The organism is Streptomyces sp. NPDC026672, assembly GCF_040638185.1.
Classification (GTDB): Bacteria; Actinomycetota; Actinomycetes; order Streptomycetales; family Streptomycetaceae; genus Streptomyces.
Genome location: NZ_JBEZXS010000029.1, coordinates 56,282 through 113,952, shown reverse-complemented (window position 1 = coordinate 113,952; position 57,671 = coordinate 56,282). Strand labels below are relative to the sequence as shown.

Here is a 57,671-nt window from a genome sequence, read left to right as displayed (position 1 = left end):
GCTGATCGGCGGCATGACCTGCGCCTCCTGCGCCGCCCGTGTGGAGAAGAAGCTCAACCGCATGGACGGCGTCACCGCCACCGTGAACTACGCGACGGAGAAGGCGAAGGTCAGCTACGCCCCGGGGGTGACCGTCCCCGACCTGATCGCCACCGTCGTGAAGACCGGGTACACCGCCGAGGAACCCCCGCCGCCGCTGCCGCCCGTACCGGACGCCGATGCGGCGCGGCCCGGCGACGACGAGGCCGCCGACCCCGAACTCTCCGCCCTGCGCCACCGGTTCACGGTCTCGGCGCTGCTGGCCGCCCCCGTCGTCCTCATGGCGATGGTGCCGGCCTTCCAGTTCGACAACTGGCAGTGGCTCTCGCTGACGCTCGCCGCCCCCGTCGTCGTCTGGGGCGGCGCGCAGTTCCACCGCGCCGCCTGGACCAACGCCCGGCACGGCGCCGCCACCATGGACACCCTCGTCTCGGTCGGCACGCTGGCCGCGTTCGGCTGGTCCCTGTGGGCGCTGTTCTTCGGCGACGCGGGCATGACGGGCATGCACGACGAGTTCCGGCTCACCGTCGACCGCATGGACGGCGCCTCCACGATCTACCTCGAAGTGGCCGCAGGCGTCGTCGCGCTGATCCTGCTCGGCCGCTATCTGGAGGCCCGGTCCAAGCGGCGCGCGGGCGCCGCCCTGCGGGCGCTGATGGAGCTGGGCGCCAAGGACGTGGCCGTGCTGCGCGACGGGCGCGAGGTGCGCGTGCCGGTGACGGAGCTGGCCGTGGGCGACCGGTTCGTCGTACGGCCCGGTGAGAAGGTCGCCACCGACGGCGTCGTGGTCGAGGGCGCCTCCGCGCTCGACGCGGCCCTGCTGACCGGCGAGTCGGTGCCGGTGGACGTCGGCGCCGGGGACGCCGTCACGGGCGCCACCGTCAACGTGGGCGGCCGGCTCGTCGTCGAGGCGACCCGGGTCGGCGCGGACACCCAGCTGTCCCGGATGGCGCGGCTGGTCGAGGACGCGCAGAACGGCAAGGCCGAGGTGCAGCGGCTCGCCGACCGGATCTCCGCCGTGTTCGTGCCCGTGGTCGTGCTGATCGCGCTCGGCACCTTCGGCACCTGGCTCGCCCTCACGGGCGAGGCGACCGCCGCGTTCACCGCCGCCGTCGCCGTGCTGATCATCGCCTGCCCCTGCGCGCTGGGCCTGGCCACGCCGACCGCGCTGCTGGTCGGCACGGGGCGCGGGGCGCAGCTCGGCATCCTGATCAAGGGTCCCGAGGTGCTGGAGTCCACGCGCCGCGTCGACACGGTCGTCCTGGACAAGACCGGCACGGTCACCACGGGCCGGATGACCCTCCAGGGCGTGTACGCCGCCGAGGGCACCGACGAGGAGGAGTTGCTGCGGCTCGCGGGCGCCCTGGAGCACGCCTCCGAGCACCCGATCGCGCGGGCGGTCGCGGCGGGCGCCGAGAAGCGGACGGGGACGCTGCCCGGCGTGGAGGACTTCGAGAACGTGCCCGGCCGGGGCGTGCGCGGGCGCGTGGCGGGCCGCGAGGTGGCCGTGGGGCGGTTCTTCACCGACCTGCCGCAGGAGCTGGCCCGCGCCAAGGAAGAGGCCGAGAGGGACGGACGTACGGCCGTCGTGGCGGGCTGGGACGGAACGGCGCGCGGGGTCCTCGCGGTCGCCGACGCCGTCAAGGAGACCAGCGCGGAGGCGGTGGCCGGACTGCGCCGGCTCGGGCTCACCCCGGTGCTGCTGACCGGGGACAACCGGGCGGTGGCCGAGGCGGTGGCGCGGCGCGTGGGCATCGACGAGGTGATCGCCGAGGTGCTGCCCGAGGACAAGGTCGCCGTCGTCAGGCGGCTCCAGGGCGAGGGCCGCAGCGTGGCCATGGTGGGCGACGGCGTCAACGACGCGGCGGCGCTCGCCACGGCGGACCTGGGGCTCGCGATGGGCACCGGGACGGACGCGGCGATCGAGGCCGGGGACCTGACGCTGGTGCGCGGGGACCTGCGGGTGGCCGCGGACGCGATCCGCCTGTCACGGCGGACGCTCGGCACCATCAAGGGCAATCTGGTGTGGGCGTTCGGCTACAACGTGGCGGCGCTGCCGCTGGCGGCTGCGGGGCTGCTCAACCCGATGATCGCGGGGGCCACGATGGCCTTCTCGTCGGTGTTCGTGGTGACCAACAGCCTGCGTCTGCGGCGGTTCCGTTGAAACCGGCCGAAGTTACCGCGAGTTCGGAGCAAGTGAAGTAAGAGTCCCCCTAGAGTCCGGCGCGCACCTCACATAAGCTCTTCACAAGGCTCGCGCATCATCCTTACGCTGGGGTCCCGATTGCTGTATCGGGGCCCTTGTGTAGCTAAGGGACATATGCAAGAGACACAGATCACAGTGCTGCGAACGTAACCATCGAAGGGGTTCGAAGGTCTAAGTTGACGATGTCAGACAACGTCTTGGGGGGCGTTGGCTGGCATCTGGGGATGTCTTGGGGGACTTCCTCAGAGATGCGTTGCCGGGGCACGTACTTCGGGAAGCTTTGAGCGGCCCTCCCGATTGCGGGTCCCGGCAGATCGCACCGCATCACTGGAGCACGACGGGTTTTGCTCGTTGTGCTCAACAACAGCGATTCAGGCGCTGTGCTCTCAGGCGCCCGGCCGGATCCCGTGGGGGGAATCCGTACCGGGACATGGGAAGGCGCCCTGGTCGTCGGCCCGTGGGGGGACCGATGTTCCAGGGCGCCTTCCACCTTCCGCCGCGTTCCGTTGCGCGCCGCGTTCTGCCGGGCTGCCACAAACCCGGCACTCCGGGCCCAGGGGTTCCGCTCGTCCGCGGACCGGGTGCAAGTCGTGCCCCCGAACCGGAAGACCGTGCGCCGGCACCATGGCCGAGCGGGCGAGGTCCCCTGTGGCGGCGGACGGAATTCCGATGGCGGGCCCCCGGGAGAGGGCGTCCGTCACCAGTGGGGGCGGCGCCCCTCTGGATGCGGCGCTCCACGGGCGGACGAAGTCACGCCCGGCCGTCCCGTGAAGCCGCCGTCCGGGAAAAGCAGACCAGGGCGAGCAGTCGATGCGGCCTCGCCCTCGCACCGTGGCCGCAAGCGGTGGCCACTGCCTTGGTGAAGCACGTGAAAACGCCGGTGGCGCGGCGCCCCCTCGGGTTGGGCGCCGCGCCATCGGAAGGTTCTCAGCGCTCCTCGACCGGGACGAAGTCGCGCTCGACGACGCCCGTGTAGATCTGGCGCGGGCGGCCGATGCGAGAGCCCGGCTCCTTGATCATCTCGTGCCACTGGGCGATCCAGCCCGGCAGTCGGCCGAGGGCGAACAGGACCGTGAACATCTCGGTCGGGAAGCCCATGGCCCGGTAGATCAGACCCGTGTAGAAGTCGACGTTCGGGTAGAGGCTGCGCGAGACGAAGTAGTCGTCGGAGAGCGCGTGCTCCTCCAGCTTGAGCGCGATGTCCAGCAGCTCGTCCGACTTGCCGAGGGCCGAGAGGACGTCGTGCGCCGCCGCCTTGATGATCTTCGCGCGAGGGTCGAAGTTCTTGTACACCCGGTGGCCGAAGCCCATCAGGCGGACGCCGTCCTCCTTGTTCTTCACCTTGCGGATGAAGGAGTCGACGTCGCCGCCGGTCGCCTGGATGCCCTCCAGCATCTCCAGGACGGACTGGTTGGCACCGCCGTGCAGCGGGCCCCACAGGGCGGAGATGCCGGCGGAGATCGACGCGAACATGTTCGCCTGCGACGAGCCGACGAGGCGGACCGTCGACGTCGAACAGTTCTGCTCGTGGTCGGCGTGCAGGATGAGCAGCTTGTCGAGCGCGGAGACGACGACCGGGTCCAGCTCGTAGTCGTCGGCCGGGACCGAGAAGGTCATGCGCAGGAAGTTCTCGACGTAGCCGAGGTCGTTGCGCGGGTAGACGAACGGGTGGCCGATCGACTTCTTGTACGCGTACGCCGCGATCGTCGGGAGCTTGGCGAGCAGCCGGATCGTGGAGAGATTGCGCTGCTGCTCGTCGAACGGGTTGTGGCTGTCCTGGTAGAAGGTGGACAGCGCCGAGACCACCGACGACAGCATGGCCATCGGGTGGGCGTCGCGCGGGAAGCCCGTGTAGAAGTTCTTGACGTCCTCGTGCAGCAGGGTGTGCCGCGTGATGTCGTTCTGGAACGAGGTGAGCTCGTCGACGGTCGGCAGCTCCCCGTTGATCAGCAGGTAGGCCACCTCCAAGAAGGTGGAGCGCTCGGCCAGCTGCTCGATCGGGTAGCCGCGGTACCGGAGGATGCCCGCCTCGCCGTCGAGGTAGGTGATCGCGGATTTATAGGCGGCCGTGTTGCCGTAACCGCTGTCCAGAGTCACCAGACCGGTCTGGGCGCGGAGCTTCCCGATGTCGAAGCCCTTGTCACCGACGGTGCTGTCGATCACCGGGTAGGTGTACTCGCCGTCGCCGTACCGCAGTACTACAGAGTTGTCGCTCACGTCATCCCTCACCGACGTAGTGCCTCATCTTCGAGGTGCCCTGACTGTCTCTACCATCCCCCATTTGGCTCAGGAGAGTGCACTCGGGGTCGACCATTGGGCTTATTGGCGGCACTCAGTGCCGCCAACCTGCTCATCCTGCCCGGTTGTCTCCCCATCTGGAAGCCCCCTGTGACCTTCACGACTCATTTGATCGATCATTTTTGGGAGCCGAGCCGGAAGTCGAGTGCCGTACAGCGCCGTCCGGCCGACACCGTGCGCACCGCCTGGCCGATCGCCTTGCGCGAACCCACGAGCACCACCAGCTTCTTCGCCCGCGTGACCGCCGTGTAGAGGAGGTTGCGCTGGAGCATCATCCACGCCCCGGTGGTGACCGGGATCACCACGGCGGGATATTCACTCCCCTGCGAGCGGTGGATGGTCACCGCGTACGCGTGGGCCAGCTCGTCCAGCTCGTCGAATTCGTACGGAACCTCCTCGTCCTCGTCCGTGAGCACCGTCAGGCGCTGGTCGACCGGATCGAGCGAGGTGACCACGCCCACGGTGCCGTTGAAGACACCGTTCCTCCCCTTCTCGTAATTGTTGCGAATCTGGGTGACCTTGTCGCCGACACGGAAGACACGGCCGCCGAACCGCTTCTCCGGCAGGTCGGGCCGGCCGGGTGTCACGGCCTGCTGGAGCAGCCCGTTGAGGGTGCCGGCGCCGGCCGGACCGCGGTGCATCGGCGCGAGGACCTGCACGTCCCGGCGCGGGTCGAGGCCGAAGCGGGCCGGGATGCGCCGGGCCGCGACGTCCACGGTGAGCCGGCCGGCCGCCTCCGTGTCCTCCTCCACGAACAGGAAGAAGTCCTTCAGGCCGTCGGTCAGCGGGTGCTGTCCGGAGTTGATCCGGTGCGCGTTGGTCACCACGCCCGACTGCTGGGCCTGGCGGAAGATCCGGGTGAGCCGGACGGACGGGATCGGGCCGCCGTCGGCCAGCAGGTCCCGCAGGACCTCGCCGGCGCCGACGCTGGGCAGCTGGTCCACGTCCCCGACGAACAGCAGGTGCGCGCCCGGCGGCACGGCCTTGACCAGCTTGTTGGCGAGCAGCAGGTCCAGCATGGACGCCTCGTCCACCACCACCAGGTCGGCGTCCAACGGGCGGTCCCTGTCGTACGCCGCGTCGCCGCCCGGCTTCAGCTCCAGCAGGCGGTGGACGGTGGACGCCTCGGCACCGGTCAGCTCGGCCAGGCGCTTGGCGGCGCGGCCGGTGGGCGCGGCGAGCACCACCCGTGCCTTGCGCGCGCGGGCCAGCTCCACGACCGAGCGCACCGTGAACGACTTGCCGCAGCCGGGGCCGCCGGTGAGGACCGCGACCTTCTCGGTCAGCGCCAGCTTGACGGCGGCCTCCTGCTCCGGGGCCAGGTCCGCGCCCGTACGTCCCTTCAGCCAGCCGAGCGCCCGGTCCCAGGCCACGTCCCGGAACGCCGGCATCCGGTCCTCGTCGGTGCGCAGGAGCCGGAGCAGCTGCGCGGACAGGGACAGCTCGGCGCGGTGGAAGGGGACGAGGTAGACGGCGGTGACGGGGTCGGAGCCGCCGTCGGGAGCGGGGACCTTCTCTCGTACGACACCGGGGTCGCCGCCGTCCTCCGGGGGCTCGGCCAGTTCGGCCAGGCACTCGATGACCAGGCCCGTGTCGACCTGGAGCAGCTTGACCGCGTCGGCGATCAGGCGTTCCTCGGGGAGGTAGCAGTTGCCCTGGTCGGCGGACTGGGACAGCGCGTACTGGAGGCCGGCCTTGACGCGCTCCGGGCTGTCGTGCGGTATGCCGACGGACTGGGCGATCTTGTCGGCGGTGAGGAAGCCGATGCCCCAGACATCGGCGGCGAGGCGGTACGGCTGGTTCTTCACCACGGAGATCGAGGCGTCGCCGTACTTCTTGTAGATGCGCACGGCGATGGAGGTGGAGACCTCGACGGTCTGGAGGAAGAGCATGACCTCCTTGATGGCCTTCTGTTCCTCCCAGGCGTCGGCGATCTTCTTGGTGCGCTTGGGGCCGAGGCCGGGGACCTCGATGAGCCGCTTGGGCTCCTCCTCGATGATCCTCAGCGTGTCCGTGCCGAAGTGCTGGGTGATGCGGTCGGCGAAGACCGGGCCGATGCCCTTGACCAGGCCCGAGCCGAGGTAGCGGCGGATGCCCTGGACGGTGGCGGGCAGGACGGTCGTGTAGTTCTCCACGTGGAACTGCTTGCCGTACTGCGGGTGGGAGCCCCAGCGGCCCTCCATGCGCAGGGACTCTCCGGCCTGGGCGCCGAGCAGCGCGCCGACGACGGTGAGCAGGTCGCCGCCGCCCCTGCCGGTGTCGACCCGGGCGACGGTGTACCCGTTCTCCTCGTTGGAGTACGTGATGCGCTCCAGCACCCCTTCGAGCACGGCGAACCGCATCTCACCCGCGGAGTTCCCTGCCTGCTTGGCCATGATCCGACGGTACCGGGCGGGTACGACAGCGAGTCGGGGATCTCAGGTACGGGCCCTTTCGTGACCAGCGGGCTCGGCGGGCATCGCGACGGCTTCCCGCGCTCATTCACGCGGTGTACCGGAACTCACGTGCCCGGCCTCTCTGCGGGGTGAACCAGCCGACAGCATGAAGGCTGCCGAATCCATGCATGACGCATATTCACGGATATTCAGGCGCGCGACATGAATGGCGAGTTAACTCCGGGGATTTAATGCGTTGACGATGGGCGATCCTGTGGTTACTTTGTGAAAGATCTTTAAGGTTCTTGTTCGTGGGGGGGGCGGCTTTGCTGATGCCGCGCCGGAAAGGAGGGCGCGGTGTTTTCCCGTGCTCGGAAACTGCTCCTTGCAGGGATCGTCGGATCCCTGGCGGCTGCGGCAGGCGTGTTATGCGCCGTGGCGGGCGCGCCGGCGGCGACCGCTGCCGATATCCCACCGGTAGCGGTGGAGACGTTCTCATATCCCGGAGCCGCGGCCATTCTCGCGTCGGACGGCATTCAGCTGAAGAAAGGGGACGGTCACATCCTGCTCGTCCCCTGCGACAATGCGGCCGACCAGATCCGGGTGTACGTGGTCGCGGACAGCACCGCCGGCCGTGACGGCGACTACTGCTTCAAGGCCACGGCCGTGTCCGGTTATCTGACCCTCGAACTCCCGCGGGTGTTCGCCCTGGAGACCGGTGGCCACCCCATCAGCGCCGATCTCACCGCGAACGGGACGACCACCACGGTCGCAGTGGCCGAGGACGGCTTCCAGAGCGTCGGCGAGGGCACCGTGGGCGGTGCCCGTTCCGTGCTCGTCGAGATCCGTGTCACGGGCTGACCCGACCGTGCCCACCGTCAAGGAATCGAGAAACGTGACTTCCCTGCGTACCTCGGCGGGCGCGGTGTTCGCGGTGGCCGCCGCCACCGCCGGAGCCCTGCTCACCGTTCCGTCCCACGCCATCGGGGGCGGCGCCGTCACCACCGGCTCCTACGCCTACACCGCCAAGGTCTCCCTGGGCGCCCGTGACACCGCCCGTGCCTGCAGCGGCGCCCTCGTCGCCCCGGACTGGATCCTCACCGCGGCCAGCTGCTTCGCCGGCGGCCCCGAGACGCCCACGGTCGCCGCGGGCAAGCCCGCACAGCCGGGCACCGCGACCGTCGCGGGCCAGACCAGCGCCATCGTCCAGATCGTCCCTCGCTCCGGCCGCGATCTGGTCCTGGCCCGGCTGGCCAGGCCCGTCACCGGGGTGACGCCGGTGAACATCGCCACCACCGCCGTCGCCGCTGGGGAGACATTACGCGCGGTCGGCTACGGCCGCACCGCCACCGAATGGGTGCCGAACACCGCGCACACCACCGCCTTCTCCGTGAACGCCGTCGCCGCCGACGATCTCACCATCACCGGTGTGGACGGCTCCCTCTGCCAGGGCGACACCGGCGGCCCGCTCCTGCGCGAGTCGAGCGGCACCGCCCAACTGGTCGGCATCGGCAGCCGTTCCTGGCAGGGCGGATGCACGGGCGAGACGGAGACCCGCACCGGCGCGATCGCCTCCCGCGCCGACGACCTAGCCTCCTGGGTCGCATCGACCGTCGGGGCGCCGCTGGTCACCGACTTCAACTGCGACGGCGTCGAGGACATCGCGGTCGCCGACCCCGCCGCGACCGTCGGCGGCGATGCCGGAGCGGGACTCGTCCGCATTGTGTACGGCGGCGGCCGAGGCACCGCCGAGATCAACCAGGACCTGGACTGGGTGTCCGGCGTGTCCGAGGCCGGCGACGCGTTCGGCCAGTCCATCGCCACCGTCGACTACGACCAGGACGGCTGCACCGACCTGGTGGTGGGCACCCCCGCCGAGGACCTCCTCAACGCCGCCGGCACCACTGTCACCGACGCCGGCATGACCGACATCCTCCACGGCGCGACAGGCGGCCTGGGAAGCGGCACCCTCAAGGACACCCACTTCGAGCAGGGCACCGGCACCGGCTCCCTGGCCGCATCGGCCAACGAGACCGGCGACCGACTCGGCACCTCCCTGGCCGCGGGCACCACCGAGAGCGGCGACCCCTTCCTGGTGATCGGCGTCCCCGGCGAATCCCTCGGATCCGTCGCCCGTGCCGGCAGCGCGATCTACGTCGACGGCGTCACCAATGTCGCCGTCAACCAGGACGCCACTGACGTGGGCGGCGTGGCGGAGGAGAACGACGCATTCGGCACCAGCGTCGCCGCCGACGCCAACCACATCGCCATCGGGGCTCCCGGCGAAGCCATCGGCTCCCACCCCGACGCGGGCATCGTGGCCGTCTTCGCCCACACCCTGAACGCCGAGCGCCGTCCCACCCCGCTGTTCAGCATGGACCAGGACTCCGACAGCGTCACCGGTACCTCCGAGGACGGCGACCTGTTCGGCCAGTCCCTCGCCCTGGTCCCCTACCGCCCCTCGCAGAGCACCGCCGCCACGGAGTCGATCCTGGCGGTCGGCTCACCCGGCGAGACACTGGCCGTCGACGGTGCCGACAAGGCCGAGACCGGCTGGGCCCTGACCTTCCGGCTCACCACGACCGGCACCTACAGCCAGCTCAACAGCTACTCGTCGGGCACCACCGACGACGACGTGTCCGGCACGTCCGAGACCCGCGACCACTTCGGCCAGGTCCTGGCCGCGGTGAACACCGCCCCCCGCGCGGTCAGCACCGCCGACACACTCAAACTCGCCGTCGGCATCCCCGACGAGGCCCTCGAGACCACCGCGGGCGCGGGAGCGGTCAGCACCTTCTCCCTCCTGGGCACCCCAGGATCCAACGACCGCTGGCTGGAGGCGGGCGACGGCGACGGCATCCCGGGCACCCCCGGCACCGACCAGCACCTCGGCAGCAGCCTCCACTACACCGGCACCAGCCTCTACGTGGGCATGCCCAACGGCCCGTCCGCCCACGGCACCCTGTACGCCCTCCCGCTGTCCAACGTGACCGCCGGAGGCACCGTCGCCACCGTCACGACCTACCAGCCCGGCACCGGTGGACTCCCGGCAGCGGGCGTGCACTTCGGATACGCCGCCCGCTGACGCCGTACCAGCCCGGAGGCGGGTGCTTGATTACTCTCGCTCGCCCCTGGCTGAACGAACGTACAGCAGGAATTCCCTTCAGGCGACGGGATGCTTTCGCATGGAGTCCGGCAGGGCAGTCGATTCAACTCTTGCGTATGTATTTCGCTGACGTTTTCCCAGCGATGATCATTCCCATATTTCATCGAGAGCAAGAACTGCTCGCAAACGCCGAGCGTTCCGAACATGCATCACATGATCGACGAATCCGAGACGGGTATGGTAAGAAAATTATTTGAGCCGACGCATCGAAGATGGAAGGGGCCAGTTCCGGCGCTGCTTGACATGCTTCTCGGGCTGCTGCTCCCCCTGACTCTCATGGGAGCTCTGGTCGGCGCCCCGCCGGCAGTGGCCGACGAGGTGCCGACGGATCCGGTGACCAGCGGGGTGGCGATCTCCTACGGTGACCGCGGCCGGGTGGTGGACCGCTGGAAGACCGGTGGACCTGGCGTCAAGGCGGCTGCCGAGGCGGCGCTGACGGGCAGTGACACCGACGTGCAGGCGTTCCTGGCGGCGATGGACGACCTGTCCTTCCAGGATGAGCGGGTAAGCGCCGCCCAGCTCGCGAGCCTCGGCGGTACGGAGCTGCTGGCCGCCGCCCGTACCGCGCTCGCTGGCACTCCGGACGAACTGCACGACTTCCTGGACGACGGCTGGGAAGATCCCCTGGAGCAGGACAACCGGGTGCGGGTGGCGCAGATCATCAGCACGGCGGGTCCGAGTGTGCAGGAAGCGGGCCAAGCGGCGCTGAACAGCACATCCGAGGATGTCACGAAGTTCCTGCGGGAGGGCCAGTATCTGTGGCAGGAGCAGGACGACCGGGTCCAGCTGGTTCAGATCGTCAGTGTGGGCGGTCCGAACGTGCAGGCCGCGGGGCGTCTGGCGTTGCATGGTGGGCCGGAGGACGTGCGGGAGTTCCTTGAGGTCGGCCAGTTCGTGGCGCAGAACCGCGACCAGGAGCACGCGACAGTCGCGCAACTGGCGGAGCAGGCGAAGGAAGCAGGCCGGCAGGCCGCCGCGGAGACCAAGGCGGCGAAGGCGGAGTCAGCCAAGGCGGTCGAGGCGTCGAAGCTGGCGAAGGAGGCCGCTCTGCGGGCCGCGGCCGAGGCAGCAGCGGCACGGGACGACACCCAGCGAGCAGCGAGTGCGGCAGGCCGGGCGGCGACGGCCGCTTCCCAGGCGGCGTCGGCGGCGCAGCAGGCCATCGAAGCCTCGCGTGCGGCGGACAACTCGGCGCGGGTAGCAGCGAACGCGGCGGCCCAGGCGGCCGCAGCCGCGGCGGGCGCTTCGCAGGCGGCGTCGCGGGCGCGGGGCGCCGCGGCGAACGCGGCGGTGGACGCGGCGAACGCCGATGCCGCACGGCGGGCGGCGGTGGACGCGCGGAACGCGGCCAAGGGCGCCGACAAGGCTGCTGATGCTGCCGATCAGGCGGCGATCGCAGCCGATGCAGCCGGTGACGCGGCGGGTTCGGCGGCGAGTGCGGGTGCGAACGCGATTCTGGCGGCCGACGCGGCCGTAGAAGCGAGCAACTACGCGGGGCAGTCCAGTGCGGCGGCGGCGCAGGCGCGTGCGGCGGCGCAGGCCGCCCGGCGACACGCGGCTGAGGCGAATCGTGCTGCCGGGGCGGCGGAGGCGCTGGCCCGGAAGGCGGCGACAGCGGCGCGGCAGGCGCGGGACGCGGCCCGTTCGGCGGCGAAGCATGCGAACAACGCCGCGGCCGCGGCGGACGATGCGGCCGAGCACGCGGGGGACGCGGCGACGGCGGCGGCGAAGTCGACGGAGCACGCGGAGGCGGCAACCACCGCCGCGAACGACGCCACGGCCGCCGTCGTCGAAGCACAGAAGGTGTTCACGCTGGCGCGTGAGGTGGAGGCCGAAGAATTGCTCGGCCGGACCAACGCCGGTGTGGAACTGGCCCGCGATCAGAAACTCGCCCAAGAGGACCGCGCTGCAGAGGCGGCAAAGCTGGAGCAGGCCGCCGTCGCCCGGGATACGGAGCGCGCCCGGCTGGTGGAGTCGGCTGCTCAGCCGGGCGCGGATCTGGTGTCGGTGGCGGCGCAGGGCCGTGATCTCGCCGTACGGGAGATGACGGGCGGTACGGCCTGGGGCCGTGCGGCGGCGGAGGCGTCACTGTCCGGGCCGGACGAGGTGGTGCTCGAGTACCTGCGCACCGGCTGGGAGAGCGCCGAGCAGCAGGACGACCGCTCCCATGTGCAACGTATCGCGGAGGAGAGCGGGGTTCCCGAGCTGCGGAACGCGGCCGAGGAGGCGCTCGACGGGAATGCCGCCGCGGTGACCGGCTTCCTCGAGAACGGTCAGTACCAGGTCGTGGCCGAGGACATGCGCGTCGCGATCGCGCAGGTGGTCGACAAGGGCGGTCCTGTGCTCGTGGACGCGGGCCGGGCGGCACTGGCCTCCGGTGATCCGAAGCGGTACAGCGTCTTCCTGTCCAAGACCCAGTACGAGGCCCGTACCCAGGATGAGCGCGTGGAAGTGGCCCAGTTGGTCGACTCCGGCACCCCTGAGGTCCGGTCGTCAGCACGGATCGCGCTGGAGGGCTCGCCTCGGATCTTGCACAATTTCATCGTGTCGGGCCAGTACATGGCAAAACGCAAGGACCAACTGGCCGCCACTCACGTCGCTCAGATGCAGAAGCTGATCGCGGACGCGGCGAAGGTCGCGGCGACGGCCCAGCAGAACGCGGCCACCGCACAGCGAGTTGCGGCGACGGCCCGGAAGGCGGCCACCGAGGCCCAGAAGTGGGCGCAGCGGGCCGATGACTCCGCGGCCCAGGCCCAAGAGTACGCGGCTCAGGCAGCCGGGTACGCGCGGGACGCCGAGGCATCCGCGGCCGCGGCGGCCAAGTCCGCCGCGACAGCCCGCGCGGCGGCGGACAGCGCGAGCACGGCGGCACGGAATGCGGCGCGGTCGGCGGCAGACGCGACATTGTCCTCTGAGATGGCGCAGGCCGAGGCCTCCAGCGCGTGGGTCGCGGCGGAGCAGGCACGTCAGTCGTCGCTGGCCGCGGACAAGTCCGCGCAGGAGGCGCTCGACGCGGCCACCGAGACGTTCGAGATCGCGGTGCACAAGTACCGGGAGGAGGAAGAGGCCCGGCGCAGGGCAGCCGTTGCGGAGAAGGAACGCAACGAGCAGGGCCACACCCCGGCCGAGCTCTACCGATGTCCCGATCTGATTCTCGGGATCCCCTGCGAGCCGGAGGCGCAGGCCCGATGGTGCCAGCACAACTGGATCGAGTGCGAGGTACAGCACGACATCCTGGAACTCAGTGAAGCGCTCGAAAAGGGCGGCAGGTTCGTAATGGAGCTCTCCGGCCTCGGCGAGTACGACAACTGCCTCAGGGAGAGGGACTTCGATTCCTGCGGCAGCCTCGCCGTCGAGGCGTTCATCGGCGCCAAACTCAAAGCCCTGGACCGCCTCTACGACGAACTGAAGCTGCTGAAGCGCGGCTGCAAGATCGCCGGCAAGACCTTGCTCGCCTCGACCGCGTCGTTCACAGCCTCAACGGCAAGCGGCGCCTCCGGCTGCCTGGAAGGCGCAACCGACCACAAGGTCTACAACCCCGCCACCGGAAAGATCATCACCGACATCGACCTCTTCGAAGACGGCGTGATGTGGGAACTCAAGTCGGCCATCTACGCTGAGGGTGAGTGGCTGGACAAACATATCAACGTGAAACTGGTGAACTATCTGAAGTGCCGGGCACTACTGCCTGGATACGAGAACGCGCCGATCGGCTTCCGGTTCACCAATTCCGGGATGGATCCGCGGTTCAGGGCGGCGCTTCAGACGCGGTTCGATCAGCTCAGGGAGCAATACCCGGACCTCGACCTCAGACTGGAGATCGCAGATTGAGCTACCCCTTCGAACGCAACGGTGAGACGCTCTGGGACGCTGGTTACTCCAGTGGGCAAATGTACGCTGCCCTAGCTGGAGGCGCCGCCGAATTCCTCAGGCTGCCATCCGGGCTGACGGACACCCCGCAAGGCAGCTGTGAGGTTGATCCAGTGGCGTTCCGCGCCTTCGTTGCCCAGTTGTACAAGCTCTACGCCTCTACCGGCAACGATGTACTGCAAGGTCTGACACACGACCTGCTGGTCACATCGCTTGTCCTTTTGGACCGAGCAGGCGAGGGGATCACCCTTGACCCGGAACATGAGACTGCTCTGCAGGCACAGAAAGCCCGACTGGCACGGTGCATGGCCTAGCCTCAAGCTTTCATGAGCGTAACTGCTCCAGAGCTTGATCAAATGAAGGAGGAGTGCGGCAGCCCCAGGACTACGAGACTTCTTCAGAGTCCCGTTCGTCATCGGGGAAGCTGCACTCCCTCCTGCGAAGAAGCCGAGCCAGTGCCGCCGACCGCTTCGCCTGACCTCGATCTTCCTCAACGGTCCGCCGACGGAGTCGGTAGACCGTTTCGCATTCTGTGAGTTGTAGGTGATCGTGCCCGTACCGGCGAAGGTGCGGCCTCCCGCGAGGTCACCGCCCTTGTCGTCCCCGTCGAATCTGTCGACGATGCCGCGCGGCAAGAGGATCCCCGCGCTCGGTCATATCGGCGATGTCGCACTTCTCGATCTCCTTGAGGTGGCAGATCGTCGTCACCCTGAGCTTTCCGCTGGCTCGCGGGTCGGAGGCGCAGCTGATCGTGATGACCTTCTGCCCCTTGTCCGAACCGGGCACGTTCGCCGTCGCGCCGGGGCGACGGCGAACAGCAGCGACGCGAGCACGGCGACGAGGACCAGGGCGAGCACCGGCAAGGCGCGTAGGTGGAGGACACGGGGCGCCCGAGACGGGGGACACGCCCACAATCCAATGCGAGCCGCCGAACACCCCGCCCCCGCCACCCACGCCACAACAACACGTCGGCTCCACGGGAACGGGGCACGGACAGGACCGTGGAACCGGCGGCCCCGGTGGTGGGAGTTGTACTAGCCGAGGTCAGCCGTTCGCCGACGCGGCTCCTTCCTGGACAGGCCGGCGAGGTCCCCGCCGAACCTCAGGAGGACGCCGACGGCGACCGAGGCGACGCCGGCACACAGCACGACGGCGGGATTGACCCACTCGGGGACCAGATCGAAGCGCGCGCCGCACTTGTTGTGCAGAGGGAAGAGGTTCCCGAACTCCTCGGCATGGGCGTCCCAGTACGCCTCATCGTAGTACTCGTGATGGGCGAAGCAGGCGTCGCGCATGGTGAGCCCTTGCCGTAATACACCCCAGACCCAGCTCATGAGGCCGCCGAAGAGCGAGACGGAGCACAGGCGTGTCCACCACATCGGTTGTCGCTGCCACGATCCGTTCCACAGCCCGGTCGTGAGCGGAAAGAGATTCCACAGGTTCCACACCAGCCATGCGACCAGGAGCAGTACGACAGCAAGGGCTCCTGCTTCATGCCAGTTTCTTGAACATGTGGACATCCTCGGCGCTACCGGGGATTCCCAAGGTCCGGCCGGTCTCGGCGTATCCGTGACGCTGGTAGAACCCCGGAGCCTGAAAGGTGAAGGACGATACGCAGGCACGGTCGCAGCCACGCCGACGCGCCTCCTCCTCCGCGGCCATGAGAATCTTCGTTCCCCACCCGTCCCTACGGCTCTTCTCACGGATCTAGAGCATCTCGATGCCGAGCAGCCCGCCCCATGTCCAAGCGACAAGGCCCCCAATGAGCTCGCCATCATCGTCGACGACCTTCACGGAGAGGGAACTCTGATCGGCGGCAGTGGTTCCGGTGGCTGGGAAATTGACCTCGTCCAGGCCCTGGGACAAGCACTCGTCGAGCTCTGAGTCGCGGCGACCGATACTCAACGTCCCACCGATGTGACCATGCGTCATGCCGCAGAGTGTGCCACGCACACCCCTGTCGCCACGTCCAGGAGGGAAGCGGAGGAAACAGTGTCCAGGCGCGTGCATGTGGTGCGAACTGACGAGCGTTTGGCTCGTTGATCACACCGCAAGGAAAGGAGAGCTGATGGTCGGCTCGTCGCACGAGGCGCTGCACCGGATCTTCCAGAAGGATCCGGCGCTGCTGACGCGGGCGTTACAGAGGGTGTTGCACGTTCCCTTCCCCGAACCCCGGGAGATCGCCGCGCTGAACGTGGACCTCACGGAGGTCGAACCCGTCGAACGGCGTGTGGACACGCTGTTGCGGGCGGAGACGGACAAGGGGACGTATCTCCTTGTGGTGGAATCGCAGGGGAAGGTGGACGACCGCAAGCGGGGCAGTTGGCCGTACTACCTGTCGTACCTGTACGAGAAGTACCGGCACGAGCCCGTGCTCATCGTCATCACGCAGAACAGCACCACGGCGAAATGGGCTTCACATCCCATCAGGCTCGGCTTCCCGGGCTGGCATTCGCTGACGGTACGTCCCCTGGTGCTGGGCCCCGACAACGTGCCGGTGATCGCCGACGAGCGGCAGGCCGAGCGGGACGTACCCCTTGCGGTGCTGTCGGCGATGACACACGGCCGAGGACCGCAGGCCCCGGCCATACTGGAGTCCCTGGCATCCGCCCTGCGGACCATCGACCCCGACAGCGCCGCGGTCTTCGTGCAGTTCGTCGACTCATGCCTGGCCGATCCCCAGGCGAAGCAGATGTGGAGGGATCTGATGACGGCGATCCAGTACTTCTGGCGACACCCGCTGGCCGAGCAGGTGCGCGCGGAAGGGCGTGAACAAGGGCGCGAGGAGGGACGGTTGGAGGACCGTCGGGAGATGGTCCTCCGCATCCTCGAGTGGCGGGGCATCTCGGTGTCCGAGGACGTCCGTGAGCGCGTCGAAGCCTGCACCCGTCTCGATGAGCTGGAGCATTGGGCCCGGCGAGCCATGCACGCCACGGACGCGGAGGCGTTGTTCGTCGAGAAGTGAGTCACCGCCCCGAGGGCCGACGCCAGGACCGGCGTCGGCCCTCGGGGCGTTCGCACGGGTTCCATCAGGCAGGTTCCAGCGGGCAGGTCCATCAGGCAGGTTCCAGCGGGCGGGTTCAGCGGCCGAGACGTGCTCCCGGCGCCCGCCGCATCGGCGTGTTCCGTGACCGACCGGTCGTAGTCGCGCCGTAACCCGAGAGCGGGCTGGGTCACGATCTGGTCTCAGGGGGTTGTCACGGCGGAATGTAATCGTTTCCAATCCTGTTGGTCGTCCGGTGGAAACGATTTCACGAGGAGGTGGGGCCGGCGATGGCGAGCATCAAGGACGTGGCCGCCGAGGCCGGGGTGTCGGTCGCCACGGTGTCGCGCGTGCTGAACGACCACCCGTCCGTCAGCACGAACGCCCGCAAACGCGTGCTGGCCGCCGTCGAGACGCTGGGCTACCGCCCCAACGCCGTCGCCCGGTCGCTGCGCACCGACCAGACCCACACCCTCGGCCTGGTCATCAGCGACGTGCTGAACCCGTACTTCACCGAACTGGCCCGCTCCGTCGAGGAGGAGGCCCGCGCGCTCGGGTACAGCGTGATCATCGGCAACGCCGACGAACGCCCCGACCTCCAGGACCACCACGTACGGACCCTGCTGGACCGCCGTATCGACGGCCTGCTCGTCTCCCCCACCGACGGCGGCTCCCCGCTGATGCTGGACGCCGCGCGCGCGGGCACGCCGATGGTGTTCGTCGACCGGTGGATCCCGGGCGTCGACGTGCCGGTGGTGCGCTCGGACGGGCGCGAGGCCGTACGGGACCTCGTCGCCCATCTGCACCGGCTGGGCCACCGGCGGCTCGCGATCATCGCGGGCCCCGCGGCCACCACCACCGGCAGCGAACGCGTCGAGGCGTTCCGGGACGCCCTCGCCGAGTACGGGATCCCCCTCCCCGACGCCTACACGGGTCAGGGCGACTTCCAGGCCGAGAGCGGGCGGCGGGTCACCGAGGGCTTCCTCGACCTGCCCGAACCGCCGGAGGTCGTCTTCGCGGCGGACAACCTGATGGCCCTGGGCGCGCTGGACGCGATCCGCGCGCGTGGGCTGCGCGTCCCGGACGACATCGCGCTGGCCGCGTTCGACGACATCCCCTGGTTCGTGCACACCGATCCGCCGGTCACCGCGATCGCCCAGCCCACGGGCGAGCTGGGCCGGGCCGCCGTACGGGCCCTGGTCGACCGCATCGAGGGGCGGCCTCCCCGGTCCGTCACCCTCCCCGCCCGTCTCGTCGTACGCCGCTCGTGCGGCGAGGACCCCGCAAGGAACAGGAGCCAGTCGTGAGCGACCAGGACGAGTTGCTGCGCATCGAGGGCATACGGAAGGTCTTCCCGGGTGTGGTCGCGCTCGACGGCGTCGACTTCGACCTGCGCCGGGCCGAGGTGCACGTGCTGCTCGGTGAGAACGGCGCGGGCAAGAGCACCCTCATCAAGATGCTCTCCGGCGCCTACCGCCCCGACGCCGGGCGGATCCTCGTCGGCGGCGAGGAGGTGCGCATCCACGGTGCGCAGGACTCCGAGCGCCTGGGGATCGCCACCATCTACCAGGAGTTCAACCTCGTCCCCGATCTGACGGTCGCCGAGAACATCTTCCTGGGCCGGCAGCCCCGGCGCCTCGGGATGATCGACCGGAAGAGGATGGAGGCCGACGCCGAGGTGCTGCTCGCGCGCGTGGGCGTCAATGTGTCGCCCCGCGCGCGGGTGCGCGAACTCGGCATCGCCCGCCTCCAGATGGTCGAGATCGCGAAGGCGCTGAGCCTCGACGCACGTGTGCTGATCATGGACGAGCCGACCGCCGTGCTCACCTCCGAGGAGGTCGAGAAGCTCTTCTCGATCGTGCGCAGGCTGCGCGAGGACGGTGTCGGCGTCGTCTTCATCACGCACCACCTGGAGGAGATCGCCGCCCTCGGCGACCGCGTGACGGTCCTCAGGGACGGCCGCTCCGTCGGGGAGGTGCCCGCCACCACCCCCGAGGACGAACTCGTACGGCTGATGGTGGGCCGCTCGATCGAGCAGCAGTACCCGCGCGAACGCGCCGACTCCGGCGCCGCGTTGCTCACCGTCGACGGACTGACCAGAGACGGTGTGTTCCACGACGTCAGCTTCCAGGTGCACGCCGGCGAGGTCGTCGGCATCGCCGGACTCGTCGGCGCGGGCCGCACCGAGGTCGTGCGGGCGGTGTTCGGCGCGGACCCCTACGACAAGGGCGCCGTGCACGTGGCGGGCGACCGGCTGCGCGGCCACGACGTGAACGCCGCGATGGCCGCCGGGATCGGGCTGGTCCCCGAGGACCGCAAGGGCCAGGGGCTGGTGCTCGACGCCTCCGTCGAGGAGAACCTCGGCCTGGTGACCATGCGCAGGGCGACCCGCGCGGGGCTGGTCGACCTGAGGGGCCAGCACCTGGCGGCCGAACGGATCGCCGGACAGCTCGGCGTGCGCATGGCGGGCCTCGGCCAGCACGTGCGCACCCTGTCGGGCGGCAACCAGCAGAAGGTCGTCATCGGCAAGTGGCTGCTCGCCGACACCAAGGTGCTGATCCTCGACGAGCCCACGCGCGGCATCGACGTCGGCGCCAAGGTCGAGATCTACCAGCTGATCAACGAACTGACGGCCGCGGGAGCCGCCGTCCTGATGATCTCCAGCGACCTGCCCGAGGTCCTCGGCATGAGCGACCGGGTCCTGGTGATGGCCCAGGGCCGCATCGCGGGCGAACTCACGGCCGACGAGGCCACCCAGGACGCCGTCATGGCGCTCGCCGTAAGCACTCCTACCACCGAAGGGAAGGCCCCCCGTGGCCACTGACACGCTCAAGAGCACGACGGGCGCGGGTGGCGCCCAGGGCGGTCTGCGCCGTCTGCTCCTCGACAACGGAGCGCTCACCGCGCTCATCGTCCTCGTCGTCGCGCTGTCGGCGCTGTCCGGCGACTTCCTGACGACGGACAACCTCCTCAACATCGGCGTCCAGGCCGCCGTCACCGCGATCCTCGCCTTCGGCGTCACCTTCGTGATCGTCTCGGCGGGCATCGACCTGTCGGTGGGCTCGGTGGCGGCCCTCTCGGCGACCGTGCTCGCGTGGAGCGCCACGTCGCACGGTGTGCCGGTCGTCCTCGCGGTGATCCTGGCCGTCGCCACCGGTATCGCGGCGGGCCTGGTCAACGGCTTCCTGATCGCGTACGGCAAGCTGCCGCCGTTCATCGCGACGCTCGCCATGCTGTCGGTGGGCCGCGGTCTGTCCCTGGTGATCTCTCAAGGCTCCCCGATCCCCTTCCCCGACTCAGTCTCGCACCTCGGTGACACCCTGGGCGGCTGGCTGCCCGTGCCGGTGCTGGTCATGGTCGTCATGGGGCTGATCGCGGCGTTCGTGCTGGGCCGCACCTACATCGGCCGGTCCATGTACGCGATCGGCGGCAACGAGGAGGCCGCGCGCCTCTCGGGCCTGCGGGTGAAGAAGCAGAAGCTCGCGATCTACGCCCTGTCCGGCCTGTTCGCGGCCGCCGCGGGCGTCGTGCTCGCCGCCCGGCTGTCCTCGGCGCAGCCGCAGGCCGCCGACGGCTACGAACTGGACGCGATCGCCGCGGTCGTCATCGGCGGCGCCTCCCTCGCGGGCGGCACCGGCAAGGCGTCCGGCACCCTGATCGGCGCGCTGATCCTCGCGGTGCTGCGCAACGGCCTCAACCTCCTGTCGGTGTCGGCGTTCTGGCAGCAGGTCGTGATCGGTGTCGTCATCGCGCTGGCGGTGCTCCTCGACACGCTGCGCCGCAAGGCGGGCGCGACCCCGGTGGCCGCGGGCGCCGGTGGCGGCGGCAAGGGCAGGCAGGCGGCGACGTACGCGCTCGCTGCCGTGGTGACGGTGGCGATCGTCGGCGCGACCTCCTTCCTGCACAACGGTGCGTCCTCGACGACCCCCAAGCTGGGGCTGTCGCTGTCGACCCTCAACAACCCGTTCTTCGTGCAGATCCGCTCGGGCGCGCAGGCCGAGGCGAAGCGGCAGGGCGTCGACCTGACGGTCACGGACGCCCAGAACGACGCCTCCCAGCAGGCCAACCAGTTGCAGAACTTCACCAGTTCGAACCTGGGCGCGATCATCGTCAACCCGGTGGACTCGGACGCGGCCGGACCGTCCGTACGGGCGGCCGACAAGGCGGGGATCCCGGTGATCGCGGTCGACCGAGGCGTCAACAAGGCCACCACGGCCACGCTGGTCGCCTCCGACAACGTCGCCGGCGGTGAGCTGGCCGCGAGGACGATCGCGGAGAAGCTCGGCGGCAAGGGCCGGATCGTCATCCTCCAGGGCCAGGCCGGGACGTCGGCCGCCCGGGAGCGCGCGCAGGGCTTCGCCGCGGGTCTCAAGGCGTACCCGGGCATCCAGGTCGTCGCCCAGCAGCCGGCCGACTTCGACCGGACCAAGGGCCTCGACGTGATGTCGAACCTGCTCCAGGCCCACCCCGACGTGCAGGGTGTCATCGCCGCCAACGACGAGATGGCCCTCGGCGCGATCAAGGCGCTGGGGTCGAAGGCGGGCACGTCGGTCCCGGTGGTCGGCTTCGACGGCACCCCGGACGGTCTGACCGCGGTCAAGAACGGCACGCTGTACGCGTCGGTGGCCCAGCAGCCCACCCAGCTGGGGAAGATCGCCGTGGACAACGCGCTCCACGCGATCGAGGGCAAGAAGGTCGAGACGACGGTGAAGGTGCCGGTGAAGGTCGTCACGAAGCAGAACGTGAACGGTTTCAGCGGCTGACGGGAGTCAACGGATGTACGACTACGACCTCCTGGTCGTGGGTTCGGCCAACGCCGACCTGGTGATCGGTGTCGAACGGCGCCCCGGTGCGGGGGAGACGGTCCTCGGGTCCGACCTCGCCACGCACCCCGGCGGCAAGGGCGCCAACCAGGCGGTCGCGGCGGCCCGGCTCGGGGCCCGTACGGCCCTGCTGGCCCGGGTCGGCGACGACGCGCACGGCCGGCTGCTGCTCGACTCGCAGCGGGCGGCCGGGGTGGACACGGTGGGGGTGCTGGTCGGCGGGGCGCCCACCGGGGTCGCGCTGATCACGGTGGACCCGTCGGGGGACAACAGCATCGTGGTCTCGCCGGGCGCCAACGGCCGGCTCACGCCGGGCGACGTGCTGGCCGCGGGAAGTCTGTTCCACGCCTCGCGGGTGGTCTCGGCGCAGTTGGAGATCCCGCTGGAGACGGTGGAGGCGACGGTGCGGGCGCTCGCCCCGGGCGGCCGGTTCGTGCTGAACCCGTCGCCGCCGCGGCCGCTGCCCGCCGAGGTGCTGGCGGCCTGCGATCCGCTGATCGTCAACGAGCACGAGGCGAAGGTGCTCCTCGGTGACACGGCCGTGGGCGACGCGCCGGAGGACTGGGCGCGGCTGCTGCTGGCGAAGGGCCCGCGCTCGGTGGTGGTGACGCTGGGCGCGGCCGGGGCGCTGGTGGCCTCGGCCCGGGGCGTGAGCCGGGTGGCGCCGGTGCCGGTGACGGCCGTGGACACCACCGGCGCGGGCGACGCGTTCACGGCGGCCCTGGCCTGGCGCCTGGGCACGGGCGCCACCCTGGAGGAGGCGGCGACGTACGCGTCCCGCGTCGGAGCGGCAGCGGTCACCCGCCGGGGCGCCCAGGAGTCGTTCCCCACACCGACGGAACTCTCTGAGTTCGGCCAGGCCGAGGATCAGGAACCGAACGGCACATCGGGAATCGGCGGGCCGGAAACGAAGGGTGCGTCCGGGACGGGTGAACTGAAGGTCGGCGGCACATCCGCGGCCGATGGCCGGGAGACGGACGACACGTCCGGAACCGACGGGCCGGAAGCCAAGAGCGCGTCCGGGGCCGGGGGCCAGGAGACGGACGGCGCGTCGGGAATCGGCGGGCCGGAGACGAAGGGTGCATCCGGGACGGGTGAACTGAAGGTCGGCGGCACATCCGCGGCCGATGGCCGGGAGACGGACGGCACGTCCGGAACCGACGGGCCGGAAGCCAAGGGCGCGTCCGGGGCCGGGGGCCGGGAGACAGGCGGGGCGTCCGGAGCAGACGGCCCGGCATCCGCCTCGACATCCGGAACCAGAGGCCGGGAAGCCGACGGTGGAACCGGGGACGGTGGGCTGGAAGCCGACGGCGGGTCCGCTGGCGGTGGGCGGGGAGCCGATGGCGGGTCCGGGGCCTACGGGTGGGAACCCGAGGGCGGAACCGACAACGGAGCCGGGGCCGGCGGGCGGAAGGCCGGCGGTGGGGTCGGGGGCGGTGGGCGGGGAGGCCGCGGCGGGGCCACTGGCGGTGGGGTGTGAAGAAGGGTGGGGTGCTCAATCGGGGGCTGGCGGGGGCCCTGGCAGGGTTGGGGCATGGGGACGGGGTGCTGGTGTGTGACGTCGGTATGCCGATACCGGACGGCCCCGCGGTCGTGGACCTGGCGTTCCGGGCGGGTGTGCCGCCCTTCGCCGAGGTGCTGACGGGGCTGCTGGACGAACTGGTGGTGGAGGGCGCGACGGCGGCGACGGAGGTCCGCGCGGCCAACCCGGCGACGGCCGCGCTGCTCGACGACCGCTTCCCCGACCTGGCGCTGGTCCCCCACGAGGAGCTGAAGAGGCTGTCGCGGTCGGCGCGGCTGATCGTGCGCACGGGAGAGGCCACTCCGTACGCGAACGTGCTGCTGCGCTGCGGGGTCTTCTTCTGACGTCCGGCCCCGGCACCCGGCTCACGGCACCCGGCCGGAGGCTCACGGCACCCGGCCGGAAAGGCTTCGAGGGGTCCCGCCCGTCGGCGGGACCCCTCGGATCTTCCCTCCCCGTCAGAACCCCCGCGATCCCCCCGGATCCCCCCCAGAAGTCCTGACTCCAAATACGACACACCTGACCACCGAAGGGTTGCACGGGTTCCCGAAGTTTTTTTCGCGCACCCGTGCCACCCCGGCCCGGCGGCGTCTCACCGGATCACGTGCTCCACGAAGCGCGCCGCGGTCTCCACGACGACCTCGCGCCCGTCACGGGACCACAGCTCCTCGTTGAACAGCTCGACCTCGATGGGCCCGGTGTATCCGGCGGCCTCCACGTACCCCCTCCACTCCCGGAAGTCGATCACGCCGTCCCCGAGCTGTCCCCGCCCGTTGAGGACGCCCTCCGGGAGGGGGGTGGTCCAGTCGGCGAGCTGGAAGGCGTGGATGCGCCCCGCCGCACCGGCCTCGGCGACCCGCGAGGGAGCCGTGTCGTCCCACCACAGGTGGTACGTGTCGACGACCACACCCACCTGCCGGGCGGGGAACCGCTCCGCGAGGTCCAGGGCCTGGGCGAGGGTGGAGACGACACAGCGGTCGGCCGCGTACATCGGGTGCAGCGCCTCGACGGCGAGGCGCACGCCGTGGGTCTCGGCGTAGGGGCCGAGTTCGGCGAGCGCGTCCGCGATACGTTCACGGGCGCCGCGCAGGTCCCGGGACCCGGGCGGCAGCCCGCCGCAGACCAGGACGAGGGTGTCCGTGCCGAGGGCGGCGGCCTCCTCGACGGCCCGCCGGTTGTCGTCCAGCGCGGCGGCCCGCCCGGCCGGGTCCCGCGCGGTGAGGAAACCGCCCCGGCACAGCGTGGTGACGTTCAGCGCCGCCCCGCGCACCAGCCGGGCGGCGGCCCCGACGCCGTACGCCCGCACGGGCTCCCGCCACAGGCCCACGTGCCGGATGCCCGACTCGGCGCAGGACGCGACGAGTTCGGGCAGGGACAGCTGTCTGACGGTCATCTGGTTGAGGGAGAAGCGCTCCAGGTCCGCCGGGTTCATCGCGCCACCCCGTGGACCGCGAGCAGGTCCCGCATCCGGTGCTCGGCCAGCGCCGGGTCCGGGAACAGGCCCAGCCGGTCGGCGAGTTCGTAGGCGCGGGCGAGGTGCGGCAGGGAGCGGGCCGACTGGAGGCCGCCGACCATCGTGAAGTGCGACTGGTGGCCCGCGAGCCAGGCCAGCAGCACCACGCCCGTCTTGTAGTAGCGGGTGGGTTCCCGGAAGAGGTGCCGGGCCAACTCGACGGTGGGGTCGAGCAGTTCGCGGAAACCGTCCGTGTCCCCGGTGTCCAGGACCCGTACCGCCCCGGCCGCGAGCGGGCCCAGCGGGTCGAAGACGCCGAGGAGCGCGTGGCTGAAGCCGTGCTCGTCACCGGCGATCAGCTCGGGGTAGTGGAAGTCGTCGCCGGTGTAGCAGCGCACCCCGTCGGGCAGCAGACGGCGGAGCGCGATCTCCCGGTCGGCGTCGAGCAGGGACACCTTGACGCCGTCGACCTTGCCGGGGTGGGAGGCGACGACGTCGAGGAAGGTGCGGGTGGCGGCGTCCAGGTCGGTGGCGCCCCAGTAGCCCTCCAGCGCGGGGTCGAACATCGGGCCGAGCCAGTGCAGGACGACCGGTCGCGCGGCCTGGCGCAGCAGGTGGCCGTAGACCTCCAGGTAGTCCTCGGGTCCCCGGGCGACGGCGGCCAGCGCGCGGGAGGCCATGAGGACGGCGCGTGCGCCCGACTCCTCGACGACGGCGAGCTGTTCCTCGTAGGCGGCGCGGATGCCGTCCAGGCCGTAGGGGTAGCCGATCTCGGTGACGGTGAGCTGGTCGGTGCCCACGCCGCAGACGATCCGGCCGCCGACCGCCTTCGCCTCGGCGGCCGAGCGCCGGATCAGCTCCGCCGCGCCCGCCCAGTCCAGGCCCATCCCGCGCTGCGCGGTGTCCATGGCCTCGGCGACTCCCAGCCCGTGGGACCACAGATGGCGGCGGAAGGCGAGGGTGGCGTCCCAGTCGACGGCGGCGGGCGGGTCGGGGGTGGTGTCGGCGAACGGGTCGGCGACGACGTGCGCCGCCGCGAGGACCGTACGGGAGGAGAAGGGGGCGCCCGGGGTGGGCACGAGGGGTTCGGCGCGGGGGGTGTAGGCGTGCAACCGGCCGTCCGTGCCGGGGAGTCGGAGGGTCACGGCTGGATCTCCGGTACGTCGATGCGGCGGCCCTCTGCCGAGGACCTCAGGCCGAGTTCGGCGAGCTGAACGCCGCGGGCGCCGGCGAACAGGTCCCAGTGGTAAGGGGTGTCGGCGTAGACGTGTTTGAGGAACAGCTCCCACTGGGCCTTGAAGCCGTTGTCGAACTCGCCGTTGTCCGGCACCTCCTGCCACTGCGCGCGGAACGCCTCGGTGGCGGGGACGTCCGGGTTCCACACCGGCTTCGGCGTCGCACCGCGGTGCTGGACCCGGCACGTGCGCAGCCCGACGACCGCGGAGCCCTCCGTGCCGTCGACCTGGAACTCGACCAGTTCGTCCCGGTGGACGCGCACGGCCCAGGACGAGTTGATCTGGGCGACCGCGCCGCCCTCCAGTTCGAAGACGCCGTAGGCGGCGTCGTCGGCGGTCGCGTCGTACGGCCTCCCCGACTCGTCCCAGCGCCGCGGGACATGGGTGGTGGCGAGGGCCTGCACGGAGGTGACGCGGCCGAACAGCTCGTGCAGGACGTACTCCCAGTGCGGGAACATGTCGACGACGATGCCGCCGCCGTCCTCGGCGCGGTAGTTCCAGGAGGGGCGCTGGGCGGACTGCCAGTCGCCCTCGAAGACCCAGTAGCCGAACTCGCCCCGCACGGACAGGATCCGCCCGAAGAAGCCGCCGTCGACCAGGCGCTTGAGCTTCAGCAGTCCGGGCAGGAACAGCTTGTCCTGCACCACGCCGTGGCGGACGCCCTCGTCCCGGGCGAGGCGGGCGAGTTCGAGGGCGCCGGCGAGGCCGGTGGCGGTGGGCTTCTCGGTGTAGACGTGCTTGCCTGCGGCGATCGCCCGGCGCAGGGCGTCCTCGCGGGCGGAGGTGACCTGGGCGTCGAAGTAGATGTCGACGGAGGGGTCGGCGAGGACCACGTCCAGGTCGGTGGTGACGTGCTCCAGGCCGTGGCGGTCGGCGAGGGCCCGCAGGGCGGTCTCGCGGCGGCCGACCAGGACGGGCTCCGGCCACAGCACGGTGCCGTCGCCGAGGTCGAGTCCGCCCTGTTCGCGCAGGGCGAGGATGGACCGGACGAGATGCTGCCGGTGACCCATGCGCCCGGTCACGCCGTTCATGGCGATCCGCACCGTCTTGCGTGTCACGTCGTTCCCTTCGTCCGCCCGGCCTGTTGACCGAAACCCGGATAGCAAGCGCTTTCTATCGCAGTGAAGCTAACCCCTGCGGGGCAGGGCGGACAAGAGCGTGACGGCATCGAGTTGTTCGAGGGGGCGAACAGGCGGGGCCGGTGGCCTTATGGTCTGCACGACGTACGAACCGTCGAGGGACGGCGTACGAAGAGACGCGCGACCGGAGGACTACGAGATGACGGTGACCCTGGCGGACGTGGCGGCCCGCGCCCAGGTCTCCCCCGCGACGGTGTCGCGCGTGCTGAACGGCAACTACCCCGTCGCCGCGGCCACGCGGGAGCGGGTGCTGCGGGCCGTGGACGAGCTGGACTACGTCCTCAACGGGCCGGCGAGCGCGCTGGCCGCGGCCACCTCCGACCTGGTCGGCATCCTCGTCAACGACATCGCCGACCCCTTCTTCGGGATCATGGCGGGCGCGATCCAGTCCGAGATCGGCGGGCCCGGGGGGCGGGCCGGGGGCGAGCGGCTGGCCGTGGTGTGCAACACCGGGGGCTCGCCCGAGCGGGAGCTGACCTATCTCACGCTGCTCCAGCGGCAGCGGGCGGCGGCGGTCGTCCTGACCGGCGGGGCGGTGGAGGGGGAGCCGCACGCGGAGGCGGTGGCGGCGAAGCTGCGCCGGATGACGGAGGCGGGGACGCGGGTGGTGCTGTGCGGACGGCCGCCGGCCGAGGGGACGGACACGGTGGCGCTCGACTTCGACAACCGCGGGGGCGCGCGGGAGCTGACCGAGCACCTGATCGGGCTGGGACACCGGCGGCTCGGGTACATCGCGGGGCCCGAGGAGCGCACGACCACGCGGCACCGGCTGGAGGGGCACCGCGCGGCGCTCGCGGCGGCGGGCGTCGAGGAGGACGCCCGCCGGACGGTGCACGGACGCTACGACCGCCGGTCCGGGTACGAGGCGACGCGCGAACTCCTGCGGCGGGACCCGGAGTTGACGGCGGTCGTCGCCGCGAACGACTCCGTGGCGCTGGGGGCGTGCGCCGCGCTGCGGGAGGCCGGGCGGCGCATCCCGGACGACGTGTCGGTGGTGGGCTTCGACGACCTGCCCTTCAGCGTCGACACGCTACCGGCCCTGACGACGGTACGACTGCCGCTGGCGGAGGCGGGGGCACGGGCGGGACGGATCGCGATGGGGCGGGAGGAGGCTCCGCCCGGGGGGACGGCGACGATACGGGGCGAACTGATGGTAAGAGGCTCCTCGGGGAGACCTCGCACGTGACGTGCCGGACGTCTGCGCAGACACTCAGCCGTTCGACCGGCGGCGATACCCACTGTTCGCCGTGAGCGCCGACCTGTGAGATCACCTCGTCAGCCTCTCGAAGCGATCACCTTCGAAGGACTGACGAGGTTGCCCGGTAGGTGAATTACCGGACGACGTACCCAAAACGGGCACCTGTGGCGGGGAGACCGCCGCTGCCCGGCCGGAACGTGGTGACCGGGCCGTCGGTTCCGCCCGCTGTCACGTTGGTCATGGGCAGTGAGTGGACGGCGCCGGTGCCGGGGCCGTAGGGCATGCCGACGTAGAGGTTGGTTGCGGTGAAGTGGAGACTCGCGCCCAGTTGCGCGTCGGCAGACGGGGGCCCCGGTATGCCGGATGCGTCACCGGCCTCGATCCAGTGATCATTGGTCCCGGGGGAGCCGAGCAGGGAGAAGGCATGGACCGCACCGGCCTTGGCGGTGGTGCCGATGGCTTCACCGGGAATGCCGACGGCGAGCTTCAGCGTAGTGGCGGAGCCGACGGCGCGGGGTGCGGTGTTCACAGCCGTCAGCGTCTGGCCGAAGTTGTCGCCCGTTTCGGCGGTGCCGGTCACATCGTCGCTGTCCGTGCCGGAGTCGATTTCGTTGAGCTGGCTGTAGGTGCCGGCCGCGGTGACACGGAAGGTGACCACATTACCGGCGTCGGATCTGGAGGAACCGCCGATGTCGAGGTCCTCGCCGGGTGAACCCACGGCCAGGATGGATTCGGTGGCGGTCGAGGAACCGGAAGGCCGGTGGGAAACCATGGCGAGGGACGCCCCGAAGAGGTCGCCTTCCTCTGCGTTGCCCGCGACGGTGTCGAGGTCCTGGTCGAGAACGAACAGTGGTGTGGGCTTCCCCTCGGCGTTCAGCCTGTGGTCGAAGACGATGACGTTGCCGGCGTTCGCCTTGGTGCCGATGGCGTCGTTGGGCGCGGCGATGGCGATGTGGTTGGCGTCTGCAGCGACAGTGCTGGCAAATCTGTCGTTCGGCTCTGCCGCACCTGGTACGCCCGTGCTGTCTTGGTTGACACCGACGACGGCGACACTGGTGTTGCCGTGTACGTAGATCGCCTGGCCAGCCTTGGCGATGGATCCGAGGGACTCACCAGGTACCCCGAGAACGAGGAAAGGTTCGCCGGTGGTGGTGGTGCCGGCCGCGACGGCATGGCCGAGCCGGTCACCGGACTCGGAGGCGGAGGCGGCAAGCGCTCCGCTGCCCTGGCCCTGCTCGAAGTGGGTGTCCTTGGCCGTGCCGGTTCCCATGCCATTGGGAGCGCCGTGGAGGATGTCGACCATACCTGCGTCGGCGCTGGTGCCGAGGTCCTCAGAGGGGGTGCCGACGACGAGGTCGGTGCAGCCGTCCTCGTCGTAGTCGACGGTGTCCATGTTCTCGCCGAACCAGTCGTCGGGTTCCGCACCGCCTGACACCCAGTCGAGATCCTGGTTGATCTCGACTGTGCCCTTGCCGCCTCCGTAGACGATGCGCACCAGGCCGGCTCCGGTGTCACCTCCCACAGTCGCCTTGGGATCGGCGACGGCGATGTCCTCGATACCGTCGCAGTTGAAATCCGTGATCCGTGGCGCATCGGTCTTCGAGGCGACCCAGCCGCCGAGGTCGTCAACGCGGGTGGCGATACCGCCGGTGCGGGTCTCGGTGGAGCCGGTGTCGAAGCAACCACCCTGCCACGAGCGGCTGTTGACCGCGACCAAAGTGGCTTGACCGTTGGTGACACGGATTTCGGGGCCCCCTGCGTCACCCGCGCAGATGGTGGTGTCGTTCTGTCCGGTGACAGCCGACGTGGTGGCATCGGAGGAATCCACCGACAGCGAGCCGGTGTGCAACTTCAAAGGTGCCCACTCGTCCCGGGTACGGCCGTACCCGGCGAAGGCCAGTGTCTCGCCCACGGTCGCCCGGGTGGACGCCAGGGCGATGGGGGCCACAGTGGTGACCGGTCGATTCAGCCGGGCGAGCACCAGGTCACGGTCGGTGCGTGGGACCAGTTCGACAACGGTGCGGACAACGCCGTCAGCGGTGGTCAGGTCGGTGCGTCCGATGGTCGCCGTTGTGGTCGACTCCGGCTTTCCGGCCGGCACCGACAGGCTCGTTGCCGGGTCATCGGCGAAGCAACTGGCGACGGTCAGCAGCCACTCGGCGTCCACCAACGTACCGGAGCAGGCGCGGCTGCTGTCACCTGCACCGATCTCCAACCGCGCCGTGAACGCGTGAGTACCGGTTGAAGCGGGGGCGCCGGTGACGGCTTGGGCCGGAACAGGTGCGAGAACTAAGGGCGCTGCCGCAAGGACCACTGCAAGCGCGGAGCCACGTATGGGTCTGGTGTGTTGCATGACCTTGGTTTCCTGGTGTGAGTCCTGCACGTCCGGCGAAAATCGGACCGCAGCACGATTGACGGGTGTTCGCAGTCAGAGGGAGTGCGGCTCTCGTCGGCTTCGCCGCGCGGCTGCACCTGGCTGCCGACGGCCTTGTTTCGGAGACCGCAGGTCAGCTGGTGACCCGTAGCTCGATGAGCATCGTCGGCTTGCCGGAAGCACCGGATTCGCCGTAACCGGTTCGGTCCCTGGCATCAGGAAGCCGGCGCGCGCGCACTCTCCGGGACCGACCAGGACGTCCTCGACTACCTGCGCACCCGCTGGAAAGAGGCCGGCGACAACGACGTACGCCAACGCGTCGTCAACCTGAGCACCCAAAGCCCCTACGCCTCCGTCCGCACCGCGGCCGCCGAAGTCCTGAGCAACGGGACCCCGGAACAGATCGAGGCATTCCACTCCCTCGGCCAGTACCAGGCCGCCCGTGTTGACATGAGGGTCGAAGTCGCCCGCCTCGCCGAGACCGGCGGTCCCGGGGTCAGCGACGCCGCCAAGGCCGCACTCGCCGGCGGAGACGGCAAGACCCTCGCGACATTCCTGCACATCGGCCAGTACAGCAAGCGCGTGGCCGACGAAAGGGTCGTCACCGGCCGCCTCGCCGAGACCGGCGGCGCCGAAGTCCAGGCAGCGGCGAAAATCGCTCTCGCCGGACCACCCGAGCTGATCCACGAGTTCGTCAGCACCGGCCAGTACATGGCCCAGCGCAAGGACGACCTCGCCACCACCCACGTCCATCAGGTCCAGCGGCTCCTCGCCGAGGGCTCCCTGGTCTCCGCGAAGGCACAAGAGAACGCCTGGCGCGCCGCCGAAGCAGCGGCCAAGGCCATCAACGCCGCCGCGGAAGCGGCAACCGCCTCCGCACAGGCGCAGAAGTCGGCCGACCAGGCCGCGCAGTACGCGGCCGACGCCAAGACGTCGGCGAATGCCGCCGCCCAGAGCGCCGCCGACGCAGCGGCATCAGCGGTCACCGCGCGCAGCGCTGCCGACCGGGCCGCACAGGACGCCACTGCCGCCGAGGATTCCGCCGCTGACGCGGAGTTCTCGGCCTCCTACGCACGCTACTCGGCACAGCAGGCCGACAACTCCGCCGACCGGGCCCGCGCATCGGCCACCGCCGCCGACAAGAGTGCCGCCGAAGCGGAGGCCGAAGCCAAACAAGCCTGGCAGGCAACCCGCGACCTCGCTGATCAGGAGATGGAGGAGGCCCTCAAACAGGCGAAGGAAGAGCGGAAAGCACAACAGAGCAATTCCCCCGACGCCTTCTGCGTCGACCTCCTTCCGTTCGATCACTCGATCTTCCCGATCAACACGGTCATCTGCGACCACGGGGCGATCGACCAAGCCGTGGACGTGGCGAAGGACCCCCGCACATACAAGGCGATCATCTGGGAGTTGTCGGGGCTCGCCGACATCAAAGCCTGCATCGCCGACCCCACCCTCGGGGACTGCGTGATGGCCGTCGTCGGCGTCACACCCTGGGGCAAGCTCAAATTTGCCGCCAAGATCGGCAAGGGTGTCGAAGCGCTCAAGGGCGGGCGAGCCGTCCGCCGGACTGTCAGCTGTCTGGCCGGCGCGGCACACAGTTTCCCGGTCGGCACCAAGGTCCTCTTGGCCGACGGCACCAGCCGCCCGATCGAGCAGATCAAACCCGGCGACCTCGTCACCGCCACAGACCCCACTACCGGCGAAACCGGCCCCCGGACCGTCACCCGCACCATCCATACCCCCGACGACCGGAACTTCACCGACGTCACCCTCGCCGACGGCTCCACCCTCACCTCCACCGCTCACCACCCCTACTGGACCGAGAACGACCGGACGTGGAAGAACGCGTCGGACCTCAAGGCCGGCGACACCCTCCGCACCCCGAACAACAGCACTGCCGCCATCGCCCGCACCCGCGACTGGCAGGGCCTCCAGGGCGCCTACGACCTCACCGTCGACGACCTCCACACCTACTACGTCTCCACCGGCACCACCAATGTCCTCGTCCACAACACCGACGCGGCCTGCCCCAAATGGGTAGAGGACATCTTCGATGAACTCGCGAGCGAGTGGATTACAACGGGGAAAATTCGGGATGACAAGGGAAATCGGATACCATCCCTGCCGGACAGCATTGTCAGCATGAAAGATGAAGACACAGCAGGCATACAGGCCTATCTCAAGAAGATCGGATACGGCCACCCTAAACAGACTAGTTTTTTTGGAGACACGCACGCGGAGACCAAACTCGCCTACAAAATGCTGATGAACGATGTCAAGGACGCGACCATCGTCATCAACAACAATAAAGGCGTGTGCACCGGCCGAGATTCCCGCAGCGTTCTCATCGAGAATATACTTCCCGTCGGATCTACACTCACAGCGTACTATCCAGGTGCGAGCACCCCTAAGGTATTCCAGGGCAGAGGGCCAGGTAAGATATGATTGTCGAATTCTGGATCAATGGCGAGATGAAGCGAACTTCCGCTCCACAGGAAGTAAAGATCGCCATCGACCGGGCCTTGAACGAGCTGGAGTCAGAACGCGAGGTTCCTTTGGGATTCGATGCGGGGAGTATCGCATCGTTCCATGTGTTCGACCTTCCAGAAGGAACAGAAGTTCCCGCGGTGGCGGAAAATTCCTTGATCGTGGGGGTAAATCGAGATAGCGGATACGGCGGAATGATCTGGTGGGGCGAGGAGATTCCTGAAGATCCCGATCAATTTTACTGGGTATCACACAACGAAACTCCACCTTCCTTCGATCCGCGCGTTACCTCTGACCCCGGCTATCCTCTTTGGTACGAACGATGCAACGTCGTGCCAGTGGATAGGGTTGAAGCCGCACTAAAAGAATTCTGCTTCAATCAGGGAAAGCGACCGACTGTCGTTGATTGGGAGCCCAGCACCGCGAACGGTCAGCGACTGAACGCCTAAAAGCCACGTAGCGGCGCCCTCGTTCGGTGTAGGCAGCGTCCCCACCTACCAGCAGGGGCGGATTCCATCGGTCGTTGCAACACGTCATCAGTGTTAGGCAGTCGTGAGGAGTTTATGCAGAAGCTCGGCTGGGATTTCCCGGCCGAGCGTTTTGCGTGGGCTGCCGTTGAGTTCGGCGACGGCGTCGAGGTACTCGCGGGTGTGGACGGACAGGCCGGTACCCATGGGGAAGTACTGCCGCAGCAGGCCGTTGGTGTTCTCGTTCGAGCCTCGCTCGCTGAAGTAGACCGGGATGTCTGTGGCGGAGGTGCCGTCTCATTTCGCTGCCCTGGTCCCAGGTGAGGGACCGTATGAGGTGGGTCAGCAATGTCTTCACGGTCTCCACCATTGCGTCGCGGACCAGTTGGTGCCGCGGCCGTCGGGCAGGTGCAGGAGCACCACGTAGCGTGTGAAGCATTCGACCAGGGTGCCGATGATGGAGTCGTTGTCCTTGCCGGTGATCAACTCCCGGCGCAGTTCTCCTCGGCCCTGGACGTAGAGGGCCTGGTAGATCGTCTCGTGGACCGCGTGTATCTCCGGGCGGCTGGGAGGTCCCGCCGTAGGTGCTACACGATCTGTTCCGGGCTCCAGCGCCTGTCCAGGCGCTCTTGTATGTACTCCCGCAGTTCCGGGTTCAGCGCATTCTTCCCGCGTTTGGGGCGGGGCGAGGGGCGGCGCGTCTTGGTGCGGGCCTCAGCAGCACGGGGGCAGTACTCGCCGTTGGTGGGGCGGCGGTTGCGGCGTATCTCCCGCCTGATCGTCGACGGGCCGCGTTCCAGTTCCGCGGTAATCCAGCGCGCGGAAGCCTCTGCCCACATCTGATCAGCCATGTAGAGACGTTCCGTCAGCATCAGGGTGCCGAGGCGACGAAACGACCCCCTCAGCCCGCACGCGATGTGCGGGCTGGCGGTAGCCGGTGGCGCTTCACGCGGGTTCCGGCACGGGACCCTGTGTCGGCTCCAATACCTGGTGTTCAGGCAGGGCGTTCGGCCATGATGATCAGGCTTGGGCCGGTCTGTTCGTCCGCGGGGAGGTGGAGTTCGGCGACCGGGTGCAGGCCCGCCCGCTCGATCAGGTCCCTGAGTTGTTCCGGCTGCCATTTGTGTGTCGTCCAGCGAACGGGCACGCCCCCGTAGGCCTCGGTGCGCACCACGTCCTCGTCGCCGACGTGCGTACCGGTGATGAAGTGTCCGCCCGGCTTCAACGCGTGTGCGAAGTGGGCGAGGACCTGGGGGAGGACGTCCCGGGGGAGGTTGAACAGTGACCACCATCCGAGCACACCTCCGAGGGACGCCTCGGCGAGGTCGAGCTCCGTGGCGGAGGCCACGCTGAAGCGGCAGTGGGGATGAAGGCGGCGCGCGTTCTCGATCATGCGAGGGGAGAGGTCCACCCCGGACACGTCGAGTCCGCGTTCGGCGAGGTAGGCCGTTACCGTTCCGGGGCCGCAGCCGACGTCCAGGACCGGCCCCAGCTCCCCCACGGTGTCGGCGAAGGCGTCGATCGACGCCTTGAGCCATGGATGGTGACGGATGTCGCCCACCCCCGTCGTCACCACCATGTGGGCGTAGTTGTCGGCCACGCGGTCGTAGGACTCACGGACCACGTCGAGATCGGACGGGCGGTCGATGGGGTGTGTGGGCATCGGGTGACGATAGGGCACTCCCGGCCGTCGGATCGGGTGGGTGCCGAGTGCCCGCCCCCAAGTGCGAGTGGGGGCGGGCCGGCGAGGTGGTGGCTGGGGTGGCACGGCTATACGTGCGGTCTCGTGCCCGGTTCCTGTCGGGGGAAGTGCTGGGTCGTCGTCGGGAGGGTGGGCTTGGGGAGGGTGGCGACCTCCTGCTTGGCCCTTTCGAGTTGTTCCGCCGTGTCGTCGGGCAGGCGGGGCGGACGGGTGTCGGCGTCGGTGAAGCGGAAGGCGCTGGTCAGGTCGCCGAAGGTGGCCCGGCGCCAGTCGCTCACGTTCGGTTCCGCCACGCCCGTGAAGCGTTCCAGGAACTGGAGGGCCGACGTGTGGTCGAACGCCTCGGAGGCGACCCAGCCGCCCACGGTCCAGGGCGAGACGACGATCGCGGGCACCCGGAAGCCGCCGCCGATCGGCAGGCCCCCGATGAACTCGTCCTTGGTGCCTGCGGGCGGCGTCGGCGGGACGACGTGGTCGAACAGGCCGTCGTTCTCGTCGTAGTTGAGGATGAACGCCGTCTTGCGCCACACCTTCGGGTTGGCCGCGATCGCCTCGATCTTCGACGCCACGAAGTCGGCGCCCGCGGCAGGCAGATAGTCCGGGTGCTCCGACTGGAAGCTGGTCGGCATGATCCAGCTCACCGCCGGGAGCCGGTCGGCTCGGGCGTCGTCCTCGAACGTGCCCTCGGGCTGCGGCCGTACACCGCGCTCGTAGAGGTCGGACCCCGGCTGCGCGGCACGGAACGCCGCGAACTGCTCCAGCATGTTGCAGCCGTAGTCGTCGTCCTGCTGGTAGACCTTCCAGCTGACCCCGGCGGCCTGGAGGCGCTCGGCGTACGTCGTCCAACGGTACGGCGACGGCGCCGAGTTGCTGATGACCGGACCGCCCCGGGTGCCGCCCGGGTCGATCGAACCGGTCATCCACATCAGCCGGTTGGGCCAGGTCGGGCCGAACACCGAGCAGAAGTAGTTGTCGCAGACGGTGAACGTCTCGGCGAGCGCGAACTGGAACGGGATGTCCTCACGCGTGTAGTAGCCCATGACGTAAGGCCCGTTGACACCGTCGGCCTTGCGGTGGGCCGGCAGCCACCGGTCCATCCGGCCGCCGTTCCACGCCTCGTGCTGGACCGACCAGGCGTGACTGGTGGAGGGGATGGCCTGCGCGCTGGACGTGTGGGTGTCGAGGTGGAAGGGCAGCAGATAACCCTTCGGGTTCCGATCGTCGGGCTGGTAGAAGACGCTGCGCCCGTCGCCGAGCCGCAGCGCGTCCGGGTCGGCGAAGCCGCGCACCCCGGACAGCGTGCCGAAGTAGTGGTCGAAGGACCGGTTCTCCTGCATCAGCAGGACGACGTGCTCGATGTCGCGCAGCGAGCCGTTCCGCGGCGGCTCGGCGGCGACGGCCTTGCGGACACTCGGAGGGAGGAGGGAGAGGGCCGCCGCGCCACCCAGTGCTCCGGCGGCCGAACCCAGGAGTCTGCGACGCGTCAACTCAGCCATGGTTGCCCCTTCTTGAGCGTTCTCGCGGACTGGACCGCGGCCACTCTCCGCCCGGGGCGGCGTACGGCGTCAGAGGCGCGCGATGAACGCGCGGACAAAACGCGGCATGAACTTGGCCAAGCCATGACAGTCACGGACGGCATGTTGCCCGGCCGTCGCCGCGTCTTCACGCAGGCGCGGGCGGAGGCGTACGCTCGGAGTACATCTCTGACCCAGTCAACGATCCGGGGTCGCCATCATGACAGCGCAGGACGTCCGCGCCTTCAACCGCTTCTACACCAACGTGATCGGCGCCCTCGACTACGGCCGCCGCCTCTACGCCCCGTACACCCTCACCGAGTCCCGGGTGCTGTACGAACTGGCCCACTCACCGCGCACCGACGCCGCCGACCTCCGTACGGAACTCTCCCTGGACGCCGGGTACCTGAGCCGCATCCTGAACCGGTTCGAGGGGGACGGGCTGGTCGAGCGGGCACCGTCGGAGCGGGACTCGCGGCGACGGCGCGTCACCCTCACCGCGGCCGGCCGCGAGGCCGCCGGGCTGCTCGACGAGCGGGCCCGGGAGTCGGTCGACGCGCTGCTCGCGCCCGTGGTCCCGGACGACCGGGCCCGGCTCGCCGAGGCGATGCGCACCATCCGCGACGTCCTGGGCGACGGGACCCTGCCGCCCCGCTCCGACACCGCCCTGCCCGGGCCCCACTCCGACGGTGTCCCGCCCGCGCCCCGTCCCGACGCCGCCCTGCGAAAACCCCACCCCGACGCCGCCCTGCGCGAACCCCGCCCAGACACCGTCCTCCGCGAACCCCGCCCCGGCGACCTCGGCTGGATCGTGCAGCGCAACGCCGCGCTGTACACCGCCGAGTACGGCTGGAACGCCGAGTACGAGGGGCTGGTCGCCCGGATCGTCGCCGACTTCGCGCAGGACCACGACCCCGGGCGGGAGCGGGTGTGGATCGCGGAGACCGAGGGCGGACGGCCGGTGGGCTGTGTGATGTGCGTACGGGACGACACGCCCGACACCGCCCGGCTGCGGCTCCTGCTCGTCGAACCGGCGGCCCGCGGGACGGGCCTCGGCGACCGGCTGGTCGGGGCCGTGATCGGCTTCGCGCGCGACGCCGGGTACCGGCACCTGGTGCTGTGGACCAACGACGTGCTCACCGCCGCGCGCCACGTCTACCGGCGGCACGGCTTCGTCCTCGTCGACGAGACCCCGCACCACTCCTTCGGCAAGGATCTCGTCGGCCAGGACTGGCGCCTGGATCTCCACGGACCGGGCCGCTGACGAGTAGGGTCCGTGCACATGAAGCTCGCCTTCTCCACCCTCGGTGTCCCCGGTCTGCCCGTACCCGAGGTACTGGCGCTCGCGACCGCCCACGGCTACCACGGCGTCGAACTGCGCGCCCACCCCGAGGAACCGGTGCACCCCGGTCTCGGGCCGGCGGAGCGCGCCGACGTGGCCGCCGCGTTCAAGGCGACCGGCGTGGAGGTGCTGGGGCTCGCCGGGTACGCGCGGGTCGCGGCGCCCGGCGAGGACGAGCCGGTGCTCACCGAAATCCGCCGACTCCTCGAACTGGCCCACGACCTGGGCGCCCCGTACATCCGGGTCTTCCCCGGCGGCGACCCCGACGTACCGCGGGAGGAGTCGGACGCGACGGCCGCGCGGCGCCTCGGCACCGCCGCCGAGGACGCCGCCGCGCTCGGTGTGCGCATCCTGCTGGAGACGCACGACTCGCACCGCACCGGCGCCGACGCCATCCGGGTCCTCGGGCCCGTCGGACACCGGCAGGTGGGCGCGCTGTGGGACGTGATGCACACCTGGCTGGGCGGGGAGCAGCCGCAGGAGACCTTCGCGGCGCTCGCCCCGCACCTCGGGTACGTGCAGGTCAAGGACATCGCGTCGGCCGACGACACCACGCCGCTGCCGCTCGGCGCGGGGGTGCTGCCGCTCACCGAGTGCGTGGACGTCCTGTGCCGCGGGGGCTGGGACGGCTGGCTGTGCTGGGAGTACGAGAAGCGCTGGTACGAGTCGGCCGCCCCGCTCCCCGGCCTCCTGGGCCCCGGCCGCGACCACTTGGTGCGCCTCCTGAACGAGGCGGCGTGACGCAGTACGTGCCGGAGTGACGGGGAACGGCGGTCCCCGGGCCGGCCGAAGGGCCCGTGCGGCCCGTGCGGCCTCTTGACTGGCAGAAAGCGTCAAGATATTCGTGGCTCCCGGAAGTTTCCTTCAGAACGCCACGCAACTCCACGGATCCCCCCTCCGGAAGGAGCGCGCACGTGCCCGACAGCGCCGTGGGAAACATCCCCACCCCCTCCAGACGCACGGTCCTCGCCGCCACCGCCGGTGTGACCACCACCCTCTCCGTCGGCGGCCCCGCCCACGCCGCGGGCCGGGAGCGGCGGCTGCGCGCCCTCGTCTCGCGCATGTCCCTGGAAGAGAAGGTCGGCCAGCTGTTCGTGATGCGGGTGTACGGACACTCCGCCACCGACCCCGACCAGGCCGACATCGACGCCAACCTCTCCGAGATCGGCGTCCGCACCGCCGCCGAACTGGTCGCCAGGTACCGCGTCGGCGGCATCATCTACTTCACCTGGGCCCACAACACCCGCGACCCGCGGCAGATCGCCGCCCTCTCGAACGGCATCCAGCGCGCCTCCCTCGCCCTCCCCCGCGGCCTGCCGCTGCTGATCGCCACCGACCAGGAGCACGGCATCGTGTGCCGGATCGGCAGGCCCGCCACGCTCTTCCCGGGCGCGATGGCCGTCGGGGCGGGCGGCTCACCGGCCGACGCCCGCGAGCTCGGCCGTCTCTCGGGCACGGAGCTGCGCGCCATGGGCGTCAACCAGGACTACTCCCCCGACGCCGACGTGAACGTCAACCCGGCCAACCCGGTGATCGGCGTCCGCTCCTTCGGCGCCGACCCCGACGCGGTCGCCGCGCTCGTGGCCGCCGAGGTGAAGGGCTACCAGGGCGCGCGGGTCGCGGCGACCGCCAAGCACTTCCCCGGGCACGGGGACACCGCCGTCGACAGCCACTACGGCTTCCCGGTCATCACGCACACCCGGGAGCAGTGGGAGGAACTGGACGCCGCGCCGTTCCGGGCCGCGATCCGCGCCGGCATCGACTCGATCATGACCGCGCACATCCAGTTCCCGGCGCTCGACGGCTCCGGCGACCCGGCCACCCTCTCCGAGCCGATCCTGACGGGCATCCTGCGCGGTGAACTCGGCTACGACGGGGTCGTGGTGACCGACTCCCTCGGCATGGAGGGCGTCCGCACCAAGTACGGCGACGACCGCGTGCCGGTGCTCGCCCTGAAGGCGGGCGTCGACCAGCTCCTCAACCCGCCGGACCTGGACACCGCCTGGAACGCCGTGCTCACGGCCGTGCGCGGCGGGGAGCTGACGGAGGCACGGCTCGACGAGTCGATCCTGCGGGTGCTGCGCCTCAAGGACCGGCTGGGGCTGCTCGACGAGCCGTACGTCCGGGAGGACCGGGTCGGCCGCACGGTGGGCACGGCCGCGCACCTGGCCGCCGCCGACCGGATCGCGGAGCGGACGACGACGCTGGTCGTCAACGAGGGCGGGCTGCTCCCGCTGTCCCGGCGCACGCACCGCAGGCTGCTGGTCGTCGGCGCCGACCCCGCCTCCCCGTCCGGCACGACGGGACCGCCCACCGGGGTGCTGGCCGCCGCGCTGACCGAACTGGGCTTCACCGCCACCGCGTTGTCCACGGGCACGGCACCCTCCGCGGCCGTCGTCGCCTCGGCGGTGGCCGCCGCTCAGGAGGCGGACGCGGTGGTCGTGGGGACGTACAACGTCACGGCGGGCAGTGCGCAGCAGTCGCTCGTCCGGCAACTCCTCGCCACCGGGCGGCCGGTGGTGGCGGTGGCCGTCCGCAACCCGTACGACGTCGCCCAACTCCCGGAGGTCCCGGGCTTCCTGGCGGCGTACTCCTGGACCGACGTCGAGGTCCGGGCCGCGGCCCGGGTGATCGCCGGCCGGGTGTCCCCGCGCGGCAGGCTGCCGGTGCCGGTGCAACGGGCCGACGACCCCGCGCGGGTGCTGTACCCGATCGGGCACGGGCTGTCCTACTAGTGCCCCGGCGGGCGAACGTCGCCTGCCGGGGCACTAGCCCGAGGCCGGGGCCGTGGGCCCCGGCCTCAGGCCCGGCCTACGGACGCAGCGCCGGTTCGCGCTCCGTCGTCGTCACGTCCAGCCCGGCGTCGTGGCGGGCCAGGGGCCTCGCCGTCGACGGGTCGGCCGTGACCGCCGGGGAGGCGACGCCGGCCCACTCCAGGATGCGGGCGGTGGCGAGCGCCCGCTGCTCGGGCACCAGGCCCGCGACGTTGGCGCCGTGGTTCATGCCGGGCGCGGTGAAGACGTACGAGTCCTTCGCGCCGTGGCCGAGGCGGAACCGCTCGGCGCCCCACGGGTCGTTCTCGCCGTAGACGTAGAGCATGTGGCGGGCGTTGTGCCGCACCCACTCGTCCACGTCACGCATGGTGCTCGGCTGGAACTTCATCGGGATGGACCGCGGCACGAAGTTCCGGGGCGGCTGGTAGCCGTAGGTGACGTACTTCTTCTCGATGTACGGGAAGTGGAGGGTCGGGGCGCCCAGTTGGGTGCCCGCCTGGTAGTAGTACGGCGTGTACGGCTCCAGGCCCTGGTCCGTGTAGAACGAGAACCCGGAGATCGCGTCGACGGAGTTCCAGATCTCGTCGTCGCTCGCGTGCTTCGCGTCCGCCGGGACCGTGTCGCAGTCGGCGAGCAGGCCGTACTGCCAGAAGCCCCACACGTAGTCGAGGACGACGGCCTCGTAGGCGCGGTCCAGGCTGCCGATCGTGGTGAAGGTGAAGCCGTTGTCGGCCGCGTACGCCGCGTACTTCTTCTCCAGCGGGGCGCGGCGCACCAGCGCCTCGCGCTGTACGGCGTCGAGCCGGTCGCGGCACTCCGCGGTGCCGACCCGGGCGAAGAACCGGTCGTACGCCGAGTCCTCGTGGTCGACCACGTCGTTGGGGGCGACGTACGCGACGACGCCGTCCATGTCGCGCGGGTAGAAACGCTCGTAGTAGGTGGCGGTCATGCCGCCCTTGGAGCCGCCGGTCGCGATCCAGTTGCCGGCGTAGACCTTCTTCAGCGCGGTGAAGATGCGGTGCTGGTCGCTCGCCGCCTGCCAGATGTCCAGCTTGGACCAGTCGGCCGGGGCCGGGCGTGAGGGGGTGAAGAAGCGGTACTCCATGGAGACCTGGTTGCCGTCCACGATCTGGGTCGGCTCGCGCCGGCCCGGCGTCGTGGAGACGCCGTAGCCTCCGGTGTAGAAGACCGTCGGGCGGCTGACGTCCTTGTGCAGCACGGTGATCCGCTGCTGGAACGTGCCCTTGGACGGGTGCCGGTGGTCGACCGGCTGGGTGTAGTTCAGGACGAAGAAGCGGTAGCCGGTGTAGGGCTTCTCCTCGATGAGGCTCATGCCCGGTATCGCGAGGAGCCGGTCCTTGATGTCGGCAGTGCCGGTCGTGGCGGCCGTCGCCGTGCCTGCCGTGCCCAGCGTGCCGATGAACACCGCGAGCGCGAGCAGCCATCTGAGCGCCTTGCGCATGCACCCTCCCTGTGAGACAGATGTGCGCCGGAAGTTATCGGAGCAACTGCCTTCACACCAGGGGGGTTTGTGACATTCCCTGCTGGCCTGCGGTTCAGCAGAGGATCCAGCCGGAGCCGACCGAGGCCGCGCCGACCGATCCGGTGACCCGGACGCAGCGGTGCCCGGCGTGCACGGTCACCGGGCCGGCGCGCTTCCCGTAGCGGCCCTTGTCGACGACGGGCAGGTTGCCGCGCGCCTGCACGCCCACCGACATGGTCCGCCCGGTCCCCGGCTTCCTGGGGAGGGTGACGGCGCAGACGTAACCGCCGCGCCGATGGACGTGCACGGTGCCGGTGGCGAAGGGCAGGACGCGCACCTCGTGTCCGGCGCAGCCGCCCGAGGCGGCGCGGGCGGCGCCGGGTGCCGCGAGGGCGAGCGCGCCGGCCGCGGTCAGCGCGGCGGCGGCCAGCGCCAGATGCCGGCGGGTCGCACCTCTGCTCACTCCGGTCCCTCCCGTACCGCGACCGTACGTCCGTCAGGAGCGTACTGGTGTACGGACGCAGCACGGGTGTCGGACGGTTGCACGCTCCACCCGGGACGGTTGCCCGCTCCCGGGGACGGCCGCGCGCTCCACCGGCTCAGCGGGCCGTGCCCCCGCCTCAGCGGGCCGCGCCCACCGGCTCCTCGGGTTCCGCCTGGCCGACGAAGGTCCGCCACAGCTCGGCGTACCGGCCGCCGAGGGCGAGGAGTTCGTCGTGGGTGCCGTCCTCCGCGACCCGGCCGTGGTCCATCACCACGATCCGGTCCGCGCGGGCGGCCGTGGTCAGGCGGTGGGCGACGACGAGGGTCGTACGGCGACCTGCGAGCCGGTCGGTGGCCAGGTTGACCTGGGCCTCCGTGGCGAGGTCGAGGGCCGCCGTCGCCTCGTCGAGCAGCAGCACGTCGGGGTCGACGAGCTCCGCGCGGGCGAGGGCGATCAGCTGGCGCTGGCCCGCCGAGAGATTGCGCCCGCGCTCGGCGACCTCGTGGAGGTAGCCGCCCTCCAGGGTGGCGATCATGTCGTGCGCGCCGACCGCCCGAGCCGCCGCCTCCACCTGGGCGTCGGTGGCGTCGGGCCGCCCGTAGGCGATGGCGTCGCGGACGGTGCCCTGGAAGAGGTACGCCTCCTGCGGGACGACGCCCAGGCGGTGGCGGTACGAGGCCAGGTCCAGGGCGCGCAGGTCCGTGCCGTCGACCGTGACCCGGCCGCTCGTCGGGTCGTAGAACCGGGCCACCAGCTTGACCACGGTGGACTTGCCGGCGCCGGTCTCGCCGACGAAGGCGACGGTCTGTCCGGCGGGGATGCGCAGGGCGACGCCGGTCAGGGCCGCCTCGCCCCCGTCGGCGGCGCCGTACGCGAAGTCCACGTCCTCGAAGGCGATCTCGCCGCGCAGGGACCGCACCTCCCGGGGTTCCTCGGCGGAGGCGGTGGACGTCGGCTCGCGCAGCAGTTCCTGGATGCGGCCCAGGGAGACGCTGGCCTGCTGGTAGCCGTCGAAGACCTGGGAGAGCTGCTGGACGGGGGCGAAGAACAGGTCGATGTAGAGGAGGTAGGCCACCAGCGCGCCGGTGGTCAGCGTGGCCGCCTCGACCCGGCCCGCGCCCGCGATCAGCACGGAGGCCGCGGCGACCGAGGACAGCAGCTGGACGAACGGGAAGTAGACCGAGATCAGCCACTGGCCGCGGATGCGGGCGGCGCGGTAGCTCTCGCTGCGCTCGGCGAACCGGCGCCCGCCGTCCCCCTCGCGCCGGAACGCCTGGACGATGCGCAGTCCGGCCACCGACTCCTGGAGGTCGGCGTTGACCACCGACACCCGCTCACGGGCCAGCTCGTACGCCTTCACGCTCGCCCGGCGGAAGAAGTAGGTGGCGACGATCAGCGGCGGCAGCGTGGCGAACACGACGAGGGCGAGCTGGACGTCGATCACCAGCAGGACGACCATGATCCCGAAGAAGGTGACCACGGAGACGAACGCGGTGACGAGGCCGGTCTGGAGGAACGTCGACAGGGCGTCGACGTCGGTCGTCATCCGGGTCATGATGCGGCCGGTCAGCTCGCGCTCGTAGTAGTCGAGCCCGAGCCGCTGGAGCTGGGCGAAGATCTTCAGTCGCAGCGAGTACAGCACGCGTTCGCCGGTGCGGCCGGTCATCCGGGTCTCGCCGATCTGCGCCGCCCACTGCACGACGACGGCGGCCAGACCGAGCAGCGAGGCCGCCCACACCGCGCCGAGGGCGAGCCGGGTGACGCCCTGGTCGATGCCGTGCCGGATCAGGACCGGCAGCAGCAGGCCCATGCCCGCGTCGAGGGCGACGAGCAACAGGCTGACGAGGAGGGGCGCGCCGAAGCCGCGCAGCAGCCGGCGCAGGCCGTAGGAGTCCTCCGGCAGCACCGCCCGTGCCTCGTCGACGCCGGGGGTGTCGGTGGCCGCGGGCAGCGCCTCGACCTGGGCGAGGAGTTCGGGGGTGGCGGGGGTGCCGGCGAGGGCGAGGTCCTTCGGCTCGCGGTCGCCGGTCCACAGCCGGGGGGTGACCCCGCGTTCGGCGTCGAACTCGGCGTCCAGTTCCTCGCGGACGCTGGTGTCCTGCCGCGGCGGTGCGGCGGGCGGGGCGTGGCCCGGGGAGACGCCGCCCAGCTCGTCCGGGTCGGTGAGCAGCCGCCGGTAGAGGGCGGAACGCTCCTGGAGTTCGTCGTGGGTGCCGAGGTCGGCGAGCCGGCCGCCGTCGAGGACGGCGATGCGGTCGGCGAGGTTCAGGGTGGAGCGGCGGTGGGCGATCAGCAGGGTGGTGCGGCCCTCCATGACCTGCTTCAGGGCCTCGTGGATCTCGTGCTCGACCCGGGCGTCCACGGCGGAGGTGGCGTCGTCCAGGACGAGCAGGCGCGGGTCGGTGAGGATCGCGCGGGCGAGGGCGACGCGCTGGCGCTGGCCGCCGGAGAGGGTCAGTCCCTGCTCGCCGACCGTGGTGTCGTAGCCGTCGGGCAGCTCGGTGATGAAGCGGTGGGCCTGGGCGGCGCGTGCGGCCTGCTCGATCTCCTCCTGGGTGGCGTCGGGGCGGCCGTAGGCGATGTTGGCCCGGACGGTGTCGGAGAACAGGAAGGAGTCCTCGGGGACCATGGCGATCGCGGCGCGCAGCGAGTCGAGGGTCAGCTCGCGCACGTCGTGGCCGCCGACGAGGACGGCGCCGTGGGTGACGTCGTAGAAGCGCGGCAGGAGCAGGGAGACGGTGGACTTGCCGGAGCCGGAGGAGCCGACGACGGCGAGGGTCTCCCCGGGGCGGATGTCGAAGCTCAGCCCCGCGAGGACGGGGCGGTCGTCCGCGTAGCCGAAGGGGACGTCGTCGAACTCGACGGTGGCGGGCGCGTCGGCGGGCAGCGTCTTCGTGCCGTCCGTGAGGGTCGGCTCGGTGTCGATCAGTTCCAGGACGCGTTCGGTGCCGGCGCGGGCCTGCTGGCCGACGGTGAGGACCATGGCGAGCATCCGCACCGGGCCGACGAGCTGGGCGAGGTAGGTGGAGAAGGCGACGAAGGTGCCGAGCGTGATGTGTCCGCGGACGGCCAGCCAGCCGCCGAGGGCCAGCATGGCGACCTGGCCGAGGGCGGGGACCGCCTGGAGGGCCGGGGTGTACGTGGCGTTCAGCCGGATGGTGCGCAACCGGCCCGCGAACAGCCGCCGGCCGACCTCCCGGAGCTTGCCGGTCTCCTGGTCCTCCTGGCCGAAGCCCTTGACCACGCGGACACCGCTGACGGCGCCGTCGACCACCCCGGCGACGGCGGCGGCCTGCGCCTGCGCGTACCAGGTGGCGGGGTGCAGACGGCTGCGGCTGCGGCGGGCGATCCAGCCGAGGGCGGGGGCGACGGCGAGGGCGACCAGGGTCAGCGGCAGCGACAGCCACGCCATGATCACCAGGGAGATCAGGAACAGCAGGACGTTGCCGATCGTCATGGGCAGCATGAACAGCAGGCCCTGGATCAGCTGGAGGTCGCTGGTCGCGCGGCCGACGACCTGGCCGGTGGACAGCTCGTCCTGACGGCGGCCGTCGAGCCGGGCGATCGTGTGGTACATCTCGGTCCGCAGGTCGTGCTGGACGTCCAGGGCGAGCCTGCCGCCGTAGTAGCGGCGGACGTAGGTGGCCGCGTAGACGAGGACGGCGGCACCGATCAGGGCGCCCGCCCAGGGGGCCATGTCACGGCTGTGGTCGCCGATCACATCGTCGATGATCACCTTGGTGACCAGCGGGACCAGGGCCATGACCGCCATGCCGGCGAGGGAGGAGCCGAGGGCGAGGATCACGTCCTTGGGATGCCGCCACGCGTACGCGGCCAGCCGCCTTGCCCATCCCCGTTGCGTTGCCACGCCGGTGCCTTCCGGTCGACCTGATCTTCCGCAAGGCACCAACGCACAACGAAGCGGATTTCATCCCTCCGCAACAAAGCGCTCCGCTGGGTTCGGCCGTCACCACAGCACGGGTCCGTCGCGGCTGGTCGCCGACCGGCTTCAACGGGCGGGAGCATGTCTCCTCCGGCGGCTCTCCGATGAGCAGATGCAGTTCCTGGGGCGGTCCGTCCATATCACCGGCAGTGCTATCGCCCGAAAGGGCTGCGGGACGGTGCTGCCGGGCGGCTCCCTGATACGCACCCATCGGAACAGCGAACGGGAAGAGCCACTCCGGCAGGCACAAATGCAACGGCCCGACCCGAAGGAAGCGACCGTGCTGGTCAGGAACCTGCCGATGGACGCCCTTCGCGGAATTCATACGTCCGTGAGCGATCAAAGCAAGCCGTCAGCCACGCGCATCAGGCCCGTGACGCGCGAATTCCACGAAGTGCACCCCTCACGGGACCTGAGAGTACCGCGGGCCCCGATGGTGATCTTGTAGTATGCGCCGATGAATTCGCGTAAATACTCGATGGGTTGGCGGTTATTGGCGCCATTGTGCGCGGGCCTGACCGCTGTGGCGGCGACGCTGGTGTCCGCACCTCCGGTCGCCGCCGCCACGCCGTTCGCCGTCCTGCCGCCCTCGACGGTCAGCACCTTCAAGCTGAACATCGACCCGGTGTCGGACTACTCCGCCTACGGGGATGCCATCCGCGGCGTCGAGAAGAGCGGCGCCGTCACCCGGGCGACGCCCCTGGACGTGGCCGAGTCCGGGCAGCACACCGGGCGGGCGGCGCTCTGTCACGACACCGGCCTGGACGGAACCCTCAAGTACGACGGTTTCTGCTGGGACACGACCGACGACAACACCAGTGCCTACTCCAGCACCGGAGGCTGGCACCCGCAGGGCCTGACCGCCGCCCACGACGCCACGGGCAGCACCTACAACGGCCACAACCTCTACCTCGCCTCCTGGTACTACGGCGACAGCACCACCAAGAACCAGTACGGCCGCGTCACCATCGCCGAGTCCACCGGTGCCTCGGTCACCTACGGCCACGTCATGCTCGTGCAGCCGACCGGTAACGCCGACGAAGGCGACTTCATCCCCATCACCAACGTCCACGCCGACGGCATCGTGTGGTACGGCAACAAGCTGTTCGTGGCCAACGGCGGCGAACTGCTCGTCTTCGACATGCAGTACCTGTGGAGGATGAGTTCCACCGCCAGCGACTACGTCGGCATCCGCAACGGTGCGTCCTCGGCGCGCTATCACCAGTGGGCAGTGCCGCTGCAAGGCCGCTACTACACCGGTGACCGGAGCCTGGATCCCCGTGCCTGCACCGGCGGGAGTGGCCGGGCATGTCTGGGCTCGCTGAGCCTCGACCGCTCGGCCAAGGGTCCTGCCCTGATCTCGGGCGAGTACCGCTCCCACGACGCGGGGGCCGGCGGCCGCGTCATCCGGTGGCCTCTGCGGGACAGCACCGACCTGCCGCTCGCCGACAACGGCGCCACCATCGGTACGACGACGGCCACCGCCGCCTACTCGACGCCGGTTTACCAGATGCAGGGCGTGGCCACCGACGGGACCTGGTTCTACATGTCCGGCGAGTGCCCCACGGGTTGGGTCGCGGACCCCACCGCCACCGGCGCCTACTCATGCCTCCACCGGGCACAGCCGGGAGGCGAGCCGTCCGTACTCACCCGGATCCCCAGCCTCACGCAGAATCTCTCCTACAGCACCGCCTCCGGCCGACTCTGGGGGCTGAACGAGTACACAGGTCACCGCGTGGTCTTCAGCATCGACCCGCCGTGAGCGCCGGTCGCACGTGAGGTCGGCGTCGCCCCGTGGCGCCGCCGATGAACGAGCGCAGGCCGTCCGGGCCGACGAGCACCACGGGATCGACCATCCCTGTCGCGGGCAAAGCGCGGTCCGACCGACTTCGGCACGTCTGAAACCGTGGCCGGTGCTCAGGGGCAGTTCCGCGAGTTCGTCGTTCCAGACCCCGACGAAACTGCCCCTGAACAGGGAGAGCGTCAAAGCGCCGCTGGAGTGCTAGGGCGTTGTCCTCACCCGCAGGTAGTAGAACCGTGTCGTCTGTGTCGTGTTCTGGTTGTCGTCGCTGACCAGGAGGACCTTCAGGCGGCCCTTCTCGCGGCCCGTGATCGTCATGCCCTCGATGTTGTCGAGCAGCGGGTTGGGCTGGGGCTGCTTGGCCGTGGCGCCGAGGGAGGGGCAGTCGGCGATGTCGGCGAGCAGGGTCTTCCCGATCGGCCGCACCCCGCGCTGACCGGTGAGGTTCTCGACGTCGCGGGTGTCCGAGGCGTGGCGCGGGTCGGCCAGGTAGAGGCGGACCGTGTTGCCGACGCCGGTGGTGAAGCCACGCTCCAGGACGAGGAGGCGCCCGTCCGGGGTCGCCTGGACCTCGGGCACGCCCAGACCGGCGTCGAGCGGGTAGGCGTACTGCGCGCCGAGCCGGAAGTGGCCGCCCGCGGTCCGCTGCCAGGTCTGGAAGCGCACGATCGTCGGGGAGTCGCCGGACAGGGCGTTCTCCATCGACGCGAGGAGCGTGCGGCCGCCGGGCAGCAGGGTCAGGCCCTCGAAGGTCTGGTTGGTGGTGGCGCGGCCGGCGGGGACGGCCTGGAGGGCGGCCGGCACCGGGAGACGGTCGAGGATGCGGCCGTCCGGGGAGTACCGGCGTATGGACGGCTCGGTCTCGGAGCTGACGAGGAAGGTGCCGTCGCGCTCCGCGACCAGGCCCTCGGAGTCGAGGTCGGCGCCCTTCTCGTCGGCCAGCCGCACGACGGAGGTGGGGCGCAGCGTCCGGGCGTCCAGGCGGAAGAGGGAGGAGCGGTCGGAGAGGGCGGCGAGGGAGCGGCCGTCCGCGGCGAGCGCGGAGAAGTTGCCGACGAAGGTGTCCTGGTACGTCGTCTTGTCGAGCGCGTCGGAGAAGCGGTCGAGGGTGACGGCGGAGGAGCAGGCGTGGGGCGCGCGGCCGGTGGCGCCGGCGGATCCGGCGGCGGTCAGGGTGGCGGCCGCCGCCAGGCCGGCGGTGAGCGTGGCGAGTACGGTTCTCAGGCGCATGGTCGTCACCGTAGGACGGGTCGGTGACGCCGTGGCGGACGTCCAGTGAAAGCTCGCTCCCTGGACCCGGTCAGGGGGCCGTGATGTCCTTGTGGACGGCCTTGGCGACGCCCTGGATCGTGGTGATGCCGTAGTTCATGGTGCTGTTGTCGTGGGTCAGCACGGTGATCGTGTAGTCGTGGCCGCGTCCGGTGAAGGTGCCGACGCTGTGCACCCGCCAGCCGTGCGTGGAGCGTTGCAGCCAGCCGTTCTTGACGTGCCAGGCGACCCCGGAGGGCGCTCCGTAGGGGGTGCCCCAGCGCTGGGAGGAGACGACCTGGCCCATCAGCTTGAGGATGTAGGCGCGGGAGTTGTCGCTGAGCACGCCGTTCCTGGCGGTGACGAGCTTGAGCAGCTTCTGCTCGTCGGTGACCGTGATCTGGGTCAGTCCCCAGTAGCCGTTCGCGCCGGGCTTGGTCTGGCTCATGCCCGCCGCACCGAGGAAGCCCTTGATCTTCGTGAGGCCGAGCTGCTTCCACAGGGTGCTGGTCGCGTTGTTGTCCGACTGGGTGATCATGGCCTTGGTGAGGGAGGTCTCACGGTCGGTCAGATAGCGGTTGTGCTTCTTCGCGTCCCACAGCAGCGCGGCGAGGACGGTGACCTTGACGACGCTGGCCGAGTCGTAGGCGCTGGTGGCGCGCAGGGTGCAGGTCGTGTTGGTGGTGCGGTCGTACACGCCGACGGCGACGGTGCCCTTGCGGGTGGCGAGGGCGGCCGTGATGTCCTTCTTGAGCTTGGCGGCGAGGCCCGCCTTGGCGGACGTGCAGCTGACGGTGGGTGTCGCCGCGGCGGCGGGCGCGACGGCGGCTACGCCGGGTATGAGCACCGCCCCGCCGACGACGACCGCGAGCGCACGGGCGCGTCTGGATCTCCAATGAGTCATGCACCTGATGACTCACGATCTCGGGTGAAGGGTTGTACGCCGGGTGGGATCGGTGCGTATCCGGTCCTACTACTTCGCTCACACCGGTGAAGCCGATCTTGAACCCGGGCGTGTCTCCCCGTGCCGGCGCGAGCATGGCGGAGCCCCGGCAGCTCAGCGGGGGCGTTCCCACTCCCCTTTCTGGAGGGTCTCGTGAAGCTTCGTTCCGCCGCGCTCGGTGCCGTTCTCGGCCTGGCCGCCCTGCTCCTGCCCGCCCAGGGTGCCGCCGCGGCGGCACCGCCGCACTGTCCCGGCGGGTCGGTGTGCTTCTGGAGCGAGGAGGGCTTCGGCGGCGACTACTGGGAGTGGACGGCCGCCTCCGGCTACCGCGACATGCCGCCCCGCCTCCACGACCACGTCGGCTCGGTCGTCGCCGGCACCCGCGCCTGCTTCGTCAACTGGTCCCCGGTCGAGAAGCGGGACGTGTTCTCCGGCGACTGGCGCTCCCGCTACCTGGGCGACTTCGGCGGCCGTATCGACGGTGTGGGTCCCGGCGGCTGCTGAGCCGGTCGGCGCTCACCCCTGGTGGGTCGGGGCGAACATCCGCAGGACCGCCGGGAGGACGACCACCGAGGGACCCGGTGCGGCCAGGGCCGTGGCCAGGTCCTCCGCCAGGGTCCCCGGGGTCGTACGCACCCCGGGGACGCCGAAGGACTCGGCCAGGGCCACGTAGTCGGGCCCGGCGAGCTCGGTCCCCGTCGTCGCGCCGAACGCGTCGGTCATGTACTCGCGCAGGATGCCGTACCCGCCGTCGTCGACGATCAGCCAGGTGACGTCCAGCCCGTGCTGCCGGGCGGTCGCCAGCTCGGCGATCGAGTAGAGTGCCCCGCCGTCGCCCGAGACCGCGAGCACCGGGCGGGCGGGGTCCGCGACGGCCGCGCCGAGGGCCGCGGGGAAGGCGTAGCCGAGGCCGCCGGCGCCCTGTGCCGAGTGCATGGTGTTCGTCCCGCGCGGGTCGAACGCCGACCACGCCCAGTACGCGAGGATCGTCATGTCCCAGAAGGACGGCGCACCGGCGGGCAGCGCGCGCCGCACCGCCGCCAGCACGTCCTGCTCCAGGTCGAGTCCCTGGGGGGCGAGGCGGTGGGAGACCCGGGCGAGCAGGTCGCGCACGCGCTCGGGGGCCGTGGGGTCGGTGCGTTCGCGGACCGTCTCCAGGAGCGCCTGGAGGGCGAGGCGGGCGTCCGCGTGGATGCCGAGCGCCGGGTGGTTGGCCTCCAGCTTGCCCGCGTCGGCCTCGATCTGGACGACCCGGCCGCGCGGCCGGAACGTGTGGTAGTTCGAGGAGAGTTCACCGAGGCCCGAGCCGACGACCAGCAGCACGTCGGCGTCCTCCAGGAACTCCGTGGTGTGCCGGTCCTCCAGCCAGGACCGCAGCGAGAGCGGATGCGCCCAGGGGAAGGCGCCCTTGCCGCCGAAGGTCGTCACCACGGGCGCGTCCAGCCGCTCCGCGAGCCGGCGCAGCTTGCCCGCGGCGTCCGCCCGTACCACCCCGCCGCCCGCGATGATCGCCGGGCGCTCCGCCGCCGACAGCAACTCGGCGGCCACGGCGGTGAGTTCGGGTCTCGGGGGCAGCTCGTCCGGGGTGGCGTCCACCGCGGTCACCACCGGCAGGGACGTCTCGGCGAGCAGCACGTCCTGCGGCACCTCGACCCAGACCGGTCCGTGCGGCACGGTCAGCGCCGACTTCCAGGCCGCCGCGATCGCCGAGGGGATCTGCGAGGCGGTGCGCACGGTGTGGACGGACTTCACCACGCCCCGGAACGAGGCCGCCTGGTCCGGGAGTTCGTGCAGATGACCGCGGCGCGCGCCGCCGAGCCCGGCCGTGGGGACCTGGCCCGCGACCGCGACGACCGGCGCGGAGGCCGCGGCGGCCTCCTGGAGCGCGGCCAGCGCGGTCAGCGCGCCCGGCCCGGTCGACACCAGCAGCGGCGCCGCCTCGCCGGTGATCCGCCCGTACGCGTCCGCAGCGAACCCGGCGTTGTTCTCCACCCGCAGGCCCACGTACCGCAGGTCGGAGCGGCGCAGCGCGTCGAAGACGCCGAGGGTGTGCTGACCGGGCAGGCCGAAGACGGTGGTCGCGCCGAGCCCGGCCAGGGTCTCCACGACCAGGTCCCCGCCGGTGCGGCCGGGCGGAGGGCTGAGCGCGGCCTCCGTCTGCGCGGGTGTCGGGCGGAGCACCAGGTCGTGGTCGTGGGTCACTTGGCGCGTGCCTCCGCGATCTGCCGGGTCATGATCGTGGTCAGTTCGTACGCCGTGTGCGAGGCCGCCACCGAGGTGATCTCCGCGTGGTCGTAGGCCGGGGCCACCTCGACGACGTCCGCCGAGACGAGGTGGCACGACGCCAGGCCGCGCAGGATCTCCAGCAGCTCGCGCGAGGTCATGCCGCCGGCCTCGGGGGTGCCGGTGCCGGGCGCGTGCGCCGGGTCGAGGCAGTCGATGTCGATGGAGATGTAGAGCGGCCGGTCGCCGATGCGCTGCCTGAGCTGGTCGGCGACCTCGTCGGCGCCGCGTCGGTAGACGTCGGCGGAGGTGACGATGCCGAAGCCCATCTTCTCGTCGTCGGTGAGGTCCTGCTTGCCGTACAGCGGGCCGCGGATGCCGACGTGGGAGAGGGCGGAGGTGTCGAGGACGCCCTCCTCGACGGCGCGGCGAAACGGGGTGCCGTGGGTGTACTCGGCGCCGAAGTAGGTGTCCCAGGTGTCGAGGTGGGCGTCGAAGTGGAGCAGGGCGACCGGGCCGTGCCGCTTGGCGACCGAGCGCAGGAGGGGGAGCGCGATGGTGTGGTCGCCGCCGAGGGTCATCAGACGGGCACCGGTGCCGAGCAGGTCGTCGGCGGCGGCCTCGATCGTCTCCACGGCCTCGTTGATGTGGAACGGGTTCACCGCGACGTCGCCGCCGTCGGCGACCTGGGCGAGCGCGAAGGGGGAGGCGTCCTGCGCCGGGTTGTAGGGGCGCAGCAGCCGGGACGCCTCGCGGATGGCGTTGCCGCCGAAGCGGGCGCCGGGCCGGTAGGAGACCCCGGAGTCGAACGGCACGCCCACCACGGCGACGTCGGCGGTGCCGACCTCGTCGAGGCGGGGCAGCCGCGCGAAGGTCGCGGGGCCCGCGTAGCGCGGGACGCGGGAGGAGTCGACGGGGCCGCGGGGCGTCTCGTTGCCGGTCATGGGGGATTGCCTTCTTTCCAGCGCTTCGTCGCGCTTGTACTGCTTGTCGTACGACTCTACCGGTGAGCCGGGACCGTACCGGACGGCCGGCACCGTGACGCACGACCGTTGTGCGCCGGGGGCAGGTGGACCGCGGCCCGCGCTGCCTCACAATGGGAGCATGCCGATACCCGGGACACCCAGCCGCGCCGAGCTCGTCGACCACCTGGTGAGGACCCGTATCGCGGGCGACGTCGCCACGCCGCGCGAGAACAACCTCTCCCATTACCGCAAGCTGGCCAACGGAGACCGCAACTTCTGGCTCGGCCTCGAACTCGGGGACCGCTGGACCGACGAGCAGGACGTGCTCGCGGTGATGGCGGAGCGGGTCGGGGTCAACGACGACGCCGAGTACCGGCACGGACAGGACACCATCGACCCGCAGTTGACGGTCGACGGCCTCGACCGGCTGGCGGCCCGGCTGCGCAAGGCGGCCGAGGACCGGCAGCGGGTGCTGTTCGCCACCGGTCACCCCGGGGGCCTGCTGGACGTGCACCGCGCCACCGCCGCCGCACTGCGCGCCGCGGGCTGCGACGTCGTGGTCATCCCCGACGGGCTCCAGACGGAGGAGGGTTACGTCATGCAGTTCGCGGACGTGGCCGTCCTGGAGCACGGGGCGACGCTGTGGCACACCCACTCCGGCGAGCCGATGCGCGCCATTCTCAACGGACTCGAGCGCGAGGGCGCGGCCCCGCCGGACCTGGTGGTCGCCGACCACGGCTGGGCCGGGTTCGCCGCGCAGCACGGCCTCGACTCGGTCGGGTACGCCGACTGCAACGACCCCGCCCTGTTCATCGCCGAGGCGGAGGGCACTCTCCAGGTGGCGGTGCCGCTCGACGACCATGTCGTCAGCCCCCGCCACTACGACCCCATGACGGCCTATCTGATCGCGGAAGCGGGCCTGGCGTAAGGGAGTTCGGGCCCCCTGCACGACGGTGTGCGGTCCCGCCCAGCGGAACCGCACACCGTGTCATGCCTGTTGATGTGGGTCAGCGGCCACCACCGCCACCGTGACCGCCGCCACCGCCATGGCCGCCACCACCGTGACCGCCACCGCCGTGACCGCCGCCACCGTGACCACCACCGTGGCCGCCGCCATGGCCGCCACCGTGGCCACCGCCGTGGTCGCCACCGTAGCCACCGCCGTGACCGCCGTAACCACCGCGGCCGTCGTGGTTGCCGTAGCCGTTGCCGTTGTGGTTGCCGTAGCCGTCATTGTCGTCGTTCCACCAGCCGTAGCTGTTGTCGTTGTGGAAGCGACTGTAACTGCCGTGGTCGTAGGAGTGCTCGGACGCCGAAGCGGTGCCCGCCGTGCCTATCGCGACTCCGCCTGCCACCATCAGCCCGGCGGCGGACACCGCGAAGAGGCGCCTGGCGCGTTGTGCTCGCATGAGAGATACCTTTCGTTCCATCGTCTTCGCACATGCCGCGGAAGGGCGCGCGCGAGGGATGGCCGCAGCCGCAAGGTGCATGAGATACGGCTCGGTCGTAGGTTCACCGCGTATTGATCTGAGAAGCACGGGCTCGACCGCCGACGCCTCCAGGTCCCCCGCGAGGGTGCGCGGGCGGACACTGCGGCCCCGGTCCGGCGGTCACCGGACCTGGTCGGCCGGGCGTGCCGTGCGTGCGGCTTTCACTCAGAGAGCCTAGTCCCGCCCGTGCGACTCGGCACCTCGGGAAACCCACGGGCCGCAACGGTTACCGCGGGACACGAACGACACCCTCCTGGATCACCGAGATGGCGAGCCGTCCGTCCCGGGTGTATATGCGGGCCTGGCCCAGTCCCCGGCCGCCGTGGGCGGAGGGCGACTCCTGGTCGTAGAGCAGCCACTCGTCGGCGCGGAAGGGGCGGTGGAACCACATCGCGTGGTCCAGCGACGCCCCGACGACGTCCCCGACGGCCCAGCCGCCGCGGCCGTGCGCGAGCAGCACGGAGTCGAGCAGTGTCATGTCGGAGACATAGGTGGCGAGGACGACGTGCAGCAGCGGGGCGTCGATCTCGCCGTCGAGCTTGCCGGCCGCGCGGAACCAGACCTGGGAGTGCGGCTCGCGCGGCTCGCCGTACCTGCCGTACGGCGGCTCGTCGACGTAGCGCAGGTCGACCGCCTCGCGGGCCTCAAGGAGCCGTTCGACGACCCGCGGGTCCAGATGGGCGTAGGCGCGCAGCCGCTCCGGGGAGGTGGGCAGCGTCTCGGGGTCGGGGGCGGGCGGCATCGGGGCCTGGTGGTCGAGCCCGTCCTCGTACGTCTGGAAGGACGCCGAGAGGTGGAAGATCGGGTGGCCGTGCTGGACGGCGACCACCCGGCGGGTGGTGAAGGAGCGGCCGTCGCGGATGCGGTCGACGGTGTAGACGATGGGGGCGCCCGGGTCGCCGGGGCGCAGGAAGTACGCGTGGAGCGAGTGCGCGGGCCGGTCGGCGGGGACGGTGCGCCCGGCCGCGACCAGGGCCTGGGCCGCGACCTGCCCGCCGAAGACCCGGGGGACGACGGCGGAGCGGGACCGGCCGCGGAAGATGTCCTGCTCGATCCGCTCCAGGTCGAGCAGATCGAGCAGGGACCGCAGTGCCCGGGTCATGGGGTGGTCGTGCCGTGCGGTGAGGTCGCCGGTGCCGTCACGTGCCCTACAGACCCATGTCCTTGGCGATGATCGTCTTCATGATCTCGCTGGTGCCGCCGTAGATGCGGTTGACGCGGTTGTCCGCGTACAGGCGGGCGATGGGGTACTCGTTCATATAGCCGTAGCCGCCGTGCAGCTGGAGGCAGCGGTCGATGACGCGGTGGGCGACCTCGGTGCAGAACAGCTTGGCGCTGGCGGCCTCGGCGGGAGTCAGCTCACCGGCGTCCAGGGCCTCGAGGGCGCGGTCGGCGACGGCCTCGGCGGCGTCCACCTCGGCCTGGCAGGCGGCCAGTTCGAACTTGGTGTTCTGGAAGTGGGCGACCTGCCGGCCGAAGACGGTGCGCTCCTGGACGTACTGCTTGGCGAAGCGGACGGCGGCCTTGGCCTGCGCGTAGGCGCCGAAAGCGATGCCCCAGCGCTCGGAGGGAAGGTTGGCGCCGAGGTAGGAGAAGCCGCGGTTCTCCTCGCCGAGCAGGTCCTCGGCCGGGACCTTGACGTCCACGAAGGCCAGCTCGGCGGTGTCGGAGGTCTTCAGGCCGAGCTTGTCGAGCTTGCGGCCGACGGAGTAGCCCTCGGACCTGGTGTCGACGGCGAAGAGGGAGATGCCGTGGCGGCGGTCCTCGGCGGTGGGCGCGGAGGTGCGGGCGCAGACGATCACGCGGTCGGCGTGGACGCCGCCGGTGATGAAGGTCTTGGCGCCGTTGAGGACGTAGTGGGTGCCGTCCTCGGAGAGCTTGGCGGTGGTCTTCATGCCGGCGAGGTCGGAGCCGGTGCCCGGCTCGGTCATCGCGATGGCCCACATCTCCTCGGCGGAGACGAACTTCGGCAGGAAGCGCTTCTTCTGCTCGTCGGTGGCGAGCATCTTGAGGTACGGCAGGGCGAGCAGCACGTGCACGCCGGAGCCGCCGAAGCTCACGCCGGCGCGGGCGGTCTCCTCGTACTGCACGGCCTCGAACTTGTGGCTCTCCAGGCCGGCG

Annotated in this window: 40 protein-coding genes and 3 pseudogenes (2 of these 43 running past the window's edge); 21 read left to right on the top strand and 22 right to left on the bottom strand. The window is 70.6% G+C overall.

The window, feature by feature from the left end:
- A protein-coding gene (locus AB0F77_RS29480; protein WP_361954712.1) for a heavy metal translocating P-type ATPase crosses the window boundary here: on the top strand, window positions 1-2,203 show its 3' portion. The gene continues 77 nt to the left of window position 1, outside the view; the window shows 2,203 of its 2,280 coding nt (coding positions 78-2,280); the start codon falls outside the window, past its left edge; its stop codon occupies window positions 2,201-2,203.
- A gap of 969 nt (window positions 2,204-3,172) precedes the next feature.
- Here the strand turns inward: AB0F77_RS29480 and AB0F77_RS29475 are convergent.
- Window positions 3,173-4,462 (bottom strand): citrate synthase, encoded by a 1,290-nt coding sequence (locus AB0F77_RS29475; RefSeq protein ID WP_361954711.1) that lies wholly within the window; start codon window positions 4,460-4,462, stop codon window positions 3,173-3,175.
- Window positions 4,463-4,659: 197 nt separating this feature from the next.
- Window positions 4,660-6,918, bottom strand: a complete 2,259-nt coding sequence (locus AB0F77_RS29470; protein WP_361954710.1) for an ATP-dependent RecD-like DNA helicase — start codon at window positions 6,916-6,918, stop codon at window positions 4,660-4,662.
- 483 nt (window positions 6,919-7,401) lie between these two features.
- Here AB0F77_RS29470 and AB0F77_RS29465 point away from each other — a divergent pair, with 483 nt between their 5' ends.
- The 4 genes from AB0F77_RS29465 to AB0F77_RS29450 all read left to right on the top strand — a co-directional run bounded on the left by AB0F77_RS29465 (window position 7,402) and on the right by AB0F77_RS29450 (window position 14,268).
- Window positions 7,402-7,779, top strand: coding sequence for a hypothetical protein (locus AB0F77_RS29465; RefSeq protein WP_361954709.1), 378 nt, complete (start codon window positions 7,402-7,404; stop codon window positions 7,777-7,779).
- Between the two features lie 34 nt (window positions 7,780-7,813).
- Entirely contained in the window at window positions 7,814-10,003 is a 2,190-nt protein-coding gene (locus tag AB0F77_RS29460; RefSeq protein ID WP_361954708.1) for a trypsin-like serine protease, read from the top strand.
- A gap of 234 nt (window positions 10,004-10,237) precedes the next feature.
- Entirely contained in the window at window positions 10,238-13,915 is a 3,678-nt protein-coding gene (locus AB0F77_RS29455; protein ID WP_361954707.1) for an ALF repeat-containing protein, read from the top strand.
- The gene (locus AB0F77_RS29450; RefSeq protein WP_361954706.1) at window positions 13,912-14,268 is read left to right on the top strand and encodes a DUF6086 family protein; all 357 of its coding nucleotides are present in this window, start codon (window positions 13,912-13,914) and stop codon (window positions 14,266-14,268) included. The genes AB0F77_RS29455 and AB0F77_RS29450 overlap by 4 nt, the downstream gene beginning before the upstream one ends.
- A gap of 720 nt (window positions 14,269-14,988) precedes the next feature.
- Here AB0F77_RS29450 and AB0F77_RS29445 read toward each other — a convergent pair.
- The 3 genes from AB0F77_RS29445 to AB0F77_RS29435 form a co-directional block, all read right to left on the bottom strand.
- Complete coding sequence (locus tag AB0F77_RS29445) at window positions 14,989-15,249, bottom strand: hypothetical protein (protein ID WP_361954705.1); 261 nt, start codon at window positions 15,247-15,249, stop codon at window positions 14,989-14,991.
- 196 nt (window positions 15,250-15,445) lie between these two features.
- Complete coding sequence (locus tag AB0F77_RS29440; protein WP_361954718.1) at window positions 15,446-15,661, bottom strand: GNAT family N-acetyltransferase; 216 nt, start codon at window positions 15,659-15,661, stop codon at window positions 15,446-15,448.
- Window positions 15,662-15,886: a hypothetical protein gene (locus AB0F77_RS29435; RefSeq protein ID WP_361954704.1), complete on the bottom strand. Its 225-nt coding sequence runs from the start codon at window positions 15,884-15,886 to the stop codon at window positions 15,662-15,664.
- A 136-nt stretch (window positions 15,887-16,022) separates the two neighbouring features.
- On the opposite strand from AB0F77_RS29435, the gene AB0F77_RS29430 reads away from it, so the two are divergent.
- The 6 genes and pseudogenes from AB0F77_RS29430 (at window position 16,023) to rbsD (ending at window position 23,626) form a co-directional block, all read left to right on the top strand.
- Window positions 16,023-16,919, top strand: coding sequence for a hypothetical protein (locus AB0F77_RS29430; RefSeq protein ID WP_361954703.1), 897 nt, complete (start codon window positions 16,023-16,025; stop codon window positions 16,917-16,919).
- 308 nt (window positions 16,920-17,227) lie between these two features.
- Window positions 17,228-18,244 (top strand): LacI family DNA-binding transcriptional regulator, encoded by a 1,017-nt coding sequence (locus tag AB0F77_RS29425; RefSeq protein WP_361954702.1) that lies wholly within the window; start codon window positions 17,228-17,230, stop codon window positions 18,242-18,244.
- Window positions 18,241-19,761, top strand: a complete 1,521-nt coding sequence (locus AB0F77_RS29420) for a sugar ABC transporter ATP-binding protein (protein WP_361954701.1) — start codon at window positions 18,241-18,243, stop codon at window positions 19,759-19,761. The genes AB0F77_RS29425 and AB0F77_RS29420 overlap by 4 nt, the downstream gene beginning before the upstream one ends.
- Window positions 19,751-21,700: a substrate-binding domain-containing protein gene (locus AB0F77_RS29415; RefSeq protein WP_361954700.1), complete on the top strand. Its 1,950-nt coding sequence runs from the start codon at window positions 19,751-19,753 to the stop codon at window positions 21,698-21,700. Before AB0F77_RS29420 ends, AB0F77_RS29415 begins: the two co-directional genes overlap by 11 nt.
- A gap of 13 nt (window positions 21,701-21,713) precedes the next feature.
- Window positions 21,714-22,592 (top strand): annotated as a pseudogene (locus tag AB0F77_RS29410) (ribokinase); the annotation flags it as partial.
- Between the two features lie 644 nt (window positions 22,593-23,236).
- Window positions 23,237-23,626 carry a D-ribose pyranase gene (gene rbsD, locus AB0F77_RS29405; protein ID WP_361954699.1) on the top strand — a complete coding sequence of 130 codons (390 nt, stop codon included), beginning with the start codon at window positions 23,237-23,239 and terminating at the stop codon, window positions 23,624-23,626.
- Window positions 23,627-23,874: 248 nt separating this feature from the next.
- Here the strand turns inward: rbsD and AB0F77_RS29400 are convergent, their stop codons facing one another.
- Genes AB0F77_RS29400 through AB0F77_RS29390 form a run of 3 tightly spaced genes read right to left on the bottom strand, consistent with a single transcriptional unit; the run spans window position 23,875 to window position 27,028 of the window.
- Window positions 23,875-24,714, bottom strand: coding sequence for a sugar phosphate isomerase/epimerase family protein (locus AB0F77_RS29400; RefSeq protein ID WP_361954698.1), 840 nt, complete (start codon window positions 24,712-24,714; stop codon window positions 23,875-23,877).
- Window positions 24,711-25,880, bottom strand: a complete 1,170-nt coding sequence (locus AB0F77_RS29395; protein ID WP_361954697.1) for a dihydrodipicolinate synthase family protein — start codon at window positions 25,878-25,880, stop codon at window positions 24,711-24,713. Before AB0F77_RS29395 ends, AB0F77_RS29400 begins: the two co-directional genes overlap by 4 nt.
- The gene (locus AB0F77_RS29390) at window positions 25,877-27,028 is read right to left on the bottom strand and encodes a Gfo/Idh/MocA family oxidoreductase (protein ID WP_361954696.1); all 1,152 of its coding nucleotides are present in this window, start codon (window positions 27,026-27,028) and stop codon (window positions 25,877-25,879) included. The genes AB0F77_RS29395 and AB0F77_RS29390 overlap by 4 nt, the downstream gene beginning before the upstream one ends.
- A gap of 220 nt (window positions 27,029-27,248) precedes the next feature.
- Here AB0F77_RS29390 and AB0F77_RS29385 point away from each other — a divergent pair, with 220 nt between their 5' ends.
- Entirely contained in the window at window positions 27,249-28,295 is a 1,047-nt protein-coding gene (locus tag AB0F77_RS29385) for a LacI family DNA-binding transcriptional regulator (protein ID WP_361954695.1), read from the top strand.
- Window positions 28,296-28,440: 145 nt separating this feature from the next.
- Here the strand turns inward: AB0F77_RS29385 and AB0F77_RS29380 are convergent, their stop codons facing one another.
- Entirely contained in the window at window positions 28,441-30,660 is a 2,220-nt protein-coding gene (locus AB0F77_RS29380; protein ID WP_361954694.1) for a S1 family peptidase, read from the bottom strand.
- A gap of 207 nt (window positions 30,661-30,867) precedes the next feature.
- Here AB0F77_RS29380 and AB0F77_RS29375 point away from each other — a divergent pair.
- The 3 genes and pseudogenes from AB0F77_RS29375 to AB0F77_RS29365 form a co-directional block, all read left to right on the top strand.
- Window positions 30,868-31,107 (top strand): annotated as a pseudogene (locus AB0F77_RS29375) (ALF repeat-containing protein); the annotation flags it as partial.
- 24 nt (window positions 31,108-31,131) lie between these two features.
- Complete coding sequence (locus AB0F77_RS29370) at window positions 31,132-33,129, top strand: polymorphic toxin-type HINT domain-containing protein (protein WP_361954693.1); 1,998 nt, start codon at window positions 31,132-31,134, stop codon at window positions 33,127-33,129.
- A complete protein-coding gene (locus AB0F77_RS29365) occupies window positions 33,126-33,620 on the top strand; it encodes an Imm1 family immunity protein (RefSeq protein ID WP_361954692.1) in 495 nt (164 codons plus the stop codon). Before AB0F77_RS29370 ends, AB0F77_RS29365 begins: the two co-directional genes overlap by 4 nt.
- Window positions 33,621-33,713: 93 nt before the next feature.
- Here AB0F77_RS29365 and AB0F77_RS29360 read toward each other — a convergent pair.
- The 3 genes and pseudogenes from AB0F77_RS29360 to AB0F77_RS29350 form a co-directional block, all read right to left on the bottom strand.
- Window positions 33,714-34,501: pseudogene (locus tag AB0F77_RS29360) on the bottom strand (IS30 family transposase); the annotation flags it as partial.
- 131 nt (window positions 34,502-34,632) lie between these two features.
- Window positions 34,633-35,301 (bottom strand): class I SAM-dependent methyltransferase, encoded by a 669-nt coding sequence (locus AB0F77_RS29355; protein WP_361954691.1) that lies wholly within the window; start codon window positions 35,299-35,301, stop codon window positions 34,633-34,635.
- 107 nt (window positions 35,302-35,408) lie between these two features.
- Window positions 35,409-36,836 carry an alkaline phosphatase family protein gene (locus AB0F77_RS29350; protein WP_361954690.1) on the bottom strand — a complete coding sequence of 476 codons (1,428 nt, stop codon included), beginning with the start codon at window positions 36,834-36,836 and terminating at the stop codon, window positions 35,409-35,411.
- 238 nt (window positions 36,837-37,074) lie between these two features.
- Between AB0F77_RS29350 and AB0F77_RS29345 the strand changes: the two genes are divergently transcribed.
- The 3 genes from AB0F77_RS29345 (at window position 37,075) to AB0F77_RS29335 (ending at window position 40,931) form a co-directional block, all read left to right on the top strand.
- The gene (locus AB0F77_RS29345) at window positions 37,075-38,118 is read left to right on the top strand and encodes a helix-turn-helix domain-containing GNAT family N-acetyltransferase (RefSeq protein ID WP_361954689.1); all 1,044 of its coding nucleotides are present in this window, start codon (window positions 37,075-37,077) and stop codon (window positions 38,116-38,118) included.
- Between the two features lie 18 nt (window positions 38,119-38,136).
- Window positions 38,137-38,937 (top strand): sugar phosphate isomerase/epimerase family protein, encoded by an 801-nt coding sequence (locus AB0F77_RS29340; RefSeq protein ID WP_361954688.1) that lies wholly within the window; start codon window positions 38,137-38,139, stop codon window positions 38,935-38,937.
- Window positions 38,938-39,110: 173 nt separating this feature from the next.
- Window positions 39,111-40,931 carry a glycoside hydrolase family 3 protein gene (locus AB0F77_RS29335; RefSeq protein WP_361954687.1) on the top strand — a complete coding sequence of 607 codons (1,821 nt, stop codon included), beginning with the start codon at window positions 39,111-39,113 and terminating at the stop codon, window positions 40,929-40,931.
- A gap of 76 nt (window positions 40,932-41,007) precedes the next feature.
- Here the strand turns inward: AB0F77_RS29335 and AB0F77_RS29330 are convergent, their stop codons facing one another.
- The 3 genes from AB0F77_RS29330 to AB0F77_RS29320 form a co-directional block, all read right to left on the bottom strand.
- The gene (locus AB0F77_RS29330; RefSeq protein WP_361954686.1) at window positions 41,008-42,432 is read right to left on the bottom strand and encodes a S28 family serine protease; all 1,425 of its coding nucleotides are present in this window, start codon (window positions 42,430-42,432) and stop codon (window positions 41,008-41,010) included.
- Window positions 42,433-42,526: 94 nt separating this feature from the next.
- Entirely contained in the window at window positions 42,527-42,916 is a 390-nt protein-coding gene (locus tag AB0F77_RS29325; RefSeq protein ID WP_361954685.1) for a hypothetical protein, read from the bottom strand.
- A 157-nt stretch (window positions 42,917-43,073) separates the two neighbouring features.
- Window positions 43,074-46,805 carry an ABC transporter ATP-binding protein gene (locus tag AB0F77_RS29320; RefSeq protein WP_361954684.1) on the bottom strand — a complete coding sequence of 1,244 codons (3,732 nt, stop codon included), beginning with the start codon at window positions 46,803-46,805 and terminating at the stop codon, window positions 43,074-43,076.
- A gap of 613 nt (window positions 46,806-47,418) precedes the next feature.
- Between AB0F77_RS29320 and AB0F77_RS29315 the strand changes: the two genes are divergently transcribed.
- Window positions 47,419-48,642, top strand: a complete 1,224-nt coding sequence (locus AB0F77_RS29315; RefSeq protein ID WP_361954683.1) for a hypothetical protein — start codon at window positions 47,419-47,421, stop codon at window positions 48,640-48,642.
- Between the two features lie 240 nt (window positions 48,643-48,882).
- Here AB0F77_RS29315 and AB0F77_RS29310 read toward each other — a convergent pair whose 3' ends face one another.
- Both AB0F77_RS29310 and AB0F77_RS29305 read right to left on the bottom strand, forming a co-directional pair.
- The gene (locus tag AB0F77_RS29310) at window positions 48,883-49,911 is read right to left on the bottom strand and encodes an esterase-like activity of phytase family protein (protein WP_361954682.1); all 1,029 of its coding nucleotides are present in this window, start codon (window positions 49,909-49,911) and stop codon (window positions 48,883-48,885) included.
- Between the two features lie 70 nt (window positions 49,912-49,981).
- A complete protein-coding gene (locus AB0F77_RS29305) occupies window positions 49,982-50,833 on the bottom strand; it encodes a serine hydrolase (protein ID WP_361954681.1) in 852 nt (283 codons plus the stop codon).
- 192 nt (window positions 50,834-51,025) lie between these two features.
- Here AB0F77_RS29305 and AB0F77_RS29300 point away from each other — a divergent pair, with 192 nt between their 5' ends.
- Window positions 51,026-51,376, top strand: a complete 351-nt coding sequence (locus AB0F77_RS29300) for a peptidase inhibitor family I36 protein (RefSeq protein WP_361954680.1) — start codon at window positions 51,026-51,028, stop codon at window positions 51,374-51,376.
- Window positions 51,377-51,388: 12 nt separating this feature from the next.
- Here the strand turns inward: AB0F77_RS29300 and AB0F77_RS29295 are convergent, their stop codons facing one another.
- Both AB0F77_RS29295 and speB read right to left on the bottom strand, forming a co-directional pair.
- Complete coding sequence (locus AB0F77_RS29295) at window positions 51,389-53,074, bottom strand: thiamine pyrophosphate-binding protein (RefSeq protein WP_361954679.1); 1,686 nt, start codon at window positions 53,072-53,074, stop codon at window positions 51,389-51,391.
- Window positions 53,071-54,039, bottom strand: a complete 969-nt coding sequence (gene speB / locus AB0F77_RS29290) for an agmatinase (protein WP_361954678.1) — start codon at window positions 54,037-54,039, stop codon at window positions 53,071-53,073. Before speB ends, AB0F77_RS29295 begins: the two co-directional genes overlap by 4 nt.
- A gap of 160 nt (window positions 54,040-54,199) precedes the next feature.
- Here speB and AB0F77_RS29285 point away from each other — a divergent pair, with 160 nt between their 5' ends.
- Entirely contained in the window at window positions 54,200-54,988 is a 789-nt protein-coding gene (locus AB0F77_RS29285; RefSeq protein ID WP_361954677.1) for a phosphatase, read from the top strand.
- 79 nt (window positions 54,989-55,067) lie between these two features.
- Here AB0F77_RS29285 and AB0F77_RS29280 read toward each other — a convergent pair whose 3' ends face one another.
- From AB0F77_RS29280 to AB0F77_RS29270, 3 genes are all read right to left on the bottom strand, one after another.
- Window positions 55,068-55,469 (bottom strand): hypothetical protein, encoded by a 402-nt coding sequence (locus AB0F77_RS29280; RefSeq protein WP_361954676.1) that lies wholly within the window; start codon window positions 55,467-55,469, stop codon window positions 55,068-55,070.
- Between the two features lie 307 nt (window positions 55,470-55,776).
- Entirely contained in the window at window positions 55,777-56,652 is an 876-nt protein-coding gene (locus AB0F77_RS29275; protein ID WP_361954675.1) for an acyl-CoA thioesterase II, read from the bottom strand.
- A gap of 46 nt (window positions 56,653-56,698) precedes the next feature.
- A protein-coding gene (locus AB0F77_RS29270; protein WP_361954674.1) for an acyl-CoA dehydrogenase family protein crosses the window boundary here: on the bottom strand, window positions 56,699-57,671 show its 3' portion. 185 nt of this gene lie beyond the right edge of the window; 973 of the gene's 1,158 nt are visible here — the last part of the coding sequence; its start codon lies off the right edge, out of view; it ends in the stop codon at window positions 56,699-56,701.

Coding starts and splice junctions, on each gene's coding strand:
- AB0F77_RS29430 (WP_361954703.1), top strand. CDS start 16,023: ATGGTCGGCTCGTCGCACGAGGCGCTGCACCGGATCTTCCAGAAGGAT.
- speB (WP_361954678.1), bottom strand. CDS start 54,039: ATGACCGGCAACGAGACGCCCCGCGGCCCCGTCGACTCCTCCCGCGTC.
- AB0F77_RS29435 (WP_361954704.1), bottom strand. CDS start 15,886: ATGACGCATGGTCACATCGGTGGGACGTTGAGTATCGGTCGCCGCGAC.
- AB0F77_RS29305 (WP_361954681.1), bottom strand. CDS start 50,833: ATGACTCATTGGAGATCCAGACGCGCCCGTGCGCTCGCGGTCGTCGTC.
- AB0F77_RS29350 (WP_361954690.1), bottom strand. CDS start 36,836: ATGGCTGAGTTGACGCGTCGCAGACTCCTGGGTTCGGCCGCCGGAGCA.
- AB0F77_RS29310 (WP_361954682.1), bottom strand. CDS start 49,911: ATGCGCCTGAGAACCGTACTCGCCACGCTCACCGCCGGCCTGGCGGCG.
- AB0F77_RS29275 (WP_361954675.1), bottom strand. CDS start 56,652: ATGACCCGGGCACTGCGGTCCCTGCTCGATCTGCTCGACCTGGAGCGG.
- AB0F77_RS29400 (WP_361954698.1), bottom strand. CDS start 24,714: ATGAACCCGGCGGACCTGGAGCGCTTCTCCCTCAACCAGATGACCGTC.
- AB0F77_RS29470 (WP_361954710.1), bottom strand. CDS start 6,918: ATGGCCAAGCAGGCAGGGAACTCCGCGGGTGAGATGCGGTTCGCCGTG.
- AB0F77_RS29380 (WP_361954694.1), bottom strand. CDS start 30,660: ATGCAACACACCAGACCCATACGTGGCTCCGCGCTTGCAGTGGTCCTT.
- AB0F77_RS29445 (WP_361954705.1), bottom strand. CDS start 15,249: ATGCGCGACGCCTGCTTCGCCCATCACGAGTACTACGATGAGGCGTAC.
- AB0F77_RS29455 (WP_361954707.1), top strand. CDS start 10,238: ATGATCGACGAATCCGAGACGGGTATGGTAAGAAAATTATTTGAGCCG.
- AB0F77_RS29280 (WP_361954676.1), bottom strand. CDS start 55,469: ATGCGAGCACAACGCGCCAGGCGCCTCTTCGCGGTGTCCGCCGCCGGG.
- AB0F77_RS29385 (WP_361954695.1), top strand. CDS start 27,249: ATGACGGTGACCCTGGCGGACGTGGCGGCCCGCGCCCAGGTCTCCCCC.
- AB0F77_RS29355 (WP_361954691.1), bottom strand. CDS start 35,301: ATGCCCACACACCCCATCGACCGCCCGTCCGATCTCGACGTGGTCCGT.
- AB0F77_RS29285 (WP_361954677.1), top strand. CDS start 54,200: ATGCCGATACCCGGGACACCCAGCCGCGCCGAGCTCGTCGACCACCTG.
- AB0F77_RS29365 (WP_361954692.1), top strand. CDS start 33,126: ATGATTGTCGAATTCTGGATCAATGGCGAGATGAAGCGAACTTCCGCT.
- AB0F77_RS29370 (WP_361954693.1), top strand. CDS start 31,132: ATGAGGGTCGAAGTCGCCCGCCTCGCCGAGACCGGCGGTCCCGGGGTC.
- AB0F77_RS29425 (WP_361954702.1), top strand. CDS start 17,228: ATGGCGAGCATCAAGGACGTGGCCGCCGAGGCCGGGGTGTCGGTCGCC.
- AB0F77_RS29330 (WP_361954686.1), bottom strand. CDS start 42,432: ATGCGCAAGGCGCTCAGATGGCTGCTCGCGCTCGCGGTGTTCATCGGC.
- AB0F77_RS29340 (WP_361954688.1), top strand. CDS start 38,137: ATGAAGCTCGCCTTCTCCACCCTCGGTGTCCCCGGTCTGCCCGTACCC.
- AB0F77_RS29345 (WP_361954689.1), top strand. CDS start 37,075: ATGACAGCGCAGGACGTCCGCGCCTTCAACCGCTTCTACACCAACGTG.